Genomic DNA, 57,477 nt, shown 5'->3' on the forward strand with positions numbered 1-57,477 from the left:
GCGTACGCGGTCGTCGCTTCATGAAGCGGCAGCTGCCGCTGGATCGACGTCACGTGCACGACCGCGCCGGTCCGGCGCTCGCGCATTCCGGGGACCAGCGCCCGGTCGAGACGCACCGCCGCCATCAGGTTCAGGTCGATCGTCTTCTGCCACGCGTCGTCGTCGAGGACGGAGAAGCCTCCCGCCGGCGCCGACGTTCCCCCCACGACGTGGACCAGGATGTCCACGGCTCCGGCGGCCTTCACGACGCGCGCGCAGCCCTCCGCCGTGGAGACATCGGCGGCGATGAAGCCCTCGCCCGCTCCCTCCCGCGCGGTCGTCAGCACCGTCGCGCCGGCCTCGCGCAGCCATGCGACCACCGCCTTGCCGATGCCCTTCGTTCCGCCCGTCACGAGCGCACGCCTACCCTCTAGCCCTCTCATCACGTCATCTCCTTCCACTGGGTTGAAATGGGCATCACGGCTCACGCGCCGATGCTCAAAGCGGCGATCCGATCGCCCTTCGTCCGGAACACAAAGGTGAGCGTGATGGGACTGCCGGGAAACCGACCCGTCACTTTCGCGCGAACCTCGCAGGCATCGTCCTTCGCGTTCACCTCGAGCGGCTGCGCGACGGCCTGATACTTCACCTGGGAGTCGCGCCACCATTCGTCGATGGCCTCATGCCCGACATGCCGATGTCCCTCATCCTCGACAACGGCATCGGGCGCGAAGGCGTGGAGCGGCGTGGCACTGCCCGCGTCGAAATAGGCTCGAATGGATGGGTGCATGGTCATGACCCAAGAAGTAAGCCCGCACGATTGCCCACTCAATGGGGACAAAATAGGATGCGGCATCCCGAAACACAGGACTATCGATGTATCAACCCGGACTGAATGATCTCGATGCCGTCCTCGCCGTCGCTCGCAGGAGCTCGTTTCGCGGCGCGGCGCTCGATCTCGGGATGTCGACGACGGCGATGAGCAGCGCGATCGCGAAGCTCGAAGCCCATCTTGGCGTGCGCCTCTTCAACCGCACGACGCGCAGCGTCTCACTGACCGACGCCGGCAGGGCCTTCGTCGAACAGGTGGCTCCGGGACTCGCGGACATCCGCGGCGCGATGGACGCGGCTCGCTCCCAGCAGGCAAAGCCGTCCGGCATGCTGCGCATCAACACCTTTGCGACCGCGGCGCGTGAGCTCCTCGCGCCCCTGGTGCTGGAGTACCTCCGCCGCCATCCAGACGTGCATGTCGACGTCGTGACCGAAGGCCGGCTGGTCGACGTCGTCGCCGAAGGGTTCGACTTCGGCGTGCGGATGGCGAACCTCGTGCCCACCGACATGATTGCCATTCCGCTGGGAGAGCCCCAACGCCACGCCATCGTCGCTTCGCCGGCGTATGTGAAGAAGCACGGTCGGCCACGCGTCCCATCGGACCTCTTCCGTCATCGGTGTATCCGGGTGCGCTTGCCGAACGGCAGCCTCTTCCGGTGGGAGCTCCGTAAGCGGGGGCAGACGGCCCTGATCGATGTGACGGGGCCCATCACGCTGGACGAGGCCAGCCTCTCGCGGATCGCGGTCCTGGAGGGCATCGGACTCGGCTTCTTCATGGAGCCGGACGTGCGCGGCGACATCGAAGCGGGACGCCTCGTTCGCGTGCTCGAGGACTGGACACCGGAGCTCGCTCCGCTCTGCCTCTACTATCCTGGCCGACGCAACGCCTCGGCCGCGCACACGGCGTTCGTCGCACTGGCCCGCGAAGTCACGGCAGCTCGCAAATGAGCGCCGCGATGGCGGCCGCTGGCGAAGCGCTCGGGTCCGTCCACGCTCGTCCCGCTTCGCGACGAAGGTGGAGCGCCTGCACGCCGGACTTGAACCGCTGCGTCGATGGTCGTGCAGTGGAGTTACACCGGCCTCACGCTTAGCTCGACTTTCCTATTTTCACAGGAAAACGCAGACTCTCGGTGAATCAACCACGGACTGGGAGGACACCATGCGGACACAATGGATTGCGTTGACCCTCGTGCTGGGCGCCATCGCCTGCGGGGGCGGTTTCGAGGAGACAGACGCCCAGGCGTGGGGTGAAGCCAAGGCGGGGCTCACCCCCACCACCGAGGACCAGGTGGTGGCCCGACTGCCCGCGAGCACCGGGGCGGTCTTCGCCTATGGAGAGTACCTGCCGCCCGGCTACCTGACGTCCACCACGAACTACCCGGTCGTCGTCCACCTGAACGGGATGGGGGAGTTCGGGACCTCGACGACGGAGGCGGACCTGCTGAGCGTGGTGACCCGCCACGGGGCGCTGAGGAACATCCACTTCACGAGCCAGGGCAAGGCGTACTTCGGGCAGCGACAAGTGATGGTCTTCACGCCGCGCGCCCCGACGAGCTGGCCGGCGGCGGACATCGAGACGTTCATCAACTTCCTCGTGGCCAACTACCGCGTGGACACGACGCGCATCTACCTGACGGGCATCAGCGCCGGAGGCCACGGAGCCTGGCGGTACGCGTATACCTACGGCAGCCGGCTGGCCGCGCTGGCGCCCATGGCCACCAGCATCGGCGCGCCGGGCCCCACCATCACCCAACTGAAGAACGTGCCGGTGTGGGCGGTGCATTCGTACGGGGACAGCCTCTCGTACACCGCCGACCGCTCCTGGTTGACGGGCGTGACCAAGAACTACGGGCTGAGTCAATCGCTCCAGGTGCCAGCGCCGTCACAGACAGTGACGTACCTCTTCCCGGGCGCCAGCAGCCCCGCTTGGACGTCACAGCCCGGCGTGGTGGCCACCGGGAACGCCATCGCGCGCTTCACCGTGCTGCCCGGCACCGCGCACGACTGCTGGACCCAGCAGTATGACAACTACGCGTTCTGGGACTGGCTGCTCGCGCAGCATCGTTGACGCGGGGCGCAGTTCCCGCCGGGATGAGTCGGCTGCGCGCCTGTCTCATCGCGGCGCGCGCCCGAGGGCCTATTCCTTCAACGCCTTCACGGGATAGCTGCCGATGTAGGAACGGAATCGCTGCTCCAGCGTCCCGGGCACGAGCACGCCCGTGTCGAACAGCTTCAGCAGGAAGTCCTCGTACGTCGTCCACTGGGAGAAGTCCGCGCGCCGGAGTTCCTCGTAGAGCACGTAGGCCAGCACGTGCATTCCATCGTCGTGGTCGCGGAAGAAGGCCGCGCCCGTGAGCGGCTTGCCATCCTTCGCGCGGAGCAGGCCCTGGCGCTCGCTGACGAAGACGTCGATGGCCTCGGCGCAGTCCTCCTCCGTCAGCCCCTTGGCGGTGGTGTAGCCGAACGCGGGGTCGTGCTCGCGCACCAGTCGCTGGAAGTAGGGGTCCGCCTCCAGGGCCGTCAACCGCGCGTCGATGGCGCCCTCGCGCTTGAACGGCGGGTGGAGCAGTTCGTGGACGGCGGTCTTCACCGTGACGCTCAGCGGGTAGGTCAGGTCGGTGAGGAAGTTCCAGCCCGTCACCCGGATGCCGTGGGGCTTGGCGAACTTCAGCACGTGGGCGTTGAGCTCCTCCACGTGGAGCGCCCGGCCGAGGACGTCTTCGTCCCAGCCCACCACGTCATGGGGCGCCACCTGGACGCCGAGTCGCGCGATGGCCTGCTCGACCTGGGGCAGGTACTCCGCGCGCCAGATGCGCGAGAAGCCGATGCGCTGGAGAAAGGCGAACAGCACGCCCAGGTCCTGGCGCACGTCCTCCATCTCGGTGAAGTCGGAGTCCTCGGCGTAGCTCGTCGCCTCGAAGCCCCGGCGCATCGCCGTCCAGGCGGCATCGTCCGACACCGTCCTGGCCAGGCCTTCCACGGTGGTGGCGCCCGTGACGGAGAAGACGAGCGTCAGGTAGGGCCCCACCATCTTCCCGGCCTGCCTTCCCATCCGCTCGGTGAGGTGCGCGAGCGCGGCCTTCTCCCCGGGCCCGAGCAGGGCGGAGAAGCGCTGAAACTCCTCGGGGTAGAACCGCGTGTAGAACGCGTCGCCACGGAGCAGGTTCAGCAGGCAGAGGGCGTCGTAGGCCTCGGAGGGACGCAGCACCCAGTGCGTGCGTCCGGCCTCCACGCGGGTGACGGCCGGCGCGGGAGCTGTCGGGACCACCTGTCGTGATGCGCAGCCGGATGAGGCCAGCCACAGCGTGGCGACGAGGGCCACGGCGGGCAGGCCCCGGCGGGAGTCGAAGGTCGTCGGAGCGGGGACGGGGGAAGCGAGCGGGTCCGGAATCATGGCGCTGAAGCTGCCCCGTCCGCGCGAGGACGTCTTGGACAGAACTCATTTCGTTGGACGAAACGAGCGGCCCCCGGGCAACCGCCGGTACTCGGCCGGGGTCAGGTGGAGGCGGCGGCTGAATTCGCGCGTCATGTGACTCTGGTCGCAGTAGCCCGCCTCCAGCGCGACGACGCTGAGGGGCCGCGCCGTCTCTCGCAGTGCCCGGCTGGCGCGCTCCAGCCGGGAGCGGCGCAGGTGGTCGGCGGGAGTGCACAGGAAGAACTGGCGGAAGCCTCGGCCGAGCTGCGTGGGGCTCACCCCCGCCTCGCGAGCCAGCTGCGCGAGCGTGGGAGGCGGCCCCCGGACCGCATCCAGCAACTCCCGCACGCGGACGAGCCACGCGGGAGGGGCCGACGCCTTCGGGGGCATCGTGGCGCGCACGGCCTCGGCCAGCAGCTCCAGCGCCAGCCCTTCGATGGCCAGCGCCGCCAGGTCATCCCCGCGGCGGAACTCCTGGTAGAGGCGCGCGGTCAACGAGAACAGTCGCGCCGACGCCAGCTCCCTCCGTCCGTCCAGCCGGGAGACGAGGGGGTAGCGCGACCGCCAGACCGACTCGGAGAAGTCGACGTTGAAGGTGCGGGTGAGTCGACCGGCGATGCGCTGCTCGTGGGCGACCTCGGGTTCCTGGAAGGCCACCGACCTGGGAGGACATTCCCGGGCACGTCCTTCCAACACGTCGGTGAAGCCGCCTTCCAGCGTGAGCCGGAAGCCCGCGTGACGGTGCCGGTGGAGGGGAAGGACGACGTCGGGAGCATAGGTGCTCTCCGTCAGGACGAGCCCTGCCACCTCCAGGCGCTGGAGCGGTGTGCCGAGATAGCGACCAAATCCAAGGACGGGTGCGGAGGACACGAAGTCCCTATGTACAGCCCGCGAGTCGATTGCAATCGCCAGGCTTCCTCCAGGAGCCCAGTTCCAGCGCGCCGCGCGAACCTGCTTTCGGGCGACAACCTGGTGCGGCAGGCCCGACAACGCCATGAGAGGCCGCGGACGCGGGCCAGTCCGGCAGTCCGTGTCCCCGCTTGCCCAGCGGCTCGTTCAAGTCCCCTCCCCCCGGCCAGCTGGCTCCACCCCGGGGGGCATGCGAGAGTGCCCACCCCCTCTTGACGATGCGCCTGATGAACAAACTCTCCGTAGCCATTGCTGGAATGATGTGGGTGCTGGCCGCTTGCAAGACGACGGGCCCTGCACCCGCCCGCGATATCCCCACGGCAATGAACCAGGCCGCGACGACCCTGCTGCAGTCACGACTGCTGCACGCAACGTCGATCGCGGTGGTCTATCGCGGCGAGGAGTTCATCCTGCATCGGGGTGAGCTGGAGACCGGCAAGTCCAATCCGCCCGATGATTCAACCCTCTATGAGATCGGCTCGGTGAGCAAGACCTTCGCCGGCCTGCTGCTGGCGAACGCTGTCCTCGAAGGCAAGGCGACCCTCGACGACCCGATACAAAAGTATCTGCCATCCGCCTATCCGAACCTGCAGTCAGACGGCGAGCCCATCCGTCTGCGCCATCTGGTCACCCACACCAGCGGCATGCCGGGGATGCTGCCACTGCAAGTGAATGACGTATTGCGGGACTTCACCGCGCATGCCACCCCGGCAAAGCTCAATGCCGCCTATGCGGACTACGGGCAGCCGCGGTTCTGGCAAGACCTGCACACCGTCAGCATCGAGGGCCCGCTCGGAAAGGACTATGCCTACTCGAGCGCCGGCACCGAGCTGGTCGCGCACACCCTCGAGAAGATCTACGGGGCGCCCTACGAGTCGTTGCTCGCGGAGTTCCTGGCGCGGGAAGCCGGTATGCACGACACGTGGCTGCGCCTCCGGGCCCAGGACGCCCGCCGTCTGGCGCCTGGCTACCACAGCGACAACCCGGTCGGCACCACGCCGATGCCGCAGCTGCCCTGGGGCGCGGCGGGGGCCTTGAAGGCGACGATGCCGGAGATGGTCAAGTACCTGCGCTTGCAGCTGAGCAACCTTCCCGCGGTGACGGAGTCACACAAGCCGCTGGTGCGCTTCGCGGAGGACTTCAGCATCGGCTATTTCTGGAACATCGGCCAGAGCAGCCAGTTGGGCACCCACTACGTGCATCATGGCGGCGTGCCTCGCGCGCAATGCTATCTCTACCTCGTGCCGAAGTATCAGCTGGGGGTGTTCATCATCACCAACCAGAGCGGAGATACGACCGCCAACGCCATGGAACGCGCGCTGGCGCCCCTCTTCGACAGGGTCGAATCCATGCAGGGTCGCTAGCACGGCGAACAACAGGGGGAGTGCGCGTCGAGCCCCCGCAGACGTCTCTCCGCTCGACAAGTCGTCGGAGAGCATGAAGCGCGTGGCCAAGCCCACAGCCAACACAGCCCGACAATGTCTCCCGCCACGTCGCTCGCCGGACGGTTACCACTGGCCTGCACCGTGCCCGATGTCGCGTGCACTCAGTAGTTGATGTTGTGATGAATGAACGGCTCGGTGAGCGTTTCGAGCCTGTCGTAACGGAACCCCGTGAGGGACTCACAGACATCGACAAGGATCTCGAAACTGATGGGGTTGGAATCATCGTCGGGGGGCTGGGCGGCGAGTCGATTCTGGCGGATGGCCGCGAGGCACTCCGGCGGTGTTCCACTGACCCGGACATCTTCGTCGGAGTCAGGCCGGAGCTCCCAGCGCTTCGTGCCCGCATGGAATCCCTGGGCCAAGGGAAAGCCCCCCCTCAGCCGAGACAAGGAATCTCACGACGTCTCCCTCGGAGGAGAGCTCGGCGAACCATTCCTCGTTCGTAGGGAATACCACGTCATGCACGATGATGACGAGGTACCACCCGGATGGGAGCCTCGCGCATGAGATGTCAAATGCGACAATGGCCTCCCAGTCCGCGCGCCCCGGGCCCACCCGCAGCTTCTTCATCAACTCCCGAGGGTGGATGCCCTTCGCGGCGATCCAGCCAGGGCTCTCCGTCATGACTTCCTCCTCGTGGGAAAGAGGGTGAGGCATGGATCGATAAGCTCAGGGATCATGTTGTAGCTGAAGCCCGAGAGGGCCTCGCAGACCTCGATGGGGACGGAGAAGACCGTGTCCACATCGAACGAGTTCTGGCGATGGTAGGCCTGGAGCTTCTCGAGGTTCGCCCGGAGAATGGCCGGGAGGCACTCCGGGGGAGTACCGTCCACCTCGAGGTGCTCACGACCTTCGGAAGGGTCGTGCCAGAGGGTCCAGCGCTGCTCGCCTCCGGAGAAGCCCCAAGCCTGCGAGTACATCGTGTGCTCTTCGACGAAGCAGCTCACGATGAGTTCCGCATGGGAGGAGGCCTCCGCCAGTATCTCCTCGTCCGAGACCTGGTAAGGGTGGTTCCGGAAGTAGATGATGAACCACCCGGAATCGAGTCGCGCGGCGGTGATGCCGGCCTCCTGGGTGTCGAGTTCCCAGGACATACCACTCAACGACAACCCCAGTTCCTCGAGCAGTTTTCGGGTGGAGATTCCCTTCGCTGCGAGCCAGCTGCGACTGGCGCTCATCAACGCTTCCTTGTGATGTATCCAGCCCCGGAACGCCCAGAGGCATCGCTCCCGACTCGCCCGGGGTCACGTCCTCACGACATCGAACGTACCTGCCGGGAAGATGTCGCAAACGAACGCTCTGTTCCAGCCAGGTTGTCGGCGGCAGCCCCCATCATCCGCTGGAGCAGTTCGGGCCGGTTCCGCGTCTGCGCGAGGCACTGAGCGATGCCGATGAGCCCCTGGCCATAGCGCTGGAGCTGTGTGGGCTCCTTGCGGACGCTCTCGGGAACCGTCAACCACGCTGGGAAGTGCTCGAGGACCAGGGCTTCGTGCTCGGCACAGAGCCGGATGAGCGCGGCGTCATCCTGTGATTGCACAGCCTCGAAGAGAAGGTCGCGCACAGCCTCGGGCGAGGAGGCTGCCGGCCTGCCCACGCGACCGAAGAGGCGATTGAAGAGGCCCATCAAGCAAGCATATGCGAGCGAGACCGCTTCCCGACACTCCGATGCACTTCTTTCCGACCCGTGCCACCCCAACCTCGGCCGCTGCGTCCCGAGCAGCTGTGCGTCAGTGCGAGTGAGCGCGCCACGGCCTTCTCGAGGTCCTGCTCCGCGAGGATGCCCTGACAGCACCTGACGAAAGTCAGGGTTGGACAGAAGGGGCATGGTCCCCGAACCCGCCCCGACGCCTGCTGGGAACAGGCGGCTCCCCCGCGGCGAGCCGTACCTCGAAGCCCCACAGGCCGAGCACCACGAGCATCTTCACTCGTGGCACCTCACGGCTCGCGGCCTTTGCCTCGTCACTTCAGCGAATCGGTGGTCGTCGCCCGCTCTTCGGACATCGTCACAGCGGCGCCCGTGTCGTCGAATCGGAGGATGCGGAACTTCCCCCCGTTCGGGCCACGCACCACCACGGAGTACACCGCCTTCACCTCGAAACCACCGTGGTACCCGGCCGAGGTATGGACGATCTTGACCTCACCCGCAGCCTCTCGCACGCCAGCTTCGCCGGCCCCCACGCGCGCCAGGAATTCGGCGCGGTCGTTCGGCGAGGCCAATCGGCGTTGGAGCGCCTGGGCTCCCCGCACCACGTCCACGGGAATATCCGGCCAGTAGACGCCCTCGCTGATCACCCGGCGCGCATTGTCCAGCGCGGCGTAGGCGAAGGAGCCCTCCACCGGGATGCCTCCCACCGAGCGCTCCAGATGGGTCGTGTACCAGAGGAGCTTTGATTGGGCTGGCGACACGCCGCCGCTCACCGGACCGCTCCCCGCCATCGTGGTCGTCACGTGGGTGCCACTCACCTGGGCCACCGGGACTCCCGCTTCCAGGAAGTACGCCTTGACCACCGCCGAGTGCTCCGCCGGATTCTCGGTCAGCGGCCGGGGGTACTCGACGCCCAGGGTCCCCTTCGGGAGCCCCGGGGCCCCGAAAGTCGGAACGACCATCGTCGCGCGGGTGACCGTGTCGACGAAGAAGACGCCCCTGCCTCCGACAACCCGCTCGTAGCTGCCTCCGGCCTCACGCCGCACACCGGCTCCCGCGTCGAAGCGGGACCTCGCGAGCGCGTGCTGATAACCTGCGCCCTCCTCGTTGACCGTTGGCGCCACCGACTGCGGTTGCTTCGCCAAGGACGGCTCCTGCTCCGAGGAGCAGGCAGCCAGGACCAGGAACAAACCAAGACTCATCGTTCGCGGATTCATGGCAGACCTCGCTACGGGAGAATGAAGGGGTGGCTGTTGCAGTCGTAATTGCAGGTGAAGATCCAAGCCATCCATTGGTTTCCGAAGCTGTCGTTCCCGGGGTCCCGGAGCTGTCCCCAGTTCTCGGTCCGGTTCGCCCATTCCGCCCGTGCCTGGTTGATTTCAACGGAGAGGGCGATGTTGGCGCCGCAGCCGACGATGCCGTGGCCGCCTCCGCCAAACGTACAGCTGGTCCCGCCCGTCACCGAGTTGATGGATTCGGCCCAGGACGGGGCGACAGCCGAGTTGGGATTCGCGACGTAGCGGTCGGCGAAGGCCTGGCCGCGATTGGCCACGTCGGCGGTGTCGTCTCCCACGCGCGTCGGCATGATGAGCGCAACCGTGGAGACTCCCGCGAAGGACCCCAGCACATTGGGGAAGAACAGGTCCGGCGTGATGCCACAACTGTTGTCGATGACGGCGAGGTTGATTCCTCCATTCGAGCCGGCGCCGGCCCATCCACCCGCCGTGGGGCTCTCGCCCCAGGCCACCGGGCCACTGGAGTAGTTGACGGACTGGCAGGCACTACCAGTCCGGTCGACGACGATGCTTCGCGGGCGCGAATACACACAGCGCCCGGCCAGCGGGTTCTCGGAGAACCGCAGGCAACGCTTGTCGGTCCCCGCGACATCCGGGCAGGACGCTCTCGAGGTGCAAGGGGTGTTGCTGTGATCGTCGCAGGTGCCGTGCCCGCTGAAATAGGAGATGGCGTCACCGGAACGGTCGAAGTAGAGGGTGTCGGACCCTCCGCTCACGCGTTGTGGGTCGGTGAAGTCGGTGGGCCATACCAGGCCATCCGTGTACCGGAGGCCGGCCGTGTAACCCGGTATCGACAGCATCCGGTTGCGAAAGTTGTCGACGTTCGCGATGTTGTTGAAGAGTGTTCCGCACGAGTATCGATTGACCGCCTCGATGGTGATCCCCGTCTGCGCGTGGGCGGAAAAGAGACTGAGGCACAGGGTAGCGGCAACAATGAATCGTCCGACGGTGGTTCTCGGCAACCTCATGGTCATCCTCCTCTTGGGTTGATACAGGCGGTCTTGGTTCTCTCTTGCTCGTCACAGCGCCATGTCCCGCCATCACAGACACACGTCCACCGGATCGCCGGACCGGGAGAGGCCGTCCCCGGACAAGAATCCTTCGTCCACACCGTGCACGCGGCCCGGGTCGAGCACGGGCCGTGCGGCAAATCACGCAACTGGTAGTGGTCCCACGGCCCCTTCGGGCTGGAGATCACACACATCGTTCGCGCCGGAGCCGTCTCGAGGGGCTCCGGCCTGGCCTCCTTGTCACGCGTGCATCCCAGACACACGAGCGTCGCGACAACGAGGGCCCGCGCCCGCAAGCATTTGTCTGGAGTCGTGGACGGGCCGGAACTCCCAAGACCGATAGACAAGCAGGTCCAAACACTAACATTCGGACTCGATAAACAGGTATCGCGCCTCAGGGAGCGCGGGTGTCTGCTCTATCACAGAAGCCCTGCCCTACGAGCGCAGCTTCGCCCGCATCCGCCCCGCGACTGGGGACAGGCAATGACGGGCATCCGTTGCTCGAGTGCTCCGTCGCTGGGAGCCCCGCCCCCCCCCAAGAGGAGCGCGTGGACCAGCCCCTCACGCAGCGCCCCTGGACCTCGTCGACGGCGCCGAGAACGGCCTGTCGTGGAGGAGCGCCGCTCCGAGGGTTCGTCGACTTCATCCGGGCCGCAGCGGAGCAGGCCGGCCCCCAGCGACGTCACAACGCGACGTTGACCGCGACACCCTCGCGCCCGGTCGCCCACTCGCGCAAGTACGCGTTGAGCTCCCCGAAGAACGATATCGACACCAGGTCTGACACCGCGAAGAGTTCCCGGAGCAGCGCGCCCACGTGGTTGTTATGCGTTTCGGCCGCGTCAGCGTCCACGTACTCCTCGATGATCGAATAGTGACCGGGCTTCTGCGTGGTGAACCACTGGTAGCGCAGCGTCCCCGGCTCGGTCGCGGCGACGGCGGCCAATGCCCGCGCCGCTCGGAGGAACTCCGTCTCCCCTCCGGTCCGTGTCTTGAACTCACAAATCACCAGAAGGCTCATTCGACGCTCCTGCACAGGCTGCGGTTCGAGGGATGGCGCTCGTCGTACCATCCGACCGGCTCGAAGTCGTCAACGAACGCAGGGTGGAACCGGGTCATGTGCGAGCGCGAGATGCGGCACGCCCAAGCAGGTACTCCTCGCGCTTCCCCTCCGGGCACGCCGAACCGTGACGCGGGCTCAGTCGGGACGGCGGGTCGTGGTCTGCGCATCGCGGTCGTAGGTCTCCTGGTGCTTGTGGATCGTGTCGATGTGCTCGAGGGTCCAATCGTACAGGGCCGCGAACGGCTCCTGGAGCGACCTGCCAAGAGGGGTGATGGAGTACTCGACGCCCGGCGGTGAGCCGCCGATGACGCGTCGGACAACCATCCCATTGCGTTCAAGCTTTCGCAGCGTCTGCGTCAGCACGCGCTGGGTGATGCCCTCGAGCTGTCGCTTGATGCCATTGAACCGCTTCGGCGAGGCCCGCAGCACGGCAAGCACCATCATCGACCACTTGTCGCCAATCTGGTCGAGGATGGTGCGGGTGGGACAGTCAGCTCGGTAGATGGGCTCGTCTTCAGTATCTCTCGGCATACCAAGGATGCTCCAGGTACGCTCTTGACCCTAGGTATGCAACATATACCTTCGTGACGTGACGACTTCGCCTCTGGCCCCAGCGAGCGGCGCTGGGTCTGCGGCCGCTCAGGCGAGCAGTCCGTTCGAGCGAAGGAAGCGTGACGCTGGCCGGACAGCAATCCCTGGCCAGCGACTCGTCACGACATGAACTGCCCATATAGGAGAGGAAAACGTATGAATCGTTTCAAGGACAAGGTCGTGGTCATCACCGGTGCAAGTGAGGGTATCGGGCTCGCGACGGCCAAGGCCTTTGCCGCCGAGGGAGCCAACGTCTACGTCACCGGGCGCAGGCAGGAGAGGCTCGACGCGGCGGTGCGCGAGATTGGCGGCGCCACCGTCGGCATCCAGGGAGACGTTGGCACGCTCTCCGACCTCGACCGCCTCTACGCGCGCATCCAGCGCGACCACGGGAGGGTCGATGTCGTGTTCGCCAACGCGGGTATCTCCGAAACGTCGGCGCTGGGTGAGATTGACGAGGCGCACTTCGACCGCGTGTTCGGCACGAACGTGAAGGGCATGGTCTTCAGCGTGCAGAAGGCGCTGCCGCTCATGACCCGCGGAGGTACGGTCATCCTCGCGGGCTCGGCCAGCGGCAGCAAAGGGTTCCCCGGGCTCTCGGTCTACAACGCGACCAAGGCCGCGATTCGCTCACTCGCTCGAACCTGGACGACGGACCTGAAGAGCCGAGGCATTCGCGTCAATGTGATTTCACCGGGGATGATTGAAACGCCCGCGATGCAGACGTACCTCCAGAACAACGCGGGGTTCGAGGACGTGCTGAAGCAGATGACGCCGCTCGGGCGAATCGGTCAGGCGGAGGACGTCGCGAACGCGGTGTTGTTCCTCGCAGCCCACGAGAGCAGCTTCGTCGCGGGCGTCGAGTTCTTCGTGGATGGAGGCATCATGGCGGTCTAGCCAGCCGCCTCCCCCCGATGGCGATACCGCGCTCAGCCCGCTTTGCGGCGGAAGTGGAGCGCCTGCGCGCCGGACTTGAACCGCTGCGTCGAGAGGAGTTCGAGCTGCCGCGGACTCGACAGGCCCTGAAACAACGTCGGCCCGTGGCCGCTGATGATGGGATGAACGACGATGCGGTACTCGTCGATGAGCCCCCACTCCTCGAGCGACGCCGCGAGCTTGGGCGCTCCGACCAGGACACCCTGCTCGGTCTTCGCCTTCAGCGCCGAGATGGCCTCGCGAAGTTCACCCTTCACCCTGACCGTGTTCTGCCACGGGAAGTCGCTCCGCGAGTTCGACACGACGTACTTCACCTTCGCCTCGAGCTTCTGCGCCCACTCGCGCATCGCGCGCGGCGCATTCTCGTCGCGCGCCACCGCGGGCCAGGCGCCCTCCATCAGCTCGTAGGTGTTGCGCCCGAAGAGCATCGCCCCGCTCTGCTCCATGCGCTCCCTCCAATAGTCATGCAGCTCGTCGTCCGCGATTCCCTGGGTGTGGTCGATGCACCCGTCCAGCGTCACATTGAGACCGAAGGTGAGGAGGCCCATGGCGCGGGACTCTACGAGAAGCGCCCCCCGTGCGCAGCACACCTCGCCATCGACGCAATGCCCCATCTCCGGCGGGCCCCACCGCCACCCGAGGTCGCGACATGCATCAATCCCCGCCGCCCGGCCGCGACGACAACAGGCCCTTGAGGCCATCGAGGATGCTCCGCGCGCTGAGCGCTCCTTCGACCCGCTCCCCGACACTGTCGGGCTCACTGTCGAAGCCGAGGTCGCGCTCGGAGCCCTCGATGCCGATACAGCCCTCGACGACCAGGTCGGTTCCGTTGAAGACCTGCACGGCATGGGCCCTCTTCGAGGGCAAAGGCTGGGTGAGGTCGTACGACCAGAGGCGCCTGCTGAGCTCCCATGCGAGGAAGGACGGGTGGGCGGCCGCACCTCCTGCCTGAGCGCCCAGGGGCATGATGACCGAGTCCGTGCGGGCATCGCCTTCAGCCGTTTCCAGGTCGCCATTCGCATGCACCCGGAGCCACAGTCCGGGCCGCTTCTGCAGCCGCAGCAGGAGCGGACTGCCGCTGCGTGAGCGCTTGGGAATGTCCGGCACCGCCAAATCACTTTCGAGCTCCGTGTCGCCGAGGTCGTGGACGACCAGCTCACCCTTCGAGGTGCCCACCGCGACGAAGCGGTCATTCGGAGACACACTCAGGCACGAGACGTCCCACGGGGACACCTCGCATGACAGCACCCCGAGCACCCGCCCGCTGCGACTCGAAACGAGGGTCACTCCGTCCGAGCCGCTGGCCGCGAGCCAGCGCGTGCTCCGGGCCATCGCCAGCAGCGTTTCCTGCCCATGCCCATACCCCAGGATCTCCGAACTCCAGTCCGCCCCACCGGTCTCGTGGTCCCACCTGTAGAGGCGCGGCCGGACCGCGTCGTCATCCCGGTTGAGGCGTGACTTCACGCCCACCACGCGAGGCCCGGTCGGCAACACGAAGCCCGGCCCGATGGCCTCGTCCCGCGCGCCCTTGAACCGGGAGAGCTCCTGCCCTGTCCGCGCATCGAGCACCACGAGGTCCCACTCGAAGAAGCACCACAGCTTCGTCCCGTCGTCGGAGAGCGCCAGGCCACAGGTGGGCTCGAAGGTGTGGATGTCCTTCAGGAGCGGCTTCGGGGTCGAGCCCGGCGTCCACGACCAGACCCTGTCGCCCTGGGAAGCGTGGCCCGCCCAGTACACGGCGCCAACCGCGGAGACCACCAGCGCCCTGGGACGCGTCGCAAGGGGAGCGCTCTCCAGCATCCTGCCGGAACCCAGCGCATACACCCGGGCGACCTGGTCCTCGAAGGTCGCGGCCAGCACGTCACCGGTCGGGAACAGCCGGACCTTGTTGAGCCCCTCGGCGACCGTGAGCGTCGACACGGTCCGCGGGGCCGCGACGTCCCACACGCGAACCGTGGAGTCTCCCTCCGCCGCCGAGACGAGCCGGGACGAGTCCGGGAGCCAGTCCGCGGCGAGGATGGGTGTGGAGTGGCCCTCGAGTCTCTTGCTCGACCTGCGAAGGTGTCTGTCCTGCTTCACGGTGTGCCTGCCTCCACCCTCTCCTCATACCCCGTGGGAGGGCTCTCCGCCCCGCCGTGGGGGGCCACGACAAGAACAAGCTCCCCGTCCTGGGGAAGGTCAAGCGCATCCGCCTCGAGCGCTTCGTCGCCCCCGACCGCGGACGCAGGGCGGACTCCGTCTGGAACCATCCCAACGAAATCCAAGCGGCCTGCAAGAACGCATGCATCGAGCAGCAGCAGAACCGCACGGACGAGGATGCGAAGCACGACAAGCCGAGCGCATCCTGATTCGACGCTCGAGGGACATCCCTTCGCGTGAGTCCGCGAAGACCGCCTTCGCGCTCGGCATCATCATCTGGTTCCACGCGCGCCCGCCGAGATAAGCTCCGGGATGTTGGCCCCTCGATTGCTTAGGGCCGAGCAGCCCCCGACTCGACACTGGAAGCCGAGCCCCCATGCGTTCCCGTCACTTCGTCCCCGCCCTCCCCGCCGCTTCCACCTCGTCTGTCCGCTCCCAGGAGGTGGCCCCGTGAGCCGCGTCGCGGGATGGGTGGTGCTGATGCTGGCGCTGGTCGTGTCGTACCACCCGGCCGAGGCCGCGCAGGCGAAGAAGGCTCCAGCGAAGAAGACCACGGTGGCGGTGCTGCGCCCCGAGGGCAGCCAGGCGGACGCGCTGCGCAAGGTGCTGGCCGCGGAGCTGGGCAAGAAGGGCCGCGGGCGCGTGGTGCTGCCCGCGAAGAAGGTGGATGCCCAGGTGAAGCTCCTCCGCGGGGGACCGAAGACGGAGGAGCAGCGGCAGGCGCTGGCGAAGAAGCTCGGCGCGGACATCCTCATCCTCTCCTCGGTGAAGGGCACGAAGCGCTGGGACGTGCAGGTCCGCGCCTACTCCGGCCAGGACGGCTCCCTCATCGCGGAGGAAGCGTGGGACGTCCGCACGAACCGCGCCTTCCCCGACGTGCGGCGCGAGCTCGAGCCCAAGCTGGGCGCGGCCCTGAAGGAAGGCCCGCCGCAGAGCCTCCCGCCCACCGCCGTCACGCCTCCGACGCCTGTCGTCTCCGAGCCGGAGGTCGCGCCCCCGGCCCCCATCGCGGAGGCACCTCGCCAGGCGGTCGTGAAGCCTCCTCCGCCCACGGTGACGAAGAAGGAGGAGCCGCCCGCGCAGCCCGAGCCCAAGGCCGCCGGCCCTCGCGACCTGGACGGCCCCACGCTGGAGGCGCTGCTCTCCGGCCAGGGCCTCTTCCGTCGCTTCAACTTCTCCGGCAGCAACGCCAGCCAGTTGCCCGACTACAGCCTCAACAGCGCCGCCGCCGCGAGCCTCGCGGTGAGCTACTTCCCCCTCTCCCACTTCACGGATGGGATGGTGCACAACCTGGGGCTCGTCGCGCGGGGCTCACGCTCCTTCGGGCTGTCCACGCGGCTCCCGGATGGCTCCAGTCACCCCACCACCGCGCAGCTCATCGAGGGCGGCCTGCGCTTCCGGCTGCCGCTGCGGTGGCTGGAGCTCTCCGTGGGCGCGCTGTACGGCACCCACTCCTTCGCGGTGGAGCTCCCGCCCGAGAGCACCTTCGCCCTGCCCGACGTGGACTACCGCTTCGCGCACGTGGAGCTGGGCCTGCGCAAGGCGCTCAACGAGCGCTGGGCCATCGCCGCGCGCGTGGGCTACCAGCACGTGCTGAGCGGCGGCGAGCTGTCCTCGGACGACTACCTCCCCGAGCTGAGCGGCTCCGGCATCGATGGCGAGCTCGCCGTGGAGTTCGCCCTGACGCGCGTCCTCGGTCTGCGCGTGGGCGGAGAGGTGCGCAGCTACTCCTTCACCGCCGGCGCCGCGGAGGGCACCCCGGTCTTCGCCGGCGGCGCCAAGGACCTGTACTTCAGCGGCCAGCTCGGCCTGTACGTCAGGCTGTAGCACCCGCGCATTGAGGGGGTCTGTCCCCCACGCCTGTGGCGCCTCCTCCACACTTTCGCCCGAGGCCCGCATGGAAGATGAAACGCGCATGCATGCGTGACACGAGTTTTTCAGTATCCGTGTCACCGGGCCATCCGACCGATGCGTGCGCGTCGCGGCTACATTGACAGGACCGCGTCATCCAGCCGATTGGTATGTCTCCCAATGATGGAGGCGCTCGTGCCGAGGATGCGGTCACAACGGTTGTCACGAGAGCCAGCGGAGCGGGGACGGTGGTGGCGCCCGGTGGTGCTCGGGTTGCTCTTGAGCGGGGCTGCTGGCTGCGAAGGAACCCTCTCCAACCCGGAGGGCCCCGGTGGAGGCCCCGGCCCCGGTAATCCCCCGCCCCCCGCCATCGAGAAGCCGGCCCCGTCCGTGCGGATGGCGCGCCTGACGCACGTGCAGTGGACCCACAGCGTGCAGGAGCTGCTCCGGCTGGACGCGCCGCCCACGACGCTCGCGGGCACCTTCCGCGCGGACCCCGCCCAGAGCGGCTTCCTCTTCGACAACGATGCGCGCGCCCTCTCCGTCGACGAGGCCCTCTGGGGCGCCTACCAGCGCGCCGCCGCGGAGCTCGCAGGACAGGTGACGACGGACGCGGCGAAGCTCGCGCGGCTGGTGCCCGCGTCGACCGCCACCGGCGAAGCGCGCGCCCGCGCGTTCGTGGAGTCCTTCGGCCTGCGCGCGCACCGGCGCCCGCTGACGCCCGATGAGGTGGAGAGCTACCTCGAGCTGTACCGCAAGGGGCCCCAGGCCTACGCGGACATGGCGGCCTTCGAGGGGGGCCTCCGGCTGGTCATCGAGGCCTTCCTCCAGTCGCCCCACTTCCTCTACCGCGTGGAGCGCAGCACCCAGGCCGTGCAGGACCGGGTGCCGCTCGACGACTACGAGGTGGCCTCGCGGCTGAGCTATGGCCTGTGGAACGCGATGCCGGACGACGCCCTGTTCGCCGCCGCGAGCGAGGGCACCCTGCACTCGCGCGAGGGCGTCGCCACCCAGGCCCGGCGCATGCTCCAGGACGCGCGCTCGAACAAGGTGGTGGAGGCCTTCCACCGCACCCTCTTCGACGTGCCCCGCTATGCCGCCATCCGGCCCTCGCTCACGCGCTATCCCCAGGTGACCGAGCGGCTCGGCGAGTACGCGGCCCGGGAGACCAGCCTCTTCGTCCAGGATGTCGTCTTCTCCCGCAAGGGCGGCTACAGCGACCTGCTCACCTCGCCGTCCACCTTCGTCAACGACGAGCTGGCGCGCGTCTACGGGCTGAGCGGCGCGTTCACCGCCGACTTCGTCCCCGTGACGCTCGACTCGCGCGAGCGCAGGGGCGTGCTCACCCAGGTGGGCTTCCTGGCCTCGCACGCGACGTCGGTGGACCCGGACCCCATCCACCGCGGCGTCTTCGTCTCCGAGCGCATCATCTGCCGGAAGATTGGCGCGCCGCCGGCCAACATCCCGCCGCTCCCCGCCCCGCAGGGCCGCACCAATCGCGAGGTCGTCGCCTCGCACACCGAGGCGCCGGGGAGCGCGTGCGCCAGCTGCCACTCGCACCTCATCAACCCGCTCGGCTTCCCGTTCGAGAACTTCGACGCCATCGGCGGCTTCCGCACCACGGACAACGGGCATCCGGTGGACGCCAGCTCGACGCCCAACATCAACGGGGAGACGGTGCCGGTGCGCGACGCGCTCGACCTGGCGGACGCGCTCGCGGCCAATGAGTCGGTGCACGCGTGCTACGCGAAGCACTGGGTGGAGTACCTCCACGGGCGCCCGTCCGCCCACGAGGACGCGCCGCTGGTGGAGCGGCTCGGGAAGCTGTCGAAGGCGGGCAACCTGTCCATCGTCGACCTCGTGGTGGAGGTCGTCACCAGCGAGGGCTTCGTGAATCGCCACCCGGAGGAGCTGCCATGAAGCTGAGTCGCCGGATGGTGTTGAAGGGCCTGGGCGGGACGATGCTGAGCCTGCCGTTCCTCGAGGGGTTGATGCCGAGGACCGCCCTCGCGGCGGACCCGGTGGTGCGGCCGTACGCCATCTTCTTCCGCCAGGCCAACGGCGTCGCCTCGGCCCAGACGACGTCGGAGCTGGGCGCGGAGCCGGAGCGCTTCTGGCCGCGCACCCTGGGGGCGCTCACCGCGGACAGCATGGCCGGGCGGGCCGTGGGCGTGCTCGAGGCCCACCGCGCGCACCTGCTGCTCGTGCGCAACGTCAACATGCGGGACTACAACTACGGGGACGGCCACGCCCGCGGCGCCATGCAGGGGCTGACCGCGCGGGGCCCCGTGGTGGAGGGCGCGGGCGGCGGCTCCGAGTCCGCGGGCGAGTCCATCGACCACCGCATCGGCCGCGAGCTCAACCCGCAGCAGCGTGACTCGCTCGTGTTCTACGCGGGCCGGCGGGGCGGCTGGCTCGGGGGGCCCTGCCTGTCCTACCGGAGCAGCAACGTGCGCCGGGCCGCGCTGCATGACCCGTGGAATGCGTACCAGACGATGATTGGCGGACCGGGGGGACTGACGCCCGAGGCTCGCGAGCAGCTGCTCGTCCGGCAGCGCAGCGTGAACGATTTGGTGAAGGCCCAGCTCCAGTCGCTCAAGCAGCGGCCCGAGCTGAGCGCGTCCGACCATGAGCGCGTGGACCTGCACCTGTCGAACGTCCGGGACCTGGAGGTCGCCCTGAGCTGCCGCATGCGCGCGGACCAGGAGCTCCTCCTCCAGCAGCAGGCGCCCGGCTATGACAGCACGGACGGCACCGAGGTGCTCGCCACCGCCCGGCTGCACATGGACATCGCGGTGATGGCGATGGCGTGCGGCACCAACCGCGCGGCCGTCATCCAGGTGGGCAACGGCAACGACGGCGACACGCGCTACCGCCACCCGGAGACGGGGCAGTTGATGGAGAACTTCCATTACGTGTCCCACCGGCGCACGTCGCACGACGCCAGCGGCGGCATCATCACGGGCTCGGACCTGCTGCACCACCACGTGGACGTGCAGTTCGCGAGCACCTTCAAGCACCTGCTGGACAAGCTGGCGGCCTACCAGATGCCGGACGGCAAGCGGCTCATCGAGCACGGCGTGTCGGTCTGGTACAACGACCTGGGCAACGGGCCGGCCCACTCGGCGCGCAATGTGCCCTTCGTCCTGGCGGGCAGCTGCAATGGCTTCCTCAAGCAGGGCGTCTACGTCGAGGCGTCGGGCGGCGGCAATCCCAACCACAACCGGATGCTGAACACGATTGGCTCCGCCGTGGGGTTGAGGAACGCGTCCGGCGGGAACCTGGACGACTTCGGCGACCCGGCGCTCACCAAGGGCGTGCTCTCCGAGCTCATCGCCTGAGTGGATGTTGGCGACCTGCTCCCGTGTCTCGTCCGGGAGCAGGTCCCCGAGCGCGGTCCGTGGAGTGGGGCAGGTGCACACTGCTGACACGCCCTGTCAGCACCCCTCGGGCACAACCTGGGGATGCACGCACCCAAGCGACGTACGACCCGCCCATTCACCCTCTCCATTTCCGACGCCGAGCTGGATGACCTCCGCGCGCGGCTGAAGGCCACCCGCTTCCCCGCGACGGTCGAAGGCGTCGGCTGGGACGATGGCACCGATGCCGAGCTGCTCCGGCGGTTCGTCACCCACTGGGCGGAGCGGTTCGACTGGCGCGGCGCCGAGCAGCGCCTCAACGCGATTCCGCAGTTCATCGAGGAGATCGACGGCGAGCGGCTCCATTTCGTCCATGCGCCCGGTCAGGGCGGGACGCGCGTCCCCATCGTCCTCGCCAACGGCTGGCCCTCGAACTTCGTCGAGTTCCTGCCGCTCATCCCGCTGCTCACCGCCGAGCGCAACGGGGTGTCGTTCGACGTCATCATCCCCTCGCTGCAGGGCTTCGGCTTCTCGGGCCGGCCGACGAAGCGGGGCATGAACATGAGCCGCATGGGTCATCTCTGGGCGGAGCTGATGACCCGGCTGGGCTACGAGAAGTTCCTCGTGGCGTGCTCGGACCTGGGCTCCGGGGTCTGCTTCAGCCTGGTCCGCAACCACCCCGGCCGTCTGCTGGGCGCGCACTACCTCAACGTCTTCTCGGGGTACCCGCGGCCGGCGGCGCCGACGCCCGAGGAGGTGGACTACTTCCGGCGCGTCGACCTGTGGACCGCCACGCAGAGCGCCTACGTCATGATTCACGGCACCAAGCCGCAGACGCTCGCCGTCGGCCTCAACGACTCACCCGCGGGCCTGGCGTCGTGGATCCTCGAGAAGTTCCACGGCTGCAGCCTGCTGCGGGACGGCCGCCTCGAGTCGGTCTACTCCCTCGACGACCTGTGCACCCTGCTCTCCGTCTACTGGTTCACCCAGACGATTGGCTCATCGGTCCGGCTGTACAAGGAGGCCTTCGCCGACCAGGAGCTGCTGGCGCCGATGCCCCGCCATGACGTGAAGCAGGGCGTCCTGGTGCCCGCCGACGTCGACAACCCCGCGCCGCGCGCCTGGGGCGACCGGCACCTGCAGAACCTCGTCCACTGGACCGAGGCGCGGCTGGCCGGGCACTTCCCGGCGCTCGAGGCTCCGGAGCACTACGCGGCCGACCTCCGCGCGTTCCATGGCACCATCCGGTGAGCCCCGGGCGCGCATGGACAAGACCGAACGCCTCTTCGCAGTCATGGACGCACTTCGCCGGCACCGCCGCCCCGTCACCGCGGCGGCGCTGGCCGAGGAACAGGGGGTGTCCCTGCGCACGCTCTATCGCGACGTGCGGACACTCATCGGTCTTGGCGCGCCCATCGTGGGCGAGGCGGGCGTGGGCTACATGCTGAAGCCGGGCTTCTTCCTGCCGCCGCTGATGTTCACGGCCGAGGAGCTGGAGGCGCTGGTGCTCGGCTCCCGCTGGGTGGAGGCCCAGCCGGATGCCGGCCTCGCCGGGGCGGCGCGCAATGCCCTGGCCAAGATCGCCACCGCCTCGCCCGAGGACTTGCGCGACCGGATGAACGACACCGGGCTCTGGCCCATCCTGATGCGCGGCGGGGCCGCGCCCGTCCCGGTGCTCGGCCTGGTGCGCCGGGCCATTCGCGAGGAGAAGGCGCTCCTCATCGTGTATGCCGACGAGAAGGGCCAGCCGAGCCAGCGCGACATCTGGCCCGTACAGCTCGCGTTCCACGAGGGCAAACAGCTCGTCGCCGCCTGGTGCTGCCTGCGCCAGGCCTTCCGCCACTTCCGCGTCGACCGCATCACCGCGGCCTCGGCGACGGAGGCCCGCTACGGCCGCCCCCGGTCCACACTGGCGCGGGAATGGCGGGAGGAATGGAAGCGCCTGTATCCCGATTGAGCGCGGCCACCTGCGTGAGGCGCGGTTCCTTGCGCGTCACCCGTTCCGGTGGCGCTCCCGCACTTCGTGTGGTTCCCCGGCCGGCCCAGCACGGCCCGTCGCGCGGTGTCACCGTGGCGCGATGCTCATCCGGTAGGCCTGGGGTGTCACGCCGTACCAGCGACGGAATGCCCGGAAGAAGGACGCCTGCTCGACGAAGCCGAGCAGGTATGCGACCTCCGCCAGCGTCAGCGCGGGCTGCTTCAGGTACCCTTCCGCCAGCGTCTTGCGCGTGTCGTCCAGCAACGCTTGGAAGCCGACTCCGAATTCGCTGAGTCGGCGCTGCAGCGTGCGCTCGCCGAGCCCCATGACCCGGGCGACCTGGCCCAGGGTCGGCGCGCCCTGCTGGAGGTGGTCACGAATGACGGCCTGTACCGAGACGAGCAGCTCTGGTGCCTCGTCTGGCCTTGGCAGGGCATCCTCGAGGACCCCGCGAAAATAGCCCTCCATCTCCGCGTCTGCCTTGCGCACGCCAAGGGCCAGGACCCCCGGATCCAAGACCAGCTCGGCGCGGGCAGCCCCCGTCGTCACGGCCGCGCCGAGTGTCTCCTCATAGAGCGCGCGCTCCCTCGCTGGCATCCGCGCCCGGCGGCTGTACATCGCCCGCACGGGGATGGGGGCGTCGCTCAGCAGGGAGAGCAGGCGGATGGCCACGAGCAGGGTGTAGTCGGAGATGAGCTCACTTCCGAGACTCGGGTCCTCTCGCTGCTCACGGATGTACAGACCGTCGTCTCGGAGCCCCGTCTCGTATGTCGCGGTGCGGTTGGTCAGCTTCTGGAATCGGGCATGACACGCCATGGCGACGCCGATGTTCGGCATGGTCTTGCATGCGAGGCCCACGACGCCGAGGCTCTTGACGTCATAGGCTCGAACCGCGGCGATGACGAACTCGGCATAGCGGGGCTTCGAGTACATCAGCGCCATGTGCTGGTAGGTCGACGCACCGCTGACCCGCGCGTCAGGCTCGAGCAACGCCTTCCGGCGCCAGCCAATCCGGTCGGCCAGCTCGTCCTCGGTGGCTCCGAACCGGAGCGACGCTTCGAACGCGGGCAGGACGTTGCACGCGGCGATGTCGCCCTCGGACAGTGGTTTGGCGGCCTGCGACATTGTTGGCGACTCCCAGGGTGCTGCACCATCTTCACATGAACCGGCGCTATTCGTTGCTCTTCGCTGTTTGCGGAGTCGTGGGCTGTGGGCACGCATCCATCACCCCCGTTCAGGCGGCGCGGCTGGCGACACCGGCCGCGAACCACGGTGAGTTGATCTACGTCGGGACAGTGACGCCCGAAGGGAGCCCCACACCCGCGTTTCGCTACGAGCGGCGCGTCATCGAGCGTGCGAACGGTGAGCGCGTCTCGACGCACATCACGTTCGCGGACGACGTGCCTGTCGTGCTGCAACAGGCGACACAAGACGAAAACGGTCGGCTGATTGCCTTCGAGGAGGTCCACGGTCAACGCGGCGAGGCACACCACTTCGCGGGCGGTGAGGGCGGGGATGCGAACATCGTCGTCGGACCAACGCTGTTCGGGTTCGCGCGCACCCACCTGCGTGAGCTGCGTGCGGGGCAGGCCGTCCCCCTGGTCTTCTGGGACCGAGGCAGCGAATACGCCTTCGAGCTGACCTTGACCGGCGACACCGTCCAGATGCGTGCGACGAGCTTCTTCGTCGCGCTGGCGGTCTCACCGATAGAGTTCCGTCTGGGTCCGGGCGAGCAGGTCGTAGCGTATCGCGGACGCGTGCCTCCACTGCGAGATGGCCGTGCCACGGACGCTGACGTGACCTATGTCTATCTTGCGCCGTTTCGCTAGCCCCCTTGCCGGTTTCGTGGCGGCGCGTTCGCGTTGTCCATGTCAGAGACGATCAGCCACGGCCCACCGGGTGCACGACGCAGGGTGAGGGTGAACTTCCCCGTGTCGTCGGCTTTGTTGCCGTAGCCGTATGCGCCGATGATGTAGCCACTCGTCTCTTCAGCGGCAAACGCGAGCGCGCGCAGTTGCAATGGCCCGCTGGCTTGCCCCTCATAGGCGGCTCGAATGGCCGCACGACCACGGACAGGCGGGCGATTGCTCTGCAGTACGAACCCGTCCTCCGCGAACAGCGAGGCAAGCGCAGCCGCGTCGCCCGCGCGCCATGCACGCTCATAGTCGCGCAGCACGCGGTCCAACGCAGGTGGCAGTGCGACCTCGGGGAGGCGCACGGCCGCGGCGGGAGCAGGAGCGCTCTGAGCCAGGATGGGCTCGGTCACCAGCATCGAGCCAAGGACGACCCACGGAAGACGATAGCGGCTCATGGACCTCGGGCACCGGTGGATGTCGAGCTGGGGAGACGCCCTTACTTCGGCGCCACCGTCTTGGTCGCCGTCTTCACCGTCGTCACGGTCTTTGTCGTCGCCTTCGTCGCCTTCGTCGTCGACGTCTTCGTGACTATCGTTGTCGCCTTCGAGGCCGCCGCCGCCTCGGCCGTCGACACCACGCCATTCGAATCAAAGCCCTTCATGAAGAGCGCGACGACCGCAAGAACAGACAAGACACCTGCCAGTTGTTTCATACGACCTCCTGTCGACAGCGTGTCATGTGGAACCCGGGAAATCAAGGAGACGAGCCGTCCGAGACCTACTCCCAAGGCGCAAGCGGATTGCGTGGGAACCAGAAGAAGAACCACGCCAGGACGCCTGCGCAGAATGTCAACGTGGCCCCGCGCGGCAGTTTCGAGAGCGCCAGCGCCGACAGGATGCATTGGCTTGGGACAAACAGCAGCATGTAGAACGGATAGGTGACGCGCACGTGCGCGACCAGGAGGAAGAGCAGGTACGGGACCCCCACCAGCAGCGAGGAGAGGAGCGCCAGCGGCTGTCGCGCCCGGATGTCCGGCCACACGAGCGGAATGGCGAGCCAGATGAACAGCAGAATGACCAGGTTGGGCTGGTCCATGTACTGCAGGACATCTCGAGGGATGCTGCCGTCCTCGGCCTGGATGGACGTGACGAAATACGGCGAGTTCGGGAACCCCGAGAACCAACGCAGCGGATGCACGCTGTCGCTCATTGCCGGCGAACCGATGGTCTGATGATAGCTCGCCATGCTGGCGAGGTGATGGAGCGGACTGGGAAAGGCTTGATACACGAGGTCGTAGAGCCCCAGTCCCGCGACAAAGGTCAGGGCCGCGGGGATGCCGACGCTGAGACCGACCCGTGTCGTGACCGCCAGCGCGGCCTTGGAGTACCACCGCTCCTGGCTGAGCAAGGCGTAGAGGACCAGCGCGATGAACACCATCGCCACCACGCCCTTGGCCAGCATGCCAACGCCGAGCGCGAGTCCAGCGAGCCACCACCTCTGGCCCGTGAACAAGTAGACGCCCAGCATCGCGAAGAAGAACGCCGGGATGTCGAGCATGGCGATCGACGAGTGGACGAACCAGAGGTTCTCGAAGCCGAGCAGGAAGGCGGCGAGGAGCGCGACACGGCCGTCCGTGAGCCTCCGCGCGAGGAGGTAGAGCAGCACCAGCGTGAAGCTGCCCGCGAAGACGGAGGGCAGGCGCCAGCCGAATCCCCGGTCACCGAACGCCTGGATGCTGAGTGCGATGAGAACCTTGGCCAGAGGCGGGTGCTCCTCGTTGCATCCCGTCCCGGCCATCAGACACCTGGCCGCCGGTACGTAGTGGGCCTCGTCGAAGACATAGGACAGGGTCGGCTGATCGATGATGAGCAGGTGAAGCAGCAGGACCCCCGCCACGAGCGCCACGAGTGCCCAGCCCTCGCTGGACGTCGAGGGCTTCGGCGGCGTCGAGCCATCCCACCGACGCATCTTGAGACTCCATCGAGAAGGTGCGTCCATGATTGATGGCCGGAGGATACTCACGGACCTGTCTGAAGCGAGCACGAAGGACGGCGCCACCGGGCCCTGAGACACGGCTCGAAATGGACTCTTCCCCGAGCATCGGAGGAGCTATCCTGGCGCGATGCGAAGCACCGACCTCGACCTCTACGCTCCGATTCCGCGCGGGCATCGCGTCCGCCTGATGGGCCTGAAGCGCCCAGGCAGCTTCCTGGTGGGTCCCGTCGACGTCACCCTCGTCATCGACCTCACCACGGGCACGTACTACATCCCCCACGCGCTGTTCCCCGACTTCCAGACCTGCACCTCGCCGGAGATGCTCGACGCGCTGATCCACTCGGGCAAATGGGGCATCACCTACACCTACGAAGGGGAAGTGCTCACCTCGGCGGTGACCCTCAAGGAAGCAGGCAAGTACAACTACGCCGTGACCCGGCTGTTCGTCTCCCCGTGAGCTCCTTGGAAGACCTCGCGGGGGGCCTGACTCAGCGCAGCGGCAATCCCAGCCGCATGGCCAGGAAGGACTGCATCACGTCGGCCGCGGCCTGGGTGTACTCGTCCGTCATGCGGCCATGAAGGTAGAAGGACATCCGGAGGCTCGCGGTGCCGAACTCCACCGCCAGCGCCGCGATGTCCGGCGCCCCCCGCGGGATGTCGATGCCGTGCGTCGCGAGCAGGTTGCGCGCGAGCGTGCCGAGCCGCGCGATGGTGGACTCGAACGCGCGGAAGCTCACATCCGAGACCGGCCCGCTCAGCAGGACCACCTGCGCCGCCGGATGCGCGCGGTAGAAGTCCGCCGCCGCATGCACCATGCGCGTCATCGGCTCCTGCCAGTCCTTGGCCCCCAGCAGGCTCTGGGCATAGCGCGTCAGGTGCGCCTCCAGCGCCGCCAGCTGGCGCTCCGCCAGCTCGTTGAGCAGGGCCTGGGGGGTCGGAAAGAACTTGTAGATGGTCGACCGCGGGTACTCCAGACGCTCCGCCAGCGTCGGAATCGAGAACGCCGAGAGCCCTGATTCGAGCAGCAGCCCCTCCGCCGCCTGGAGCACGGCATCGACCCGGACCTTGGCGCGGTGCTGCTGCGGCTTGCGCGCCACGAAGTCGGGGTGGGGGGCGGATTGACGCGCATCGTCAGCCATGGCTCGTGACTCCATTGCGTTCGTCGCGGACGCGAAGTCGGCACCGCGGGTTCTTCCACGCCGGGGTTCGCTCGACAACCCAGCGGTGGCGGCCAGGACATGCCTCGGACTGGATGCCCGCACGGGCCCCCACCTGGCTCCGGTGTCCCCCAAAACGCCAATAAGCAGCAAAAGTCGCCCAAGCCACTTTCGCGACAAATGTCCCTTATTGGCGACAAATGTGAACTAGTCTCATACCGAGCGTGCGCCCTGAAACGGACGTCTTCGAGCGCATGCCCACCGGTCGGACCGCGACCCCACCCGACCGACCCACAGGCAGACAGGAGGAGGGACGTCATGGCGGCACGTCTGATTCGAAGCGGTCTCGTCGCGATGTGTTTCGTATTTGCCGGCAGTACACCGGCGGCAGCGCAATCCGACCTGCTCGGCAGCAAGCGCGGCGGGCACTATTGGTTCGAGTTCTGTACTGGCAAGTCGGATGCGACGCCCCTGCCGGCGGATCCACGCTCACTCGTGACGCCGACGTCGAACAAGAACGTCGTGTTCAACGTGGGATGGAACTCGTGCATGAACCGCACGCCGCAGACGTGCGGCGAGCTGCGGTCGGTCAACGCGGCGGGAGGGCGGCTGCTCGGGGGAAATGGAGACCCCGACGCCGGCTGGGAGTTCAGCGGCCACTCCGCGTGGAGTCTCTGGTCGATGTCCGCGGCCCAGTACAACGCGCTGTGGCTCAGGTGGGGCCTGCCGTTCCGCCCTTCTGACTTCGACAACCTCGTCGCCGAGCGTTACGGCGTCCCGCTCAGTCAGCAGCGCAATCCGTATCCCCTCCCCTTCGAGGACCCGAACCGCACGAACGGTGGCTCCGGCCAGTTGCCCATGGCGCTGACACAGACCCGCAACGCCGACGGCTCGTGGAGCGGACAGATTGGCGTCACGTGCTCGGTCTGCCACAGCGGCCAGATTGGCAAGCCGAGCGACGGCGCGGGCCTGGGGGCGCTGCACGGGACCAACGGCCTCACCGACGCGACCCTGTTCCTGGGCGAGCTGGGCGGCCTCAACCCCGCCTTCACCATTGCCTCCCTGAACCGCATCCGCGGCACGGGCAACATCACCAACTTCCAGCTCTTCGCCCTGCTCACCCTCTTCGACCCCGACGGGACGATTCCCGGCGTCATCCTCAATCCGAGCATCTGGGCCGCCGGCTCGACGGGCACGGAGGACCCGCCGAACTGGTGGAACCTCGGGCACCGGCCGGTGAAGTTCTACGACGCCGGGATGAGCAGCGACGCCACGCGCATCGAGCTCTCCTGGTACATGCCGGGCGCCGCGCTGCCGACCTACCAGGGCGGCTACGAGTGGATCCTCGAGAACGAGTACCAGGCGAACACCTGGATGCTCGGGCTGAAGTCGCCGGCCTACCCGCTGCCGGTCAACACGGCGCTCGCGCAGCAGGGGTCGGTCCTGTTCCACACGCTCGACTTGTGGGCGCCGAGCCGAAACAACCCGGTCGCGAAGCCGCAGCAGGCCGGCAACGGCTCGTGTGCGAGCTGCCACGGCGCCTATGCGCCCCGCTACGTGAACGACCCGAGCTTCCTCGCCACTCCGTTGTTCGAGGGCATGGCGGCCAACGTCACGCCCATCGACATCATCGACACCGATGACGCCCGGATGCTCGCCAACGACGGCGCCGTCGAGACCCAGGCGAAGTACAGCTTCTTCGGCTACAACGGGCAGGAGGGCTGCGCCGAGAAGTACAACATGATCGGCTATCTCGCGCAGCCGCTCTACGGCATCTGGGCGTCCGGCCCGTACTTCCACAACGGCTCGGTGCCCGACCTCTGGAGCCTGCTCAAGTCGTCGGACCGACCGCGCATCTGGCGTCGCAAGTCGAAGCCGGCGAGGTTCGGCGTGGTGATGGGCTTCGAGACCGACCTGGCGAAGGGCTATGACCAGGGCAAGGTCGGGTGGAAGTACGACACGATTCCGTGCAGCTACCTGACCTTCTCGCCGTTCAACCACTGCAACCCGTGGGACCCGAACGAGACGCCGCTCATCGAGGGCGGGCTGTCGCTGCTGTACGGCAACGGCGCGCTGGCCTGGAACCTCCTGGGCAGCATCGTGGCCCCGAGCTTCACGAACTCGGACATCGAGGACCGGAAGATCTACAACACCCGGATGTTCAGCCAGTCGAACTCGGGCCACACGTTCACCGACGTGCTGACGGACGCGGAGCGCACCGCGCTCATCGAGTACATGAAGACGCTGTGAGCCGTCCGCTGGAGCGTGGCGGGGATTCGCTCGCCACGCTCCGGCACGCTCCGTGGAGTGGCCCCCGCGGCGCTCCCCTTCGAGGCCCGCGAGCGCATCCATTCAGGGGTCCGGGCCAAGGCGAGGCCCATGGTCGTGGCGCCTCATGAGGGGCCGCTCCCCTGGGGGCTGGCGCGACGGGCCATGGCGGCTTCACGCGCGTCCGGGAAGGCACGCTCGATGCTGGCGTCCAGCAGCGAGAGCTGTCGCTCCAGCTCGGCGCGCCGGAAGGGGGGCGCCACGCGCAGCAGGTCCTCCAGCAGGAAGCGCAGGCGCCGGACGACCTGGACGGAGCGCTCGCCATACTGGCGAAGCTCGTCGATGGCGAGCCGGAGGTAGGCGCTCCAGTCCGGGCGCGGGCAGAGCAGTCGGAGCGCGCCCTCCTCGTCTTTGCGTGACGGGGCGGGAAAGCGCCGATGGACCATGCGCCGCAGCAGGTCATGGAGCTGGTCGATGGCCTGCACGGCCGTGGTGGGATCATTGATGCCCGGAGAGAGGGCGCGCTCCGCGACGTCGACGAGTTGGCGGAAGCCGAACGCGGTGTCCTGCTGGAGCGTCCGCTCGGGGCCGACGACCACGGCCTCCGTCAAGGCCTTCACGTCGAGCTTCGCGGCGTCTCCCCACACCTCGAAGAGCGGGCCGCCGTGGGGGATGAAGTCACCCATCATCGGCAGCAGGGCCAGCAGGACGTCGGCCTCCCGGGCACAGGCCAGCAGACGTGACTCGTCGATGACGACGAGGACCCCGGACGGCCCGTCATGGGGGACGAGGAGTGATGCGGGCGCCACGGGTCGCTCCAGGCGCCCCTCCTCCGCGTCCTGGCCGATGCCCTCCGGGTACATCCGCTCCAGGGTGCGGCAGGTCTCCTGACGGATGCGCTCGAGGATGACCACGGCGCGGATGGACTGGGCGACATGGTGGATGAAGTAGATGAACGTCGCCACGCAGATCAGCGCGAGGACGACGGCGAGCCAGACCGAGAGCGAGGGCACGTAGCCCTCGTTGCCCCGCCATTCCGTCGCGCCTCGGACGCCTCGCAGCGTCAGCAGGGCGTAGACGAACGTCCCCACGAAGATGCCGAGGGCGAGCTGACTCCGCCGGTCCCCCAGGAAGGTGCGCATCACGCGCGGAGAGAACTGATTGCTGGCCTGCTGGAGGACGAGGATGGTGACGGAGAACACGAGGCCCGCGAACGTCATCATCGAGGAGGCCACCGCGGTGAGGACCGAGCGGGCGCCCTCCGGCCCGCCTCGAAAGAGGTACCAGGCGTGCTCCGTCTGCTCCAGTCGCGAGTCGATGGCCTGGGCGAGGTAGGAGAGGCCGATGGTTCCCACGACACACAGCGCGGGCACCAGCCAATAGCTCATGTTCAGCCGCTCGGTGAGGCGCGCGAATCGAGGCGTCATGATGGTCGCGACGAGCACCGGGCCGCGGACGCGGCGCCGCGAGCCCGGCTGGCGGGAGGAGGCTCGGCCTTCCTGCTCGACTCAGGCAATACTGGGCACGCCGCATCCGGACGGAAGGGACCGCGGCACGGCCAGACAGGAGGAGACAGGGCTCCGTCGGGGTACCGCCAGGCGACCATGCGTCAGGCCTGTCGGCGCGGGTGTGCCCTTGAGCCGCGGAACGCTCCTTGACCCGCCGAGGGGTCAGAAGAGGCTGACCTGCTGATACAGCAGGCCCGAGAACCCGGCCCGAGCCCACGGCTCAGCCATACAGCTCACTCAGCGGCCCCGGCGCGATGCGCGTACTGCCCTCCTGCCCGAAGGTGTTGAAGTCCGCGTCCCCGAATGCATGGCCGAGCGTGTTGAAGAGGTTGGAGACCTGCCGGTTCCGGGCCGCGTCGAACTTCGGGTACACGACGGTGCGCCCGTCGGTCTTCAGGCCCAGCGCGTTGCCGCCCACCACGAGCTTGGGCCACTCCCGAGAGGTCGAGTGGTGCTGCTCGCCGTTGTCGGACATGAAGACGATGGCGGTGTGGTCCAGCATCGAGCCGCTCGCGCCGACCTCGGGCGTGGCGGCCAGCATCCTCGCCAGGTTCGCCACCAGCTGCACGTGGCGGCGGGTGACCTCGGCGACGCGGTCCCAGTTCTGCCCCGCGTCCAGGCCGTGCTGCAGGCTGTGTCGCGCGACGTCGGCCACGTCCGCGCCGTAGGCCACGTCGAAGCCCGAGCTTCCCGTCGCCAGCACCACCGTGTTCGTCAATCCACCCAGCAGCGACGCCGTGGCGATCTGGAACTGCGCCTCGAACCACTTCAGCGAGTCGGGCGGTGAGCCCGCGCCGGTGATGAGCGGGTTGTCCTTCGGCGCTGGCGGCAGGTACGGCCGCACGCGGTCCGCCATGCCCGCGAGCTGGTCCTCCCGCGTGCGCAGTGACTCGAGCGAGGAGAGGTAGCGCTCCAGCTTCAGCCGCTCGTTGGAGTTGCCCTTGAACTCCGCCAGCGCCTTGCGCGAGTCGGCCAGCGCGAAGTCGAAGAGCATCTTGCGGTCCCGCCCGTTCGTCGAGCCGCCGAGCAGCGAGCCGAAGGTGCTGTCGAACGCGAGCGACGGGTTCACGATGATGCCCGCGGGCTTGCGCGGCCCGAGCGCGCACGTCTCGTACACAATCGACACGCGCGCGGAGCTGGTGCCCAGGCGCAGCACGTCGAACGGGGCCCCCCGGCGCAGGCGAGGCGCGATCACCGCGTCGAAGGTCGCGCCCGCGCCGTTCACCGCGCAGCTCAGCGCCCCCGTCCCGCTGGAGTGCCCACCGCCCGCGATGAGGCTGGAGAGCCCCAGCAGCACGGCGGAGCGGTTCACCAAATCAATGTTGCCGGAGGACGCCGCCAGCGGTCCGAGACAGGTCGCGGTGGCGAGATTGTCGCCTTCACGCACCAGCGCCGTGTCCTTGTACGCGTCCCAGAAGATGCGGTCGGTGGTGTTGGCGCGCCCTCCCAGCGCCGCGCGGGTGCCCGCGCTCAGGAGCGCGCGGGGATAGACGCCGTTGCACTCGAGCACCAGCACCAGGCGCGCCGGCGGCTTCGACGACGACTGGGCGTAGACGTCGTGGAAGTAGGGCGCGAAGAGGCCGGCGGCCATGCCCTTCAGGACGGTTCGTCGCGAGAACATGGCGGTCACTCTCCAGCCCGCGGCACGCGCCGCGTCTTCCAGGTGTCACTGGTCATCAGCGTGGTCAGCATCTTGGAGAACGAGCCGTTGTTCTGGTCATAGGCCTGCTCCATCTGCGTCAGCGTGCAGGCGTCGCTCGGGTTCTCCGGGCGCCCCATGAAGTAGCGGAAGGTCTGTCGCAGGAAGCAGCGCTTCACGTGCCGCGAGGTCGCCAGGCGCTCGCTCAGCTCCACCGCGTCGCGCACCGGGCCGTCCAGCGCGGGGTCCGGCATCGACGTGAGCGTCGAGCTGCCGTCCGGCGTCGTCCACCCTCCGCTCGTCGAATGGTCCCGCGCGCGCAGGAAGCCCGCGTGGTTATAGATTTCGAACGGCAGGCCGAGCGGCTCCATCAGGCGGTGACAGCCCTGGCACTGCGCGCCGGCGGTCGCCTCCTGGAGGCGGCGGCGCGCGTTCTTGTCGGGAGCGTGGGCGCCGACCTGGGCCGCCACCTGCACGGTGCTCAGCGGAGGGACGAAGCCACACAGGAGGTTCTCCCGCACCCACTTGCCGCGGTGGACGATGGACGGGTCGTCCTCGAAGTTGCCGCCGTGCGCGGCCAGCCACACCGGGTGGGTCAGCACGCCCGCGCGCTCGGTGGCGGGCAGCGTCTTCCAGCGGCCCGCGACGGTCGCCGGGAGGATCTCACTGACGTTGTAGGGATGCGACAGGCCCTTGTGCGAGTCATAGGCCGCGTTCTGCATGGAGGGCACGTAGAAGGTGCGCGTGGTGAGCAGGTTCGCCAGCACGTCCTTGTCCTCGACGACCACCCGGGCAATCAGGTCGTCGAACTGCTGGATGAAGGTCGGCTCCAGCGGATGGAAGTTGGTGAGCAGGTTGTCGTAGGAGACGGAGCTGATGTAGCCGAGCCCCTCGATTTCGAAGCGCGAGGTCGCCGCCGGGGACTCCTTGAACACCCCCGCCACGTGCCCGTAGCCGAGCCACTCGCGGAAGAAGCCCGCGACGCCGTCCCCCAGCCAGTACTGTCCACGCTTGGCGCGCTGCTCCTCGTTGTAGTCCTGCACCAGGTCGAAGCGCGGGGTCCCGTTCTGGTTGGCGTCGACGCCGCCCAGGTACTTCTGGATGAGCGCGGTGGTCGTCGCATCCTGCGTGAGCGAGCCATCCTTCGCGGCCGTGGCCACGTCCGCCAGGTGCCCTTCCAGGGGCGCGGAGTAGTGCGGCCACACGAAGCTCGGCGTGGCCGAGGGGGCGCGCCCTCCCAGGGCGTAGGCCAGCTGAGAGCCCAGCTCGAGGCCGGTCAGCTCCACGCGGCCGTCCACCGGCTCGCCGCCCATCTCGCGGCGGAACAGGGCGCCGGTCATCATCCACGCGGCGTTGGAGATGCGCGTGATGGAGTCCGCCCGGATTTGCGCGGACTTGCTCGGCTCCTGCGCGATGACCTCGGTCGCGAAGGCGGTGAGGCGGGTGAGCTCATCCTCGGTGGGCGGGCGGAAGAAGACGCCGAACTCGAGCATCTGGCCCAGGTGGAAGCGCTTGCAGGTGTCGCTCGGGTTCGCGTCGTTGAACATGCAGCTGAAGCGGCTGTTGGTGAAGACGCGCTCCATCCGGTTGCCGTCCGGGTAGTTCATCGTCCACGGCGAGGCGGCCTCGCCGACGACCGGCAGGAACAGCTCCACCGTGGCTTCGTCCAGCGTCTCGTCCGTGGCCCAGGAGCTGTACTGCTCGATGGCGCTGGGGTCGAGCGGGTTGTCGTAGAAGCTGAACCCCGTCCAGCTGCGCTCGACCGAGCCACCGACGTTGCGGGTGAACTCGCGCCGGTTCATGCGGCGGATGCGCGTCGGCGCATCCGAGCGCACGCCCGCGGTGCAGCTGAAGAGCGTGGACGGGTCGAGCAGGTTGGGCTCGGCCACCTCCGTCACGGGCGGGCCCCCCGTGCCATTGCAGAGAGGCATCCCCTCCCCTATCCAGGTCTCGAGCGCGGTGAGCTCGGCGGTGCTCGCGCGCGCATGCGGCGCCGGCGGCATCGGAGACGCGTTGTCACGCATGCGAATGAGCGCTCGTTCGGCGTTGCTGAGCCGCCCGTCCATCGACGAGCTCACCCGCATGTCGTGCAGGGTGCGCAGCGGCATCGTCGCCCCCTGGCTCGGCATCGCGCCGTGACAGCTGGCGCAGCGCTCGGCGAGCACCGTCTGCACCACGCACGCGGCGGCCTGGTTCCCTCCGGGCCCACCATCAGGGTCACCTGGGTTGTGGGGGCCTGCGTCGGGGGTGTCGTTGGGCCCGTTGGAAGAGCCCTTGCACGCAACGAGGCTCAACAGTCCGGCCAGCAAGAGGACGCGGTTCATGCGGCCAGACTGGCACGGACGGCGGGTGGGATAGCAAGCAAGCTCTGCAAAGCAGGCTCAGCTCCGTGAAGCGGCTCGCGTCCAACGCGACGGGCCCGGCGCGAGGAAACGCACCGGGCCCGCCGTCATGTTTCACGATGTGGCGAGGTGCTTCAGGCGCCGAGCGCCACGTTCTCCAGCACGCCCAGCGCGTCGGGGACGAGCACGGCGGCGGAGTAGTAGGTGCTCACCAGGTACTGGGTGAGGGCCTGGTCGTTGATGGCCATGCGCTTGACGGTGAGGCTCGCCTCCACTTCATCCGGGATGCCCGCGTTGTGCAGGCCCACCACGCCCTGGTCCTCCTGGCCGGTGCGCATGGCGATGATGGACGTCGTGTTCTCCCGGCTGATGGGCAGCTTGTCGCACGGGAGGATGGGCACCCCGCGCCACGCCTGGAACTTCGCCCCGCCCACGTCCACCACCGTCGGGTACAGGCCGCGCCGGGTGCACTCCCGGCCGAACGCCGCGATGGCGCGCGGGTGCGCCAGGAAGTAGCGCGTCTTGCGACGGCGCGTCACCAGCTCGTCCATGTCGTCCGGCGTCGGCGGCCCCGAGCGCGTGTTGAGGCGCTGCTTGAGGTCCGCGTTGTGCAACAGGCCGAACTCCGGGTTGTTGATGAGCTCCCACTCCTTGCGCTCCTTCAGCGCCTCGATGGTCAGCCGCAGTTGCTCCTGCGTCTGGTTCATCGGGTCGTTGAAGATGTCCGACACGCGGGTGTGCACGCGAAGGATGGTCTGCGCCACGCTCAGCTCGTACTCGCGCGGCTTGAGCTCGTAGTCCACGAAGCCGCCCTGCAGCACGGGCTCGCCGTGGTGGCCGGCCGACATCGGGATGGCCGCCTGGCCCGCCTTGTCCTGCGGCTTCTTGAGCCTCGCCTTGTAGCCGTCCACGTGCGCCTTGAGCGCCGGGGACTGGACGATGAGCGTCTCGAACACGTCCTGCGGCAGCGCCATCACCGTGCAGGCCGTGAGCGCCTTGACGGTGAAGGGCCACACGTCGTTGGACTCCACCACCGCCTGGTCGCCGAAGTGGTCGCCGTCCGCCAGCGTGTCCAGCACCAGCGGGTCGCCGTACTTGCCCTTCGAGAGCTTCTGCGCCTTGCCGTGCGCGATGAGGAACACCTGGTGCGCGGACGTGCCCGCCTCCACGATGACGTCCCCGGCCTTGTACTGCTGCTGGGTGAAGCGTCCCGCCAGCGTGCGGATGAGCAGGTCATCCGCGTCCTGGAAGCCCCGCATCAGCGGCAGCTTCAGCAGCTCCTGCGGAATCACCTCCACCTTGACGCCGATGTTGCTGAAGTTCAGCCGGTCGTCACCCGCCGCGTACGTCAGCCGCCGGTTGACGCGGTACGTGCCGCCCGACACCTGCACCCACGGCAGGATGCTCAAGAGGTAGCGGGGCGAAATGCCCTGCATCACCGGCTGCGTCTTCGTCGTCGTCGCCAGCTGCCGCGCGCCGGCCGTGCTCAGGCTGGTGCCCTCGTGGGCCGTCAGCTCTCTGTCTGGATTCGCCATGAAGTGGTCTCCTTGATTCGGATACGAAGTCAGGCGACGACTACGAGCGGCCCAGCTCCACGCTCTCCAGGATGCCCAGCGCGTCCGGCGTCAGCACCGCCGCCGAGAAGTACGCCGTCACCAGGTAGTTCATGATGGCCTTCTCGTTGATGCCCATGAAGCGCACGTTGAGGCTGGGCTCGATTTCGTCGGGGATTCCCGCCTGGTGCAGGCCGACGACGCCCTGGTTCTTCTCGCCCGCGCGCATCAGCATGATGGACGTGGTGCGCGTCTCGGAGATGGGCAGCTTGTTGCAGGAAACAATCGGTACGCCGCGCCACGCGGGCACGTGGTTGCCGTTCATCTCCACGCTGGTGGGGTAGATGCCCCGCTTGTTGCACTCCTGGCCGAAGGCGGCGATGGCGCGCGGGTGCGCCAGGAAGAACGACGGCTCCTTCCACACCGTCGCGAGCAGCTCGTCCATGTCGTCCGGCGTCGGCGCGCCCGAGCGGGTGTGGATGCGCTGCTTGAGGTCCGCGTTGTGCAAGAGGCCGAACTCGCGGTTGTTGATGAGCTCGTGCTCCTTGCGCTCCTTGAGCGCCTCCACCGTCAGGCGCAGCTGCTGCTGCGTCTGGTTCATCGGGTCGTTGAAGAGGTCCGCCACGCGGGTGTGAATCTGGAGCACCGTCTGGGCGACGGACAGCTCGTACTCACGGGGGCTCGTCTCGTAGTCCACGAAGGTGCCGGGGAGCACCGGCTCGCCGTGGTGGCCCGCCGCCAGCTCAATCGCCTTCTGGCCGGAGTGGTCCTGCTTCTTCTTGGCGCGCGCCTTGAACTTCTCGAGGTGCTTCTGCAGCGACGGCACCTGCGCCACCACCGTCTCGAAGGCGGACTGCTGGAGCACCAGCGCAATCACGGGCGTGACGGCCTTGGCGGTGAACTGCCAGTAGTCCTGCGACTCCAGCAGCGCCTGGTAGCTGTAGTGGTCGCCGTCCGCCAGCGTCTCCAGCACCACCGGTTCCCCATACTTGCCGGTGCCGATGCGGTTCACCTTGCCGTGCGCGATGAGGACGATGGAGTCGGCCTCCTTGCCCGCCTCGGTGATGACCTCGCCCGCCTTGAACTCCTTCTGCTCGAAGCGGTTGGCCAGCGCGGTGAGCGCGTCCACGTCCTCGTACCCGCGCAAGAGAGGCAGCTCGCCCAGCTCCTGCGGAATCACCGCCACCTTGGCGCCCGTGCTGGTGAAGGTGACGCGGCCGTCGCCCACCGCGTACGTCATGCGGCGGTTGACGCGGTACGTGCCGCCGGACACCTGCACCCACGGCAGCAGCTTGAGCAGCCACCGCGAGGAGATGCCCTGCATCTGCGGCTCGGACTTGGTCGTCGTCGCCAGCTGCCGCGCCGCCTGCGTGCCCAGGCTCTGGTTGTTGTCGTCGAACTTCTTCGAATCATTGGACATGGGTCACCCTTCTTCGGATTGAAGACTTGGATTCACTGCGGAATGTGTCGCCAGCGTCAGGGCCGGGTGGCGCGAAGCAGCTCGGCGATGCGCATCGCCGACGTGCCCAGCGGGGCGGGCTTGCCCGTCTTGAGCTTCGGCGCCGCGTCGTGGATGAGCTCCACCTCGGTGTAGCGCGTCACGCCCGCGTGCCACCGGGGGATGCCCGCCATCCACTGCTGCAGCTGCTCCACGTACTTGTGCAGCTTGCCTTGCGCCTTCTCGTCCAGCTCGAAGGTGCGGATGACGGCGGGCAGCTCCTTGGCCACCAGGTGCTCGAACTGCTTCATGCGCGCGGTCATCATCTGGTTGACCACCTGCACCGCCGCGTCCTTGTCCACGCCCAGGAACTTCTGCACGACGAGCACGCAGTTGTTCAGCTCGCCCTCGAACTGGATTTCCTTCTGGTAGGAGTACAGGTCGTTGACGAAGCAGGCGTAGTCCGCGGCGGAGTTCTCCAGCGCCCGCAGCGTGCGGGTATTGAAGACATCCTCCGGCACCGCGTCGCCGTGGGACAGGCGCGCCAGCGACATGGTGAGGTCCGAGCCGAACGTCTTGCGGCGCATCTCCACGTAGTCCACCGGGTCCGGCACGCGGTTGAGCAGCTGGTTGTTCAGCTCCCACACCCAGCTGTCCGTCATGTCCTGGATGGCCTTGCGGAAGAGCTTTCGGCCGCGCGGCGTCAGCGGGCCCGCGGTGCGCTTCCACAGGTCCGCCAGGCTCAGCTCCACCGGGTTGAGGGGCACCGCGGCGCTGGCCGTCTCCACGTCGTCCGGCATGAACTGCCCAAGCCGCGCGGTGAAGGCCTTGGCGCCCGCCATGTCCCGGGTGTTCGCGTAGAGCAGGGGGAAGTAGTCGTCCGCGTACGTCCCCCACACCAGCCAGCAGGCCGTCAGCTCCAACTGCTCGGGCGTCGCGTCCGGGTGGATGAGCGCGCCGCAGAGGGCCACGTCCGCCGCGTCGAACTTGTGGTCATCCCAGACGTAGAAGCCCACGCCGGGCACCACCTCCAGCAGGCCCATCTTCCGCGCCCAGGCCTTGGAGGCCCTCCGCGCATGGTCCAGGTGGGGACTGAGGTACGTGCTGTACGGCATGTAGAACTTCGGCAACGTCGTGGGGCCCACGTGCTGGCGCGGCGTGTGGCTCAGCGAGCGGGCGCGAGGCCCCATCCCCAGCGCGCCCGCCGTCAGCGGCAGCCGGAGCGCGGAGGTGCCCAGGCCCGCGGGCACCGGAATGGACAGCGCCGGGCGCTCCTCGGCGTGCTGGTTCATGTAGCGGTTGGAGCGCATGTGCCACTCGTGGCCGCCGGACTGCCAGTCCTGAAGGCCTCGCAGGTAGGTGAGCACCTGCGCCTGCTCCACCGGGTTGAGCCCGTACTCCGCGAAGAGCCACGGCAGCTCCGTGGCGAACGTCGTCTCGAACTGCTGCAGCCGCGACGTCAGCAAGTCGTTGACCAGGTCCGCGGCGCGCTGCGTGTCGCAGTCGAGGAACTTCTCCACCACCAGCACGCCGTTGGAGAGCTCCCCCTCCTCCAGGATTTCACGCTCGTAGGAGAACAAGTCGTTGCGCAGGTGCACCGCGTCCGAGAAGGTGTCCTTGAAGACGCGCATCGGCCGGCTCTTCACCACCCGGTCCGGAATCTCCGCCGCGACGGCCACCTCCACCAGGTCCGACGACCAGGGCGCGCCGCCCACCTTGCGGCGCATCTCGATGTACTCGATGGGGTTGGAGACGCGCGCCTCGCTGATGTTCTCGATTTCCCACATCGACTCATCGAGCAGGTGCTTGGTGTTCTCGAAGAAGCGGCGGCGCCAGTCCATGGACATGGCGGGCACCGTGCGCTGCCACAAGTCCCACAGGCCGCGCTCCACCGGGTTGACGGGCTCCGGCGGCGTCTGGCTCATGTCCAGCGGCATGAACAGCGGCAGCCGGTCCAGGTAGGCCTGGCCGCCCTTCACGTCCCGCGAGTACTTGAAGACCTCCAGGAAGTGGTCGTCGAAGTAGAAGACCCAGACGTACCAGTCCGTGACCAGGTCCAGCACCGGCCCCGGCGCCTCGGGGTGCGTGTACGCGCAGAGCAGCGCGTAGTCCATGCCGTCGAAGCGGCGCTCGGACCAGACCTCCCGGTCCGTCCCGTCCCTCGGCGGCCCCAGGATGCCCATCTGGTAGGACCACGCCTTGGTGTGCACACGGGCGGCTTCCAGGTTCGGGTTCAGCCGCGCCGGCCACGGCACGTAGAACTCAGGCAGCTGGAATGGTTGCTTCTGACGCGCCTTTGACATCTTCAACCCTTCGCCAGTCTCAAGATGATTCAACTCATCGGGCCCGCGCGCCCATTGCAACGGTGGTGCCGGGATGAATCAGGCCGCCTCTCGTGTGATTCGAGGCGGTTGAAACACCCCGGCTCGCGCGGCTGACACGTCAGTCGTCACCGAGGACGTGTCAACGGGGCGCATGACACGTCCGCGGCGGCGTCAGACGCTCGTGCCGGTCGCGGCGGCGGCGTCCTCTGCGGGGAGGCTTGCCAGCAGCTCGCGGGCCTTCTCCACCTTCACGTGACCCGCCTTCACCAGCAGGTTGGCGATCTTCTCCACCCAGTCGCCCCGCGCGCCCGCCGTCACCGCCACGCAGCGCGCGTGCATCGCCATGTGGCCCTTCTGGATGCCCACGCTGCCCAGCGCCCGGAGCGCCGCGAAGTTCTGCGCCAGCCCCACCGCCGCGAACACCATCGACAGCTCGCGCACCGAGGGGGTCTGCATCAGCTTGAGCGCCAACTGCACGCCGGGGTGCACCTTGATGGGGCCGCCCACCACGCCCAGCGCCATGGGCAGCTCGATGCGGCCCACCAGGTGCCCCTCCTCCAGGTACCAGGTGGACAGCGGACGGTACTGCCCGCTGCGGCAGGCGAAGGCGTGCGCGCCGGCTTCAATCGCGCGCCAGTCCTGCCCCGTGGCGATGGCCACCGCGTCGATGCCGTTCATCACGCCCTTGTTGTGCGTGGCCGCGCGGTACGGGTCGGCTTCGGCGAAGCGGCTGGCCTGGGTGATGCCCTCGGCGATGATTTCGCCCGGCATCTCGAAGTCCGCCAGCGCCGCCAGTGGGATGCGGCACGTGGCGCGCGCCAGCCGCCGGTCCGCCAGGTTGGAGAGGATGCGCAGGTACACCTTGCCGCCGGTGAGCTGCTCGATGAGCGGCGCCACGCCCTCCGCCATGGTGTTGATGAGGTTGGCCCCCATCGCCTCCTGCGTGTCGATGAGGAGGTGCACGATGAGCAACGGCTCTCCGCACGGGCCCTCGGGGGCCGGCAGCACGCGCACCTCCACGTCCTTGGCCCCACCGCCGCGCGCCACCATGGCCGGGTGGAAGCTGTTGGCCAGCGCGAGGAGCTGCTCCTTGTTCGCCAGGATGTGCTCGGTGGCCACCTTCGGGTCGCCGTAGCGCGACACCTGCACCTGGCCAATCATCAGCGAGGGGTCCGCCTCGGCGGTGAAGCCACCGGACTCGCGGACGATCTTCGCGGCGAAGGACACGGCCGCCACCACGGACGGCTCCTCCACGGCCATGGGCACCAGGAGGTCGCGCCCGTTGACCTGGAGGTTGAGGCCCAGGCCCAGCGGCAGGCAGAACGTCCCCACCGCGTTCTCGATCATCTGGTTCGCCAGGACAGGCGGCAGCGCTTCGGAGCCCAGCAGTTGTCGCAGGTCCTCGGGCTGGAGCCGGAACATTCGAGCGAGGTGCGCGTGGCGCTCCTCCATCGGCAGCTTGTGGAAGCTCGGGAGCCGGGAGGTCACGGTGTCGGACATGTTGTTCCTTCGGTGCAGAACCTGGAGCGGGCCCCCTTGCAACGGTGGCGCCATGAAGCGCCGGGCCACATCTCGCGGGATTCGAGGAGGATGAAACAGCCAGACTCCTCGTTTGACGTGTCAGCCAGGGAGGCTGACGCGTCAACTCACCGAATCACAGACCCGGCACACCCACTGGCGACCAGGAAGCGCACACCGCGAACCGACTGGCTCGCGGATTCACCGGAGCCGAGCGCCGCGAGTCACCAGGTGAGCGGCAGCTCATGGACGCCGAGCAGGTTCTCGTCCTTCTTGAAGCGGACCTCCTCCAGCGGCACGGCCAGCCGCAACGTGGGGATGCGCTGGAACAGCGTCTTGAACACCACCTCGAACTCGATGAGGGCCAGCGCGCGCCCCGTGCACAGGTGGATGCCGTGGCCGAAGGCGAAGTTGCGGTGCGCTTCCCGCTGGAGATCCAGCCGGTCCGGCGCCTCGAAGACCGTGCCGTCGCGGTTGGCCGAGTCCGGCTGCGCGAGGACACCCTCCCCCGCGCGGATGAGCTGACCGCCCACGGTGAGGTCCACGGTGGCGACGCGCTGCCGGGCCAGATGCGAGACATTGACGAAGCGCAGCAGCTCCTGCACCGCCGCGGTGATGGCGGCGGGGTCCTCCATCTGGCGGAACTTCGCGAGCTGCTCGGGGTGGATGAGCAGCGCCAGCGTCCCCAGCCCGAACATGTACGCCGACGGTCCGTGCCCGGCGTAGTACAGCGCGTGGAACAGGGACGCCGCGTCCGGGGGGCTCAGCTTCCCCGTCGCCACCTGCTCCGTGACGACGCGACCGATGAGCGTGTCCCCGGGCTCACGCAGGTTGTCCTCCACCAACCGCAGGAAGACATCATCCAACGCCATCAAGGCCGCGGTCGCCTCCTCGCGGGAGGACGCACGCGAGCCGACGGTCCTGCTCAGCACGTGCAGCGCCTCGGCACCCTCCTGGGGCACGCCGAGCAGATCGCCAATGACTTGCAGGGCCACGGGGAGCGCGAACGCCGACATCAGGTCCACGGGCCTCGGGCCGGCCAGCATCGCGTCGAGCGCCGCGTCCACGGTGGCCTGGATGCGCGGCCTCAGGGCCTCCATCCGCCGGGGCATGAACTCCTGCACGAGCATGGCCCGCTGCGCCCGATACTCCGCATCCGGGCGCAGGAAGAAGGCCAGCGGCCTGCCCTGTCGAGCCGCGGCCGCGGGCGACAGGTGCGGGAACCCCGGCAGCGTGGAGTCCGCGACCAGCCGGGGGTCTCCCAGCACCGCCAGCACGTCGCTGTAGCGGCTCACCAGCCACGGCGTGTTTCCGTCCCACAACTTCACGGGACAGACCGGGGCCTGCTTGCGCAGCCGCTCGTATTCAGCGGGCGGCTCCAGCGGGAGGCTCCAGTCCTTGGGGAAGGGATAGGAAGGGCTCATCGGGGGGCTCCTGTTCGGTCGAGCCGGGCGGCGATGCCCGCCACGGTGGGATGCTGGTACAGCTCGCGCAAGCCGAGGTCCTGGCCCAGTTCATTCCGGATGCGGACCGCGACCTCGACGAGCTGCAAGGAGTGGCCGCCGCGCTGGAAGAAGTCGTCGTCCGGAGCGACCGAGGCGACCTTCAGCACGTCGGCGAAGATGCGGCCAAGCTGTTGTTCCCGGGTCGAGGAGCGCCGAGGCGAGGTCCGCGCGTCGGGGGTCGCCGTCCGCAAGACGTCCTCGTAGTCCGCGAGCAGCGCCTCGATGAAGGCGGGCTCGAAGAGGCTCTCGTCGAACTCGCCCCACACGGTGAACGCGCCGTCGGAGCGTTCCTCCACCCGAACGGTCAGCTCGAACTTCGCGGAGGGGAGGTCCAGCAGGAGCTCCGTCACCTCACAGTCCTGCAATGACAGGGCGCCCGCCGTGCCCACGGGGTGGTAGGCGAAGTTGACCTGGACGACGGGAGAGCGCGTCGGCTCCCTGGGCGGAGCCAGGTCCGCGACGAGCTGCTCGAAGGGCAGGTCCTTGTGCGCGGTGGCCGCCGCCGTGGCCGATGCCACCCGGGTGAGCAGCGCGCGGAGGTCGACGTCACCACGCAGGTCCACCTGGAGCACCACGGTCTCGACGAAGAACCCGAGCACCCGCTCGACCTCGGGCAGGTCCCGGTTCGCCACGGCCAGCCCCAGCAGCACCCGCTCACGTCCCGCACGGTGCCCGAGCACCCTCCCACAGGCGGCGGCCAGCACCGTGAACACCGTCTGACGCTCGGTGCTCGCGAGGGCACGCACGCCGTCGGAGACCGCGGCGGGCAGCACCCGGTGCATGCGCCGTCCCCGCCCCGACACGGGACGCGGAGGGACGAGGTCCAGGAACAGGGGGACACCCGACAGCTGCTCCCTCCACCAGCGCGACAGCGACTCGCGCCGCTCGGCGGTGAGCTGCTCGCGCTGCCATGCGGCCCAGTCCACGTACTGCACGGGCAGCTCGGGCAGGGCGGGAGGCCGCCCCAGGAGCGCTGCCCGGTATGCGATGGCCAGCTCCTCGGTGAACACCTGGAGCGAGGTGCCGTCCGCCACCAGCAGGTGCACGGCGAAGAGGAGGAAATGCGTCCGGGGCTCCAGCCGCAGCACGGTGAGCCGCAGCAAGGGACCGCGCTCCAGGTCGAACGGCTGGAGCGCCTCCTCGTGCGCGTGTCGCAGGGCCTCGGCCTCCGTCGTGACCTCCACGAAGCGAACCTGTGCGCGCCCCTCCGGAGCGATGTGCTGCTGCGTCCCCAGCGGGAAGACGGTGCGCAGCGGTTCGTGCCGGGCCACCAGCGCGTCCAGGGCCTCTTGCAGGGCTCGCGAATCCAGGGGCCCCGTGACACGGTGGCAGCGAACGGTGGCGTGGGCCGCGCCGGTGGGGTCCATCCGGTGCAGGAAGCACAGCCGCTGCTGGGCGAACGACATCGGGAACACGGTCGTCATCCGCGTGGCAGCCTCTTGATGGTGGGCTTCGCGACCGGAGCCTCGGCGAGCGCATGAGCGAGCTGGGCGATGGTCGGCCCGGTGAGAATGGTGGCGAGCCCGACCTCGCGCCCCACCGTCCGGCTCAGCCGCGAGGCCAGCCGCATCGCCTGCAGCGAATGCATGCCGAGCGCGAGCAGGCTCTCATGCACATCCACCCGGCTCACGCCCAGGAGCTCGGTGACCACCGACGCGACACGGACCTCGGCCTCGGTCCTCGGCGCCGTGTAGGGCGCGTCCGGGCGCCGGTCCGTCGTGGGCAGCCGCGAGGGGTCCACCTTCCCGTTTTGAGTCAGCGGCCAGGACGCCAGGACGATGACCTCCGAAGGCACCAGGTGCGCCGGCACCCTGCGCGCCAGGTCCTCGCGCACGGCCTGCCCCGACACCTGGGTCGCCGCCCCGGCCACGACATAGCCCACGAGGCGAGCCTCCCCGCCCCGCGAGTCGACCCGCGCGAGCGCGTCCACCACGCCGGGATGCGCGGCCAGGGCGGCACGCACCTCGGCCAGCTCCACCCGGACGCCACGGACCTTCACCTGCTCATCACGGCGGCCCAGGAACTCGATGACGCCTCCTGGCAACCACCGGGCCAGGTCCCCGCTGCGATAGAGCCGCGCCCCCGGATGGGTCCCGAAGGGGTCCGGTACGAAGCGCTCGGCGGTGAGGCCCGGCTGGTCGCGGTAGCCTCTCGCGACACCGGCCCCACCGATGCAGAGCTCCCCCACCGCGCCCGGCGGAGCCACCTGCCCGTGCGCGTCGAGCACCACCAGGTGCGCATTGAACAGCGGGCGCCCGATGGGGACGTGGGTGGCCTGGACGTCGACCCCGTCGTCCAGCCGGTGTCCGCTGGCCATGACGGTGACCTCCGTGGGGCCGTAGCCGTTCGTGACCTTCGTGAAGCCGTCGCGCTGGAGCGCGCGGAACGCCTCCACCGGGAAGACATCTCCACCAACCACCACGCGGTCCAGGGCGGCGAAGGCCTCCGGAGCGTCGGCCGCCAACCGGGGCAGCACCACGGGAGGAATCACCGCATGCGTGATGCGCTGGTCGACGAGACAGCGCGCCAGCCCCGGCACGTCCCACCCCGGCGGCAGGAAGTGGACGGCGGCGCCGTTGAGCAGCGCGCCCCAGACCTCCAGCACGGAGATGTCGAAGGTCACCGACGCCATCGCCAGCATCGTCTTGCCGGGGCCCAGGTCCTCGGCCAGGGCCGTGCGGTGCAGCAGGGACACGACCGAGTGGTGCTCGATTTGAACGCCCTTGGGTCTGCCCGTCGACCCGGACGTGTAGAGCACGTAGGCGAGGTCCGACGGGCTCCCCTCCGGCAGCGGCCCGGATGACACCGGAGGCAGCGCCTCCAGCACGACGGTGGGCAGACCGGTGAGTCGGCCGTCCAACGCCGCCGTGGTGACGAGGGCGCGGGCCCCGGCCTCCCGCATGAGCGGCTCCAGCCACGCCGCGGGAGCACCTGGGTCCAGCGACAGGAAGGCCGCCCCCGCCATGAGGATTCCCAGCTGGGCCACGACCAGGGCTTCCGAGCGCGGAATGCACACCGCCACGAGGGCCTCACGGCCAACGCCCAGGTCGCGCAGGTGGTGCGCCAGGTGCTCCGCCCGACGCGTCAGCTCGGCATAGGTCAGCACCCGGTCGCCGGACCTCACCGCGGGAGCGTCGGGCGCTCGGCGGGTCCAGTATGCGAACAGGTCATGCACCCGATACGACGGCGCCTCCTGGCGAGCCCCCACGCTGAAGAGCGCGCGCCGGTCCGCGTCGCTCAGCATCGACAGCCTGGACACGCGGGTGTCCGGCGCGTCGACGATGGAGCGCAGCAGTTGCTGATACGCGGACAGGATGCCGGCGATGAAGAAGTCCTCGAAGAAGTCGGAGTCGAACTCCCACGAGAGCAGGATGCCGCTCAGGGATGAGCGGGGACTGGAGCGCACGGGGGCCTCCGAGCGCGGGATGCGCACCACGTCCCCGGCCAGCCGTTGGATGTGCCCCGGCTCGGCGTAGAGCGGCACCGCGACGACGGACAGCTCGAACTTGGCGGAGCCGTTGCCCAGCCCCTCCACGAAGGACACGTCGAGCGGCGACGCATCGAGCGTGCCCACCGACGAGTCGTGGAAGTTGAACATCGTCTGTATCAACGGGTTGAAGCCCCCCTGATGCCGCGCGGGCGACTGCGCGAAGATCTGCTCATAGGGCAGCTCCTGGTGGTCATAGACCTCCAGCGTGGTGCGCCGCACCCGCGCCAGGAGTTCCTCGAACGAGGGGTCCCCGTCGAGCCTGCCCCGCAGGACGACGGTGTTGATGAACATGCCCAGCATGCCCTCGGTGTCCTGCCAGCGCCGGTTGGCGACCGAGGAGCCCACGAGCAGGTCCTGGGAGCCGGTGTACCGGTGCAGCAGGACGAAGAACGCGGAGAGGAGCGTGGTGAAGAGGGACGCGTTGTTGCGGTCCGCCAGCGCCTGGAGGCGCCGCGCGAGCTCACCGTCCAGCTCCACCCGGGGCGCCACCCCACGAAACCGTCGCCCATGGGGGGCCACCCGTCGGGGGAGCTGGAGCAGGGTCTGCGCGCCCTCCAGCTCCCGGCGCCAGAAGCGGCGCTGCGCCTCGGCGGCCTCGGTCCCCACCCACTCGCGCTGCCAGCGCGCGTAATCGGAGTACTGCACCGCCAGCGCGGGGCGCCGCACCTGGCCGTGGCGGACGTGTTCGGCGTAGCCGTTGAGCAGCTCGCGCACGAAGACGTTGAAGGACCAGCCGTCGTGCACGATGTGGTGCTCGACGTGCACGAACAGGTGCTCCCCCGCGCTCAGTCGCAGCAGCCGCCAGCGGAAGGGCCGGCCCTCGGCGAGCGCGAACGGGGCCTGCACCGCGTCCCGGACCGCCTCCGCCACGCGGGAGTCCAGCTGCGCTTCGTCCACGCCGCTGAAGTCCTGGACGCAGAGCTCCACCTCCCACGGGGCCTCCAGCGCACACCGCAGCTCGCCATCCACCTCGGGGAAGCGCGAGCGCATCACGTCGTGGCGACGCACGATGTCGGTGAGGCTCGCTTGCAGCGCGGCGAGGTCCAGCGCGCCCTCGAGACGGAACACCGCCTGCGTGTGATAGGCCCGCGCGTCCGGGTTGAGCTTGTGCATCAGCCACACCCGCTCCTGGCCGAACGACGGCGTGAGCGCCATTCCCACAGCGCCACGTCGAGGGCCCAGGTCCACCCCACCCTGTGCTTCCCGCAAGCGCGCCGCGAGGCGGGCCACCGTGGGCGTCTGGAGCACCTCGCTCAGCTCCAGCTGCGCGCCCAGCACGCGTCGCACCCGGGCCACGAGCTGGGTGGCGAACAGCGAGTGCCCTCCCAGCTCGAACAGGTTGTCATCGCACCCCACCCGCTCCATCCCGAGCAGCGCCGCCGCGATGGCCGCCAGCGCCACTTCACCGGGCGACCGCGGGGCCTGGTAGTCCGTCCGCTCCGCGCGAGGAGGGCGAGGCAGCCGCGCCCGGTCCACCTTGCCGCTGGTGTTCAGGGGCCAGGCCTCCACCACGACCACCACGTCCGGCACCAGGTAGCCGGGCAGCCGGCGTCGAAGCTCCGCGCGCACCGCGTCGCCCGTCAGCGCCGCCCCGGTGTCGGGCATCACGTAGCCCAGCAGGCGCTCCCGCGTGTCGTCGATGAGGGCGACCGCGTCGCGCACGTCCGGCAGCGCGGCCAGCGCCGCCTCCACCTGGCCCAGCTCGATGCGCGCGCCGCGAATCTTCACCTGGTCGTCGCGCCGGCCCAGGAACTCCAGCGTGCCGTCCGGCAACCACCGGCCCCAATCGCCGCTGCGGTACAGCCGACCTCCCGGCACCGGACCGAACGCATCCGGGATGAAGCGCTCGGCGGTCAGGTCGGGCCGCCCCAGATACCCACGCCCCACCCCTTCCCCGCCGATGCACAGCTCACCCGCCACCCCGTCGGGTACGAGGCGCAGGTGCTCATCGAGGATGACCACGTGGTCGTTGGACAGGGGGCGGCCGATGGGCACGCGCTCCCCCTCCACGTCGTGCACCGCCTGGAGCGTGCTGGCCACCGTGACCTCCGTCGGGCCATAGCCGTTGACGAAGCGGTGGTGCGCGCTCCACTGACGGGCCGTCTCCGGCAGGCACACGTCCCCGGTGCTCATCACCACCTGGAGGTCGGGGAAGCCGCCCGGCTGCAGCGTGCGGAGGACCGTGGCGGGCAGCACCGCGTGGGTGATGCGCCGGTCCACCATCACCTGGGCCAGCGACGCTCCGGAGAGCGGCGACGCATCCAGCGTCTCCAGCCGACCTCCGTTGGGCAGCGCCATCAGCACATCGAACAGCGAGGCATCGAACGAGGGGTGGAAGAACTGCAGCACCCGCGTGTCCGGCCCCAGCGCGCCCAGGAAGTCCCGCTGCGCATGCAGGAGGTTGGCGACGCCGCGATGCTCGGTCATCACCAGCTTGGGCTCGCCCGTCGAACCCGACGTGCAGATGATGTACGCGAGGTCCTCCGGGACGAGCATCGTGTCCTCCACGCGCCCCTCGCCCGCGTCGGCCCCTGGCTCCAGGAAGGGCACGCCCCGCACCTGGCATTCGGGCGCGCCCACCACGAGCGCCGCGCCGACCCTGCGGACGATGTCCTCGCGCCACGCCTGGGGGTGTGACGGCGCCAGGGGCAGGTAGGCCGCGCCCACGCGCCAGACGGCGAGGGCGAGCTCGACGAAGGCCGCGCCCCGCTCCAGCACCACCGCGACCACGTCTCCGCGCCCGAGCCCCCGGGCCCGCAGGCGGGCGGCCAGGGCACGCGTCCGGGCCTCCAGCATCGCGTAGGTGATTTCAGCAGCACCGGCCGAGAGCGCGACGCGGTCGGCATGCCGCCGGCACTGCTCGGCGATGACGTCCACCACCGAGCGCCACGGTCCATGGTCGACCCGTCCCCCCTGCACGCGGGCCGCCTGCGCCGCGACATCCAGCGCACGGCGCACCTCTTCCGGGGTGTGTCCCTCGAGCGCCCAGGGGCTCTTCAGACGGAGACTGGAGAGCAGGCGTTCGTACTCGGTTCCTGTCACCAGGGCGGACGGGGGCGTGGCGGGCAAGGGAACTCCTGGAGGCAATGACATACATCGAGACCGCCGCGTGGAGCGGCCTTCCGATGCGGCTCGAGGCTCCGGGCCTTTAACACGCGAAAAACCACGGTGACACCCTTGTCTGGTAGAAGGCGCGAGGAACGCATCCGCGCAGGATGTAGGAGTGCACCGTGGCCTCGAACAACATCGCGCCTCCAAGTGGACCTGGGCTGTCGCTCTTCGCCGTGGGCGATGTCTTCGTGGACCGCGACGAGCCGGCGACCGCCTTCGCCTCCGCCCGCGACGTCCTGCGGGCCGGTGATGTCGTCTTCGGCAACTGCGAGGGCGTCTTCAGCGACGACATCCAGCGGGCCCCCAGCGCCGGCTCGGCCGTCACCGCGCCCGCGGCGAACGCCGCCCCCCTGGCCCAGGCGGGCTTCGACATCCTCTCATTGGCCAACAATCACAGTCTGGACGGGGGACATGCCGCGCTCCTGTCCATGCGCGGGACGCTGGCCAACCTGGGCATCGCCACGGTGGGCGCGGGCGCCCATCTCGCGGAGGCCACCGCGCCCGTGTATCTGGAGCGCAATGGCAGACGGCTGGCCTTCCTGGCCTTCAGCTCCGTGTTTCCCTATGGCTATGAGGCGCGACCCGGTGTCCCGGGGCTCGCGCCTTTGCGCGCGCACACCCGCTACACGCCCGTGGACCTGAACGTGTGGAATCCAGGCATGGCGCCCGTGGTGAGCACCGAGCCGCTGGTCGAGGACCAGCGGGCGTTCCTCCACAGCCTCGACGAGGCCCGCGCGAAGTCGGACATCGTCGTCGCCAGCTTCCACTGGGGTGACTCCACCGTGCCGTACTCGCTGACGGACCACGAGCGTCGCACGGCCAGGCTCGCCATCGACCACGGGGCGGACGTCGTCCTGGGCCACCATCACCACATGCTCCGCGGGGTCGAGTTCCACGCCGGCAAGCCCATCTTCTACGGGCTGGGACACTATGTGTTCGACCTGCCGAACCTCACCGAGCGGCTCGCGAAGGATGGCTACCTGGGCGTGGGACGGCCGGAGGAGATGGCGGCCTGGGCCCGCAAGTTCGGCGAGTACATGATTCGCCCGAGGGAGGGCTACCCGCTGCTGCCGTTCCACCCGGACTCGAGGATGACCGGCGCGGCGGTGGTCCACATCACGCCGTCCGGGCGCATCCGCGCGGGATTCCTCCCCGCCATCATCAATCCCGCCAACGAGCCCATCCACGTGGCCGCGGACAGCGACGAAGGCAGGCGGGTGGTGGCCTATCTCGAACGCTGCTGCGCGGCCGAACAGCTCCCGACGCGGCTCATCGCTCCTCGGCCCGACTCCGGACTGCCCAGCGCGTGCATCGAGTTCGTGTCGACGGCGACCGACTGAGCGGGACCAGGGCGAGGCCTGCGCCGAGGCGGCGGCTCGAACGCATCCAGCTCGAGGCCCACCCTGGACGGGTCCTCAGGGTCCACGACGACCAGCCCCCCAGGACGCGGGCTGCACGCGGGAAGCCCCGCGGCCTCAGGTGTCGGGCAGGTCGTGCCCCTCCTGCTGACGGAGCCACTGGGAGATGGCCTTCTCTGACTCGAGATGGCGGTCGAGGAACACGAAGTGCCCGCTGTCCAGCTCCACATAGGTGGCTCGCGGCCCCAGGCGCTCGACATAGGCACGCATGGCGGGGGTGCCCATCATGGAGTCATGGCGCCCCTGTATCACCAGCGTGGGCACCTCCGGCACGGGGGCCGAGGACCGCGCGCCGGACACGAGCACCAGGCCCCGCAGGTCCAACCCCGGGTGCGAGACGCGATTGACGAGCAGGCTCGCCCCCACGCCGCCGTTGGAGAGCCCTCCCAGGTAGAAGCGACGAACCCCTCGGGCCGAGAGCCATTCGAGGGTCGCCTTCAAGGTGCTCGCCCCCTGGGGCGACCACCAGTCTCCGGCGGGGCCCACCGAGGGGCACACCGTCAGCGCGGAGATGGTCCAGGACGCCCGCGCCATCTCCCAGCAGTACACGGCGAAGTTGCCCGCATGGCCATGCAGGAAGACCACGGCCGTGTCCGGCGTCGCCCCTCGAGCCGGCGGGATGACCAGCGCATCGAAGGACTCCGGCGACTGAAGCCCCAGGGAGGTGGCGATCGCGGGCGTGGCCACCGAGCCCTCCGCCAGCTCCATCCGGTCGAACGCCGCCTCCAGCGCGGGGATGAACCCGCTCGCCTCCGAGCGCGGCAGCTTCCCCAGCCGCACCAGCGCGTGCGCCGCGAACAGCGTCCCGTCCCGCTCGTCGACGAGGCGATTCACCCACCGGTGGCCTCCCTCCGGAAGCCGCACGGTCTCCAGGAGCGTGCCGTCCGCGAAGAGCAGCCGTGAGCAGGCGACGAGCGCGATGAGCCCGAGCCCCGCTCGCCACAGGCCCCGGGCACGCAGCATCAGGCCGACGGCCACCAGCACGAGCCCTCCGGAGTAGCTCCACCCCGAAGGCGAGGCGCCGATGCGGGCCGCCGCCGCCAGCAGCAGCCCGGCGACCGGCGTCAGGAGGACTCCCAGCAAGACTCCGGGCCACGTGCGGGGCCGAGTGCCCTCCTTCGCGGGAGCACGACGAACGCCTGCGGGAACCGCCACGGGAGCGGAGATGGAATGAGCCATGCCGAGCACCATGGCGGACCTGGAGCGGCGCGCGGGGTCCACGAGTCCGAGCGGTCCGGAGGCCCGGGGGAGTGGCTCCAACGAGTGCCTGGGCGGCAAGGCTCGCCGTCGAACGACCCGATTCACCCAGGGCCGTTCGTGCTCACGGTTTCTTGGGTGTCGTGGTCGGAGCGGGGTCCACCACCGCGCTCCAGTCGATATCCGCGTTGATGTCCGCCAGACGGCCGGTGTTCTGCCGGCGCAGGTCCTGCTTCTCGAGGTCGCCGGGGTGCACGACACCGTAGGGCAGCTTGATGGCCTGCGCCGCGTCGCGCGCCTTGACCGCCTTGTCGCGGCCGACGCGCAGCTCCCCTCTCCTGCGCTGCACCTCGCGCGCCGCGGCGGCCTTGGCCAGATAACGCTCCCGCTGCATCTCCAGCTCCTCGCGCTCCGGCCCCGCCCCCAGCTTCGAGAGCTGCCGCTGGAGGTTGGCCGCCTCGGTCTCCAGTTCGCGGACGAGCGTCGGGTCATTCACCCGAGGGTCGCTCTCCACCGCCTCAATCTCCACGTCGACCGCGCGCAGCTTCCGGGTCGCGGCCGCCACCTCGGCCTCTTTGCCCTCCTTGGCCGCCTGGTGCTTCGGGTCCAGCTTCGCGTTGTAGGCGCGGAGGTTCGCGTCGAGCACCCTCGCGTTGGTGCTCAGGGTGCGCAGCCGCTGGAAGAGGCGGACCAGCGCCTCCAGGTCGTCGCCCCGGTTGACGCCGCGGAGCACGGCGAGCTGTCCCGGGTCCAGGTGCGTCCCCAGCGAACCCAGGAAGGACTCGTTCCTGGCCTGGAGCCACGTCACGAGCTTCTTGCGGTTCACCGGGCCCTTGAGCTTCTTGCCCTGGATGAAGTCCGCGTTCTCCTTCGCCAGCTTCGTCGCGGCCGCGCCCGTGCGGCCCGGCAGCATCTGCGCCGCGGTGAGCGCGGGCCCCGTGTCGGGAGTCACCCGTGAGATGTGCGTGACGGGCGTGACGTAGGGGTCCAGGTTGTTGCCGGGATTGGGCACGAAGCGGTCGCCCAGCCTCGCCTTGTGTTGCACGCCGCCTCTGGCCGGGGTCGGCTGGCTCCAGACGATGGCCACGTGATAGCGGGCTCCAGGTGGCGTCTGGATGAGATCCTTCTTCTCCCAGTGGGAGAAGATGACGCTGTGCCCGCCCCCTTCCGAGGCGTTGGCGTTGTAGAGGTACAGCCAGTCTCCCGTCTGGATGTCGTTGAGCTTCGCCAGGGGGAGATGCCGCTGCCGGTAGTATTTCGACCCCTTGCCGGGGTTCTCCGCCGCCGCCTTCTCCGCCGCCTCCGCCTGCTTCGTGCCCTCGTGCAGCGGCCCCAAGCCCTCGTCGGTCGGCTTCACGGTGCTCGGCGCCGGCCCCGGGTGTCCTGCGCCGCAGGACGGGGGCATCTCGGCGCCCTCGGCCTCATCGAGGGGAAGCTTGTCTTTCGACACCCGGTCCTGCTTCGTGACGTCAATCGACCTCCCCGTGTTGAGCATCGCGGCGCCCAGCGGGTCGAAGGACCCCATCACCCCTCCGGCGAAACCGGACCCGGGCGGGGTGGCGCCAGCGTAGTGGTGGACGATCTGCACCCAGTGGAAGCAGAACTGCGCATGCACCCGCTGCTCGAACGAGCCGGGCTGGTAGATGCCCTTCGCGAGGATGTGGGCCGACAGGAGCAGGCGCTGCTGCGCCGTGGTCGCCCCCCGGTCGGAGCCGTTGAACAGGCGCTCGGGGATGCGCTTGGAGACGATGAAGTCCCGCAGCTTCTGGCGCTGGGTGCTCGTGAAGAGCACCTGGAGCCGCGCGGTGGTCAGCGGAGCCGCCGGCACGCCGAAGACGTTCAGCACGTCCGCGAACTCCGTGTTGAAGAGGGAGGTGAACGCGTCCGCCATCGTCGTCCTGGGCAACGCCGGGCCGACGATGGCCTCCAGGCGGGCGAGCTCGGCGCGCAGATGTTGAATCGTCGCGTTGTCGGCCCCGGGGGGCTGCCGGGCCAGCCAGCGGTGAATCCTGGCGATCTCCAGCCGGGCGGCCTGCGGGTTCGTGGCACTGACGCTGTTCTTCAGTGACTGCGGCTCGTCCGTGTCGGCCCCCAGCAGGGGCGTGTCCAAGGGCTGCCGGCGGAGTGTGCGCGTACCGCCCTGGAGGGTGTGCGTCAGCTCGTGCGCCAGCAGCCGATCTCCCGCGGCCGTCCCCGGCCCGTAGCGCCCGGGAGCGAAGACCACGTCGCGACCGACGGAGTAGGCGTGCGCGCCCACCGCCAGGGCGCTCTGCGCGGCCCGCGAGTCGTCATGCACACGCACGGAAGAGAAGTCGGCGCCACCGAAGCGCGCCTCCATCGCTTCGCGCGCGGCCGGCTCCAGCGGGCGCCCGGGTCGGGCGAGCACCTCATGGACGACCGGCGGCGCGAGCGCACGCGATGCCCCCACGTCCCCATTCCCCCGGTGCAGCCCCGAGCCGACGGGCGCCGGTTGCGGCGTCCCCATGACCTGGTCGGCCACGGTTTCCGCCTGGCGCTCGAACGGGTCCCCCGGTGAGCCGAGGGTCAGCTCGCGATGAATCCGTGGCGGCGTGATGGAGATGCGGGCGAAGTCGAACTGGGAACCGGGAGCGACTGGCGCCGTCAATCCGCCACCTGATTCCGATGCGGCGCGCGCGACGGCCGGGCGCTGCGATTCACGCTTCGGGGCAGGAGCATGCGCCGACGACGGACGCGGCTTCTGGTCGAACGCGAACATGGAGCACTCCTCCCCCAGGACGACAACGATGGAGCCGCACGGCGTCTGGCGCCCAGTATAGGAGAGAAGGGGGCTCGGGCGTCACCCGGCGCGGGCGAAGTCCCGCTCAACGCTCGCCCCAGTTGCCCAGGAAGTCGCCCATGGTGAGTCGCACGCCTTGGTTGCGCAGGATGCCGTAGGCCGTGGTCAGGTGATAGAAGAAGTGGGGAATCGCGAAGGCCATCAGGAACTGCCTCCCACTGGCGCGCACCGAGCCACGGCGGTGCGCGATGACGACCTCTCGCTCGAAGCCAGCTTCGAGGTCGCTCGGAGCGAGCGTGTACATGTGCAGGTCCGCCGCGGAGGCACCCGCGACGGCTCCAGCGGGCCGCGCATCCAGCAACGCCGCGTCACCAAGGCCACTGACGGCGGCATCCGACCTATCGTCACCCTCGTCCGGCACGGGTTGGGCAATGGCTTTCCGCGCGAGGTGGTCATCCGACCCGAGCCCCTGGGAGATACGGTCCGCCGGCTGTTCGGCAACAAGGACGAGGATGTTGGAGATGCCAGCCTTGATAATGCATTGGACGATTGATGGTCGTCGCGTCGTCGAGCGCGCTCCACGCCGGATGGGATGTCAGGGTCACGGGTCAAGATGCTCCCGGTTCGACAACACAAGGAGCCCGCAACCATGAGGACCGCCATCGCAGCCCTCACCCTGCTCGTGTCCACTTCCGCCGCGGCGTCCCTGACCCTTCGCTACGAGAACAAGGACTCCAAGGCGTACGCCGCCGAGGCCGTGTGCAGCGGGAGCAAGCAGGACCCGGTGAAGTTCTCCGCCAGCACCACGTCCTCGGTCTCCATCCAGGGTTCGTCGCCCTGCAAGGTGACGCTGCAGGGCACCACCATCACCTTCGACGGTGACGCGAACATCATCATCAAGGACGGGAAGATCTCCCGGAAGTAGCCCGGAGCGACCGCGTTCCCGTCCTGGCAATGCGCGGACGGGAGCGCGCTGTCCGGCATGGCGTCCATCGAAGGGCCCGTGCTGACTCCAACAAGGTGGGTTCTCGGAGCCTCTCGTGGACTTCGAGCGACCTGACGTCCGAGCAGGCCCCTTCCAGGCCGAACCGCCGTTGGACGCCTGCTCGCGCCGCCCTGCACCGTGGCACCGGCAGGCGGGGGACCGCGCGGGATGAAAGGCATGCAACATCCCGTTGCAACGCCCAATCCATGACGCAACCCCCACCCGACGCCTTCTCCCCCGGCGCCACTCCCGCCACCTCGGGGGGCAAGGGCCTGCTCGCCTCCTGCTGGCTGGCCGTGCGCGGCTCCACCGAGGACCTGGCCACCGGGCCCGTGGACCGCGCCTTCCTGCTGCTGTCCGTCCCCATGGTGCTGGAGATGGTGATGGAGTCCATCTTCGCCCTGGTGGACGTGCTCTTCGTGTCCCGACTGGGCGCGGACGCCATCGCCACCGTGGGCCTCACCGAGGCCGTGCTCACGCTGTTCCGGACCGTCCCGCTGGGGCTGGCCGTCGCCGCGACCGCGCTCGTCTCCCGCCGCATCGGCCAGAAGGACCCGGAGCGCGCCGCGCGCACCGCCGTTCAGGCCCTCGGGTTGGGACTCGTCCTCTCCGTGCCGCTGGCGCTGGCCGGCTGCCTCTTCGCGCGCCCCATCCTCACCGCGATGGGCGCATCCCCCGGCGTGGTGACGCACGGCCTGGGGTACGCGCGGCTGATGCTGGGCGGCTTCCCCATCATCATGCTGCTGTTCCTCATCAGCGCCATCCTGCGCGGCGCGGGGGACGCGGCCACCTCCATGCGCGCGCTGTGGCTAGCCAACTCCGTGAACATCGTGCTCGCGCCCCTGTTCATCTTCGGCCTGGGCCCCGTGCCCGCGATGGGCGTCACCGGCGCCGCGGTGGCCACCACCTTGGGCCGCGGCACCGGCGTGCTGTACCAGCTGTACCGCCTGCTCCAGGGCAGCGGCCGGCTGG

The 57,477-nt window shown here is 68.9% G+C and carries 48 protein-coding genes (2 of these 48 running past the window's edge); 17 read left to right on the forward strand and 31 right to left on the reverse strand.

From position 1 onward, the window contains the following. A protein-coding gene (locus VZQ01_RS08335; RefSeq protein ID WP_426747468.1) for an SDR family oxidoreductase crosses the window boundary here: on the reverse strand, positions 1-392 show its 5' portion. Its footprint begins 325 nt before the window's first position; 392 of the gene's 717 nt are visible here — the first part of the coding sequence; it begins with the start codon at positions 390-392; the stop codon falls past the left edge of the window. Positions 393-463: 71 nt separating this feature from the next. Then, complete coding sequence (locus tag VZQ01_RS08340) at positions 464-769, reverse strand: nuclear transport factor 2 family protein (protein ID WP_426747469.1); 306 nt, start codon at positions 767-769, stop codon at positions 464-466. Positions 770-855: 86 nt separating this feature from the next. On the opposite strand from VZQ01_RS08340, the gene VZQ01_RS08345 reads away from it, so the two are divergent. Next, a complete protein-coding gene (locus VZQ01_RS08345) occupies positions 856-1,758 on the forward strand; it encodes a LysR family transcriptional regulator (protein WP_223750535.1) in 903 nt (300 codons plus the stop codon). A gap of 211 nt (positions 1,759-1,969) precedes the next feature. After that, on the forward strand, positions 1,970-2,878 hold the full coding sequence (locus VZQ01_RS08350) for a carboxylesterase family protein (protein ID WP_426747470.1): 909 nt from the start codon (positions 1,970-1,972) through the stop codon (positions 2,876-2,878). A 69-nt stretch (positions 2,879-2,947) separates the two neighbouring features. Here VZQ01_RS08350 and VZQ01_RS08355 read toward each other — a convergent pair whose 3' ends face one another. Further along, a complete protein-coding gene (locus VZQ01_RS08355) occupies positions 2,948-4,204 on the reverse strand; it encodes a hypothetical protein (RefSeq protein ID WP_426747471.1) in 1,257 nt (418 codons plus the stop codon). A 45-nt stretch (positions 4,205-4,249) separates the two neighbouring features. Beyond that, positions 4,250-5,095 carry a helix-turn-helix transcriptional regulator gene (locus VZQ01_RS08360; protein WP_426747472.1) on the reverse strand — a complete coding sequence of 282 codons (846 nt, stop codon included), beginning with the start codon at positions 5,093-5,095 and terminating at the stop codon, positions 4,250-4,252. Positions 5,096-5,361: 266 nt separating this feature from the next. Here VZQ01_RS08360 and VZQ01_RS08365 point away from each other — a divergent pair, with 266 nt between their 5' ends. Further along, positions 5,362-6,498 (forward strand): serine hydrolase domain-containing protein, encoded by a 1,137-nt coding sequence (locus tag VZQ01_RS08365; RefSeq protein WP_426747473.1) that lies wholly within the window; start codon positions 5,362-5,364, stop codon positions 6,496-6,498. A gap of 182 nt (positions 6,499-6,680) precedes the next feature. Here VZQ01_RS08365 and VZQ01_RS08370 read toward each other — a convergent pair whose 3' ends face one another. The 7 genes from VZQ01_RS08370 to VZQ01_RS08400 form a co-directional block, all read right to left on the reverse strand. Continuing rightward, a complete protein-coding gene (locus tag VZQ01_RS08370) occupies positions 6,681-6,941 on the reverse strand; it encodes a hypothetical protein (RefSeq protein ID WP_426747474.1) in 261 nt (86 codons plus the stop codon). 258 nt (positions 6,942-7,199) lie between these two features. Continuing rightward, entirely contained in the window at positions 7,200-7,757 is a 558-nt protein-coding gene (locus VZQ01_RS08375) for a hypothetical protein (protein WP_426747475.1), read from the reverse strand. 74 nt (positions 7,758-7,831) lie between these two features. After that, a complete protein-coding gene (locus VZQ01_RS08380; protein ID WP_408891225.1) occupies positions 7,832-8,203 on the reverse strand; it encodes a hypothetical protein in 372 nt (123 codons plus the stop codon). Positions 8,204-8,538: 335 nt separating this feature from the next. Continuing rightward, positions 8,539-9,441: a hypothetical protein gene (locus VZQ01_RS08385; protein WP_408891226.1), complete on the reverse strand. Its 903-nt coding sequence runs from the start codon at positions 9,439-9,441 to the stop codon at positions 8,539-8,541. An 11-nt stretch (positions 9,442-9,452) separates the two neighbouring features. Beyond that, positions 9,453-10,487, reverse strand: a complete 1,035-nt coding sequence (locus tag VZQ01_RS08390; RefSeq protein WP_426747476.1) for a hypothetical protein — start codon at positions 10,485-10,487, stop codon at positions 9,453-9,455. 724 nt (positions 10,488-11,211) lie between these two features. Further along, on the reverse strand, positions 11,212-11,547 hold the full coding sequence (locus VZQ01_RS08395; protein ID WP_267697254.1) for a putative quinol monooxygenase: 336 nt from the start codon (positions 11,545-11,547) through the stop codon (positions 11,212-11,214). 177 nt (positions 11,548-11,724) lie between these two features. Continuing rightward, positions 11,725-12,120 (reverse strand): winged helix-turn-helix transcriptional regulator, encoded by a 396-nt coding sequence (locus tag VZQ01_RS08400; RefSeq protein WP_426747477.1) that lies wholly within the window; start codon positions 12,118-12,120, stop codon positions 11,725-11,727. 216 nt (positions 12,121-12,336) lie between these two features. Here VZQ01_RS08400 and VZQ01_RS08405 point away from each other — a divergent pair, with 216 nt between their 5' ends. Next, positions 12,337-13,077, forward strand: a complete 741-nt coding sequence (locus VZQ01_RS08405; protein ID WP_267697255.1) for an SDR family NAD(P)-dependent oxidoreductase — start codon at positions 12,337-12,339, stop codon at positions 13,075-13,077. Positions 13,078-13,109: 32 nt separating this feature from the next. Here the strand turns inward: VZQ01_RS08405 and VZQ01_RS08410 are convergent, their stop codons facing one another. Together VZQ01_RS08410 and VZQ01_RS08415 are read right to left on the reverse strand one after the other, a co-directional pair. Continuing rightward, on the reverse strand, positions 13,110-13,664 hold the full coding sequence (locus tag VZQ01_RS08410) for a dihydrofolate reductase family protein (RefSeq protein WP_426747478.1): 555 nt from the start codon (positions 13,662-13,664) through the stop codon (positions 13,110-13,112). Positions 13,665-13,770: 106 nt separating this feature from the next. Continuing rightward, the gene (locus VZQ01_RS08415; protein ID WP_426747479.1) at positions 13,771-15,195 is read right to left on the reverse strand and encodes a WD40 repeat domain-containing protein; all 1,425 of its coding nucleotides are present in this window, start codon (positions 15,193-15,195) and stop codon (positions 13,771-13,773) included. A gap of 56 nt (positions 15,196-15,251) precedes the next feature. On the opposite strand from VZQ01_RS08415, the gene VZQ01_RS08420 reads away from it, so the two are divergent. The 6 genes from VZQ01_RS08420 to VZQ01_RS08445 all read left to right on the forward strand — a co-directional run bounded on the left by VZQ01_RS08420 (position 15,252) and on the right by VZQ01_RS08445 (position 22,422). Next, entirely contained in the window at positions 15,252-15,464 is a 213-nt protein-coding gene (locus VZQ01_RS08420; protein WP_223750522.1) for a hypothetical protein, read from the forward strand. 241 nt (positions 15,465-15,705) lie between these two features. Next, positions 15,706-17,082, forward strand: a complete 1,377-nt coding sequence (locus tag VZQ01_RS08425; RefSeq protein ID WP_426747480.1) for a hypothetical protein — start codon at positions 15,706-15,708, stop codon at positions 17,080-17,082. A gap of 243 nt (positions 17,083-17,325) precedes the next feature. Further along, a complete protein-coding gene (locus VZQ01_RS08430) occupies positions 17,326-19,026 on the forward strand; it encodes a DUF1592 domain-containing protein (RefSeq protein WP_426747481.1) in 1,701 nt (566 codons plus the stop codon). Continuing rightward, positions 19,023-20,447: a DUF1552 domain-containing protein gene (locus VZQ01_RS08435; protein ID WP_426747482.1), complete on the forward strand. Its 1,425-nt coding sequence runs from the start codon at positions 19,023-19,025 to the stop codon at positions 20,445-20,447. Before VZQ01_RS08430 ends, VZQ01_RS08435 begins: the two co-directional genes overlap by 4 nt. A gap of 123 nt (positions 20,448-20,570) precedes the next feature. Next, positions 20,571-21,716, forward strand: a complete 1,146-nt coding sequence (locus VZQ01_RS08440) for an epoxide hydrolase family protein (protein WP_426747483.1) — start codon at positions 20,571-20,573, stop codon at positions 21,714-21,716. Positions 21,717-21,759: 43 nt separating this feature from the next. Then, positions 21,760-22,422: a helix-turn-helix transcriptional regulator gene (locus VZQ01_RS08445; RefSeq protein ID WP_228557394.1), complete on the forward strand. Its 663-nt coding sequence runs from the start codon at positions 21,760-21,762 to the stop codon at positions 22,420-22,422. A gap of 108 nt (positions 22,423-22,530) precedes the next feature. On the opposite strand, the gene VZQ01_RS08450 is transcribed toward VZQ01_RS08445, so the two are convergent. Further along, positions 22,531-23,568, reverse strand: a complete 1,038-nt coding sequence (locus VZQ01_RS08450) for an AraC family transcriptional regulator (protein ID WP_426747484.1) — start codon at positions 23,566-23,568, stop codon at positions 22,531-22,533. Positions 23,569-23,603: 35 nt separating this feature from the next. Here VZQ01_RS08450 and VZQ01_RS08455 point away from each other — a divergent pair, with 35 nt between their 5' ends. After that, on the forward strand, positions 23,604-24,272 hold the full coding sequence (locus tag VZQ01_RS08455) for a hypothetical protein (RefSeq protein WP_426747485.1): 669 nt from the start codon (positions 23,604-23,606) through the stop codon (positions 24,270-24,272). On the opposite strand, the gene VZQ01_RS08460 is transcribed toward VZQ01_RS08455, so the two are convergent. The 3 genes from VZQ01_RS08460 to VZQ01_RS08470 form a co-directional block, all read right to left on the reverse strand. Continuing rightward, complete coding sequence (locus VZQ01_RS08460; RefSeq protein WP_426747486.1) at positions 24,269-24,754, reverse strand: YybH family protein; 486 nt, start codon at positions 24,752-24,754, stop codon at positions 24,269-24,271. The two genes, VZQ01_RS08455 and VZQ01_RS08460, sit on opposite strands and share 4 nt — an antisense overlap. Before the next feature lie 41 nt (positions 24,755-24,795). Further along, entirely contained in the window at positions 24,796-25,011 is a 216-nt protein-coding gene (locus VZQ01_RS08465; protein WP_223750516.1) for a hypothetical protein, read from the reverse strand. Between the two features lie 65 nt (positions 25,012-25,076). Beyond that, positions 25,077-26,267: a glycosyltransferase family 39 protein gene (locus VZQ01_RS08470; protein ID WP_426747487.1), complete on the reverse strand. Its 1,191-nt coding sequence runs from the start codon at positions 26,265-26,267 to the stop codon at positions 25,077-25,079. Positions 26,268-26,421: 154 nt separating this feature from the next. Here VZQ01_RS08470 and VZQ01_RS08475 point away from each other — a divergent pair, with 154 nt between their 5' ends. Continuing rightward, positions 26,422-26,751 carry a hypothetical protein gene (locus VZQ01_RS08475; RefSeq protein WP_141332079.1) on the forward strand — a complete coding sequence of 110 codons (330 nt, stop codon included), beginning with the start codon at positions 26,422-26,424 and terminating at the stop codon, positions 26,749-26,751. A gap of 31 nt (positions 26,752-26,782) precedes the next feature. Here the strand turns inward: VZQ01_RS08475 and VZQ01_RS08480 are convergent, their stop codons facing one another. Next, positions 26,783-27,433: a TetR/AcrR family transcriptional regulator gene (locus tag VZQ01_RS08480; protein ID WP_426747488.1), complete on the reverse strand. Its 651-nt coding sequence runs from the start codon at positions 27,431-27,433 to the stop codon at positions 26,783-26,785. Positions 27,434-27,946: 513 nt separating this feature from the next. On the opposite strand from VZQ01_RS08480, the gene VZQ01_RS08485 reads away from it, so the two are divergent. Then, a complete protein-coding gene (locus tag VZQ01_RS08485; protein ID WP_426747489.1) occupies positions 27,947-29,701 on the forward strand; it encodes a c-type cytochrome in 1,755 nt (584 codons plus the stop codon). Between the two features lie 143 nt (positions 29,702-29,844). Here VZQ01_RS08485 and VZQ01_RS08490 read toward each other — a convergent pair whose 3' ends face one another. The 10 genes from VZQ01_RS08490 to VZQ01_RS08535 form a co-directional block, all read right to left on the reverse strand. Beyond that, positions 29,845-31,146 carry a DUF2254 domain-containing protein gene (locus tag VZQ01_RS08490; protein ID WP_426747491.1) on the reverse strand — a complete coding sequence of 434 codons (1,302 nt, stop codon included), beginning with the start codon at positions 31,144-31,146 and terminating at the stop codon, positions 29,845-29,847. Positions 31,147-31,447: 301 nt separating this feature from the next. Then, positions 31,448-32,848 carry a DUF1552 domain-containing protein gene (locus tag VZQ01_RS08495; protein WP_426747492.1) on the reverse strand — a complete coding sequence of 467 codons (1,401 nt, stop codon included), beginning with the start codon at positions 32,846-32,848 and terminating at the stop codon, positions 31,448-31,450. Between the two features lie 5 nt (positions 32,849-32,853). Next, positions 32,854-35,190 carry a DUF1588 domain-containing protein gene (locus VZQ01_RS08500; protein WP_426747493.1) on the reverse strand — a complete coding sequence of 779 codons (2,337 nt, stop codon included), beginning with the start codon at positions 35,188-35,190 and terminating at the stop codon, positions 32,854-32,856. Positions 35,191-35,342: 152 nt separating this feature from the next. Further along, positions 35,343-36,743, reverse strand: coding sequence for a family 2B encapsulin nanocompartment shell protein (locus VZQ01_RS08505; protein WP_426747494.1), 1,401 nt, complete (start codon positions 36,741-36,743; stop codon positions 35,343-35,345). Between the two features lie 40 nt (positions 36,744-36,783). Beyond that, a complete protein-coding gene (locus VZQ01_RS08510) occupies positions 36,784-38,181 on the reverse strand; it encodes a family 2B encapsulin nanocompartment shell protein (protein ID WP_267697269.1) in 1,398 nt (465 codons plus the stop codon). Positions 38,182-38,237: 56 nt separating this feature from the next. Then, positions 38,238-40,502, reverse strand: coding sequence for a family 2 encapsulin nanocompartment cargo protein terpene cyclase (locus VZQ01_RS08515; protein WP_267699069.1), 2,265 nt, complete (start codon positions 40,500-40,502; stop codon positions 38,238-38,240). Positions 40,503-40,694: 192 nt separating this feature from the next. Beyond that, the gene (locus VZQ01_RS08520; RefSeq protein WP_223750358.1) at positions 40,695-42,023 is read right to left on the reverse strand and encodes a hydroxymethylglutaryl-CoA reductase, degradative; all 1,329 of its coding nucleotides are present in this window, start codon (positions 42,021-42,023) and stop codon (positions 40,695-40,697) included. A 242-nt stretch (positions 42,024-42,265) separates the two neighbouring features. Next, a complete protein-coding gene (locus VZQ01_RS08525; protein WP_267697271.1) occupies positions 42,266-43,465 on the reverse strand; it encodes a cytochrome P450 in 1,200 nt (399 codons plus the stop codon). Further along, complete coding sequence (locus VZQ01_RS08530; protein WP_426747496.1) at positions 43,462-44,970, reverse strand: condensation domain-containing protein; 1,509 nt, start codon at positions 44,968-44,970, stop codon at positions 43,462-43,464. Before VZQ01_RS08530 ends, VZQ01_RS08525 begins: the two co-directional genes overlap by 4 nt. Further along, positions 44,967-50,105, reverse strand: a complete 5,139-nt coding sequence (locus VZQ01_RS08535) for a non-ribosomal peptide synthetase (RefSeq protein WP_426747497.1) — start codon at positions 50,103-50,105, stop codon at positions 44,967-44,969. Before VZQ01_RS08535 ends, VZQ01_RS08530 begins: the two co-directional genes overlap by 4 nt. 161 nt (positions 50,106-50,266) lie before the next feature. Here VZQ01_RS08535 and VZQ01_RS08540 point away from each other — a divergent pair, with 161 nt between their 5' ends. Continuing rightward, on the forward strand, positions 50,267-51,487 hold the full coding sequence (locus VZQ01_RS08540) for a CapA family protein (RefSeq protein WP_426747498.1): 1,221 nt from the start codon (positions 50,267-50,269) through the stop codon (positions 51,485-51,487). 135 nt (positions 51,488-51,622) lie between these two features. On the opposite strand, the gene VZQ01_RS08545 is transcribed toward VZQ01_RS08540, so the two are convergent. The 3 genes from VZQ01_RS08545 to VZQ01_RS08555 form a co-directional block, all read right to left on the reverse strand. Then, on the reverse strand, positions 51,623-52,648 hold the full coding sequence (locus tag VZQ01_RS08545) for an alpha/beta hydrolase (protein ID WP_223785949.1): 1,026 nt from the start codon (positions 52,646-52,648) through the stop codon (positions 51,623-51,625). Between the two features lie 238 nt (positions 52,649-52,886). Next, complete coding sequence (locus VZQ01_RS08550; RefSeq protein ID WP_426747499.1) at positions 52,887-55,499, reverse strand: eCIS core domain-containing protein; 2,613 nt, start codon at positions 55,497-55,499, stop codon at positions 52,887-52,889. Between the two features lie 106 nt (positions 55,500-55,605). Beyond that, positions 55,606-55,824, reverse strand: coding sequence for a DUF1993 family protein (locus tag VZQ01_RS08555; RefSeq protein WP_426747501.1), 219 nt, complete (start codon positions 55,822-55,824; stop codon positions 55,606-55,608). Here VZQ01_RS08555 and VZQ01_RS08560 point away from each other — a divergent pair. The 3 genes from VZQ01_RS08560 to VZQ01_RS08570 form a co-directional block, all read left to right on the forward strand. Beyond that, positions 55,762-56,073, forward strand: coding sequence for a hypothetical protein (locus VZQ01_RS08560; protein ID WP_223785955.1), 312 nt, complete (start codon positions 55,762-55,764; stop codon positions 56,071-56,073). The genes VZQ01_RS08555 and VZQ01_RS08560 overlap by 63 nt on opposite strands. Before the next feature lie 96 nt (positions 56,074-56,169). Next, entirely contained in the window at positions 56,170-56,445 is a 276-nt protein-coding gene (locus VZQ01_RS08565; RefSeq protein ID WP_426747503.1) for a hypothetical protein, read from the forward strand. Between the two features lie 266 nt (positions 56,446-56,711). Continuing rightward, a protein-coding gene (locus VZQ01_RS08570) for an MATE family efflux transporter (protein ID WP_426747504.1) crosses the window boundary here: on the forward strand, positions 56,712-57,477 show its 5' portion. 677 nt of this gene lie beyond the right edge of the window; 766 of the gene's 1,443 nt are visible here — the first part of the coding sequence; its start codon is at positions 56,712-56,714; its stop codon lies beyond the right edge, outside the window.

The organism is Myxococcus faecalis, assembly GCF_050039385.1.
GTDB lineage: Bacteria > Myxococcota > Myxococcia > Myxococcales > Myxococcaceae > Myxococcus > Myxococcus fulvus.

Coding starts and splice junctions, on each gene's coding strand:
- VZQ01_RS08450 (WP_426747484.1), bottom strand. CDS start 23,568: ATGTCGCAGGCCGCCAAACCACTGTCCGAGGGCGACATCGCCGCGTGC.
- VZQ01_RS08520 (WP_223750358.1), bottom strand. CDS start 42,023: ATGTCCGACACCGTGACCTCCCGGCTCCCGAGCTTCCACAAGCTGCCG.
- VZQ01_RS08355 (WP_426747471.1), bottom strand. CDS start 4,204: ATGATTCCGGACCCGCTCGCTTCCCCCGTCCCCGCTCCGACGACCTTC.
- VZQ01_RS08510 (WP_267697269.1), bottom strand. CDS start 38,181: ATGTCCAATGATTCGAAGAAGTTCGACGACAACAACCAGAGCCTGGGC.
- VZQ01_RS08345 (WP_223750535.1), top strand. CDS start 856: ATGTATCAACCCGGACTGAATGATCTCGATGCCGTCCTCGCCGTCGCT.
- VZQ01_RS08350 (WP_426747470.1), top strand. CDS start 1,970: ATGCGGACACAATGGATTGCGTTGACCCTCGTGCTGGGCGCCATCGCC.
- VZQ01_RS08555 (WP_426747501.1), bottom strand. CDS start 55,824: ATGTACACGCTCGCTCCGAGCGACCTCGAAGCTGGCTTCGAGCGAGAG.
- VZQ01_RS08400 (WP_426747477.1), bottom strand. CDS start 12,120: ATGCCGAGAGATACTGAAGACGAGCCCATCTACCGAGCTGACTGTCCC.
- VZQ01_RS08465 (WP_223750516.1), bottom strand. CDS start 25,011: ATGAAACAACTGGCAGGTGTCTTGTCTGTTCTTGCGGTCGTCGCGCTC.
- VZQ01_RS08470 (WP_426747487.1), bottom strand. CDS start 26,267: ATGCGTCGGTGGGATGGCTCGACGCCGCCGAAGCCCTCGACGTCCAGC.
- VZQ01_RS08495 (WP_426747492.1), bottom strand. CDS start 32,848: ATGTTCTCGCGACGAACCGTCCTGAAGGGCATGGCCGCCGGCCTCTTC.
- VZQ01_RS08530 (WP_426747496.1), bottom strand. CDS start 44,970: ATGACGACCGTGTTCCCGATGTCGTTCGCCCAGCAGCGGCTGTGCTTC.
- VZQ01_RS08445 (WP_228557394.1), top strand. CDS start 21,760: ATGGACGCACTTCGCCGGCACCGCCGCCCCGTCACCGCGGCGGCGCTG.
- VZQ01_RS08365 (WP_426747473.1), top strand. CDS start 5,362: ATGAACAAACTCTCCGTAGCCATTGCTGGAATGATGTGGGTGCTGGCC.
- VZQ01_RS08565 (WP_426747503.1), top strand. CDS start 56,170: ATGAGGACCGCCATCGCAGCCCTCACCCTGCTCGTGTCCACTTCCGCC.
- VZQ01_RS08390 (WP_426747476.1), bottom strand. CDS start 10,487: ATGAGGTTGCCGAGAACCACCGTCGGACGATTCATTGTTGCCGCTACC.
- VZQ01_RS08500 (WP_426747493.1), bottom strand. CDS start 35,190: ATGAACCGCGTCCTCTTGCTGGCCGGACTGTTGAGCCTCGTTGCGTGC.
- VZQ01_RS08475 (WP_141332079.1), top strand. CDS start 26,422: ATGCGAAGCACCGACCTCGACCTCTACGCTCCGATTCCGCGCGGGCAT.
- VZQ01_RS08405 (WP_267697255.1), top strand. CDS start 12,337: ATGAATCGTTTCAAGGACAAGGTCGTGGTCATCACCGGTGCAAGTGAG.
- VZQ01_RS08490 (WP_426747491.1), bottom strand. CDS start 31,146: ATGACGCCTCGATTCGCGCGCCTCACCGAGCGGCTGAACATGAGCTAT.
- VZQ01_RS08385 (WP_408891226.1), bottom strand. CDS start 9,441: ATGAATCCGCGAACGATGAGTCTTGGTTTGTTCCTGGTCCTGGCTGCC.
- VZQ01_RS08340 (WP_426747469.1), bottom strand. CDS start 769: ATGCACCCATCCATTCGAGCCTATTTCGACGCGGGCAGTGCCACGCCG.
- VZQ01_RS08375 (WP_426747475.1), bottom strand. CDS start 7,757: ATGAGCGCCAGTCGCAGCTGGCTCGCAGCGAAGGGAATCTCCACCCGA.
- VZQ01_RS08380 (WP_408891225.1), bottom strand. CDS start 8,203: ATGGGCCTCTTCAATCGCCTCTTCGGTCGCGTGGGCAGGCCGGCAGCC.
- VZQ01_RS08410 (WP_426747478.1), bottom strand. CDS start 13,664: ATGGGCCTCCTCACCTTCGGTCTCAATGTGACGCTGGACGGGTGCATC.
- VZQ01_RS08440 (WP_426747483.1), top strand. CDS start 20,571: ATGCACGCACCCAAGCGACGTACGACCCGCCCATTCACCCTCTCCATT.
- VZQ01_RS08525 (WP_267697271.1), bottom strand. CDS start 43,465: ATGAGCCCTTCCTATCCCTTCCCCAAGGACTGGAGCCTCCCGCTGGAG.
- VZQ01_RS08435 (WP_426747482.1), top strand. CDS start 19,023: ATGAAGCTGAGTCGCCGGATGGTGTTGAAGGGCCTGGGCGGGACGATG.
- VZQ01_RS08455 (WP_426747485.1), top strand. CDS start 23,604: ATGAACCGGCGCTATTCGTTGCTCTTCGCTGTTTGCGGAGTCGTGGGC.
- VZQ01_RS08550 (WP_426747499.1), bottom strand. CDS start 55,499: ATGTTCGCGTTCGACCAGAAGCCGCGTCCGTCGTCGGCGCATGCTCCT.
- VZQ01_RS08460 (WP_426747486.1), bottom strand. CDS start 24,754: ATGAGCCGCTATCGTCTTCCGTGGGTCGTCCTTGGCTCGATGCTGGTG.
- VZQ01_RS08480 (WP_426747488.1), bottom strand. CDS start 27,433: ATGGCTGACGATGCGCGTCAATCCGCCCCCCACCCCGACTTCGTGGCG.
- VZQ01_RS08395 (WP_267697254.1), bottom strand. CDS start 11,547: ATGAGCCTTCTGGTGATTTGTGAGTTCAAGACACGGACCGGAGGGGAG.
- VZQ01_RS08505 (WP_426747494.1), bottom strand. CDS start 36,743: ATGGCGAATCCAGACAGAGAGCTGACGGCCCACGAGGGCACCAGCCTG.
- VZQ01_RS08515 (WP_267699069.1), bottom strand. CDS start 40,502: ATGTCAAAGGCGCGTCAGAAGCAACCATTCCAGCTGCCTGAGTTCTAC.